The 57671-nt window shown below is 60.3% G+C and carries 50 protein-coding genes (1 of these 50 running past the window's edge); 17 read left to right on the forward strand and 33 right to left on the reverse strand.

The window, feature by feature from the left end; all coding sequences use genetic code 11:
- Positions 1 to 107 precede the first annotated feature (107 nt).
- From AC1RO5_RS23715 to speB, 4 genes are all read right to left on the reverse strand, one after another.
- Positions 108 to 1487 carry a sodium:solute symporter family protein gene (locus AC1RO5_RS23715; RefSeq protein ID WP_493177962.1) on the reverse strand — a complete coding sequence of 460 codons (1380 nt, stop codon included), beginning with the start codon at positions 1485 to 1487 and terminating at the stop codon, positions 108 to 110.
- Between the two features lie 233 nt (positions 1488 to 1720).
- Entirely contained in the window at positions 1721 to 3232 is a 1512-nt protein-coding gene (locus tag AC1RO5_RS23720) for a purine-cytosine permease family protein (protein ID WP_493177963.1), read from the reverse strand.
- A 54-nt stretch (positions 3233 to 3286) separates the two neighbouring features.
- Entirely contained in the window at positions 3287 to 3709 is a 423-nt protein-coding gene (locus AC1RO5_RS23725; RefSeq protein WP_493177965.1) for a YybH family protein, read from the reverse strand.
- 9 nt (positions 3710 to 3718) lie between these two features.
- Complete coding sequence (gene speB / locus AC1RO5_RS23730) at positions 3719 to 4669, reverse strand: agmatinase (protein WP_007942156.1); 951 nt, start codon at positions 4667 to 4669, stop codon at positions 3719 to 3721.
- 304 nt (positions 4670 to 4973) lie between these two features.
- On the opposite strand from speB, the gene AC1RO5_RS23735 reads away from it, so the two are divergent.
- Together AC1RO5_RS23735 and AC1RO5_RS23740 are read left to right on the forward strand one after the other, a co-directional pair.
- Positions 4974 to 5867, forward strand: a complete 894-nt coding sequence (locus tag AC1RO5_RS23735; RefSeq protein WP_007938472.1) for a LysR family transcriptional regulator — start codon at positions 4974 to 4976, stop codon at positions 5865 to 5867.
- 4 nt (positions 5868 to 5871) lie between these two features.
- The gene (locus tag AC1RO5_RS23740) at positions 5872 to 6465 is read left to right on the forward strand and encodes a tRNA-uridine aminocarboxypropyltransferase (RefSeq protein WP_493177966.1); all 594 of its coding nucleotides are present in this window, start codon (positions 5872 to 5874) and stop codon (positions 6463 to 6465) included.
- A 152-nt stretch (positions 6466 to 6617) separates the two neighbouring features.
- Here the strand turns inward: AC1RO5_RS23740 and AC1RO5_RS23745 are convergent, their stop codons facing one another.
- Genes AC1RO5_RS23745 through AC1RO5_RS23755 form a run of 3 tightly spaced genes read right to left on the reverse strand, consistent with a single transcriptional unit; the run spans position 6618 to position 11566 of the window.
- Positions 6618 to 7985, reverse strand: a complete 1368-nt coding sequence (locus tag AC1RO5_RS23745; RefSeq protein WP_493177967.1) for an HlyD family type I secretion periplasmic adaptor subunit — start codon at positions 7983 to 7985, stop codon at positions 6618 to 6620.
- A gap of 9 nt (positions 7986 to 7994) precedes the next feature.
- Positions 7995 to 10154 carry a type I secretion system permease/ATPase gene (locus tag AC1RO5_RS23750; RefSeq protein ID WP_493177969.1) on the reverse strand — a complete coding sequence of 720 codons (2160 nt, stop codon included), beginning with the start codon at positions 10152 to 10154 and terminating at the stop codon, positions 7995 to 7997.
- Between the two features lie 53 nt (positions 10155 to 10207).
- A complete protein-coding gene (locus tag AC1RO5_RS23755; protein WP_493177970.1) occupies positions 10208 to 11566 on the reverse strand; it encodes a TolC family outer membrane protein in 1359 nt (452 codons plus the stop codon).
- A 487-nt stretch (positions 11567 to 12053) separates the two neighbouring features.
- On the opposite strand from AC1RO5_RS23755, the gene AC1RO5_RS23760 reads away from it, so the two are divergent.
- Positions 12054 to 17711, forward strand: a complete 5658-nt coding sequence (locus AC1RO5_RS23760) for a retention module-containing protein (RefSeq protein WP_493177971.1) — start codon at positions 12054 to 12056, stop codon at positions 17709 to 17711.
- 176 nt (positions 17712 to 17887) lie between these two features.
- On the opposite strand, the gene AC1RO5_RS23765 is transcribed toward AC1RO5_RS23760, so the two are convergent.
- The 8 genes from AC1RO5_RS23765 to AC1RO5_RS23800 form a co-directional block, all read right to left on the reverse strand.
- Positions 17888 to 18256 carry a DUF6124 family protein gene (locus AC1RO5_RS23765; RefSeq protein WP_493177972.1) on the reverse strand — a complete coding sequence of 123 codons (369 nt, stop codon included), beginning with the start codon at positions 18254 to 18256 and terminating at the stop codon, positions 17888 to 17890.
- Between the two features lie 475 nt (positions 18257 to 18731).
- Positions 18732 to 21812, reverse strand: coding sequence for a hypothetical protein (locus AC1RO5_RS23770; protein WP_493177973.1), 3081 nt, complete (start codon positions 21810 to 21812; stop codon positions 18732 to 18734).
- Positions 21813 to 22215: 403 nt separating this feature from the next.
- On the reverse strand, positions 22216 to 22866 hold the full coding sequence (gene ptuB / locus AC1RO5_RS23775) for a retron Ec78 anti-phage system effector HNH endonuclease PtuB (protein WP_493177975.1): 651 nt from the start codon (positions 22864 to 22866) through the stop codon (positions 22216 to 22218).
- Positions 22867 to 22885: 19 nt separating this feature from the next.
- Positions 22886 to 24286, reverse strand: a complete 1401-nt coding sequence (locus tag AC1RO5_RS23780) for an AAA family ATPase (protein WP_493177976.1) — start codon at positions 24284 to 24286, stop codon at positions 22886 to 22888.
- Between the two features lie 125 nt (positions 24287 to 24411).
- The gene (gene lapD / locus AC1RO5_RS23785; protein ID WP_493177978.1) at positions 24412 to 26352 is read right to left on the reverse strand and encodes a cyclic di-GMP receptor LapD; all 1941 of its coding nucleotides are present in this window, start codon (positions 26350 to 26352) and stop codon (positions 24412 to 24414) included.
- 22 nt (positions 26353 to 26374) lie between these two features.
- A complete protein-coding gene (gene lapG / locus AC1RO5_RS23790; protein ID WP_493177979.1) occupies positions 26375 to 27082 on the reverse strand; it encodes a cysteine protease LapG in 708 nt (235 codons plus the stop codon).
- Between the two features lie 253 nt (positions 27083 to 27335).
- On the reverse strand, positions 27336 to 27731 hold the full coding sequence (locus tag AC1RO5_RS23795; protein WP_493177981.1) for a YbaN family protein: 396 nt from the start codon (positions 27729 to 27731) through the stop codon (positions 27336 to 27338).
- 10 nt (positions 27732 to 27741) lie between these two features.
- Positions 27742 to 28329, reverse strand: a complete 588-nt coding sequence (locus AC1RO5_RS23800; RefSeq protein ID WP_007938492.1) for a UPF0149 family protein — start codon at positions 28327 to 28329, stop codon at positions 27742 to 27744.
- A gap of 284 nt (positions 28330 to 28613) precedes the next feature.
- Here AC1RO5_RS23800 and recQ point away from each other — a divergent pair, with 284 nt between their 5' ends.
- The 4 genes from recQ (at position 28614) to AC1RO5_RS23820 (ending at position 33576) form a co-directional block, all read left to right on the forward strand.
- Entirely contained in the window at positions 28614 to 30740 is a 2127-nt protein-coding gene (gene recQ, locus AC1RO5_RS23805) for a DNA helicase RecQ (protein WP_493177982.1), read from the forward strand.
- 119 nt (positions 30741 to 30859) lie between these two features.
- Positions 30860 to 31294, forward strand: a complete 435-nt coding sequence (locus tag AC1RO5_RS23810) for a MarR family transcriptional regulator (RefSeq protein WP_007895007.1) — start codon at positions 30860 to 30862, stop codon at positions 31292 to 31294.
- Positions 31295 to 31422: 128 nt separating this feature from the next.
- The gene (locus AC1RO5_RS23815) at positions 31423 to 33228 is read left to right on the forward strand and encodes a motility hub landmark protein FimV (RefSeq protein ID WP_493177983.1); all 1806 of its coding nucleotides are present in this window, start codon (positions 31423 to 31425) and stop codon (positions 33226 to 33228) included.
- 60 nt (positions 33229 to 33288) lie between these two features.
- Entirely contained in the window at positions 33289 to 33576 is a 288-nt protein-coding gene (locus AC1RO5_RS23820; protein WP_413696198.1) for an Rdx family protein, read from the forward strand.
- On the opposite strand, the gene AC1RO5_RS23825 is transcribed toward AC1RO5_RS23820, so the two are convergent.
- On the reverse strand, positions 33570 to 34463 hold the full coding sequence (locus tag AC1RO5_RS23825) for a DMT family transporter (RefSeq protein WP_493177985.1): 894 nt from the start codon (positions 34461 to 34463) through the stop codon (positions 33570 to 33572). The two genes, AC1RO5_RS23820 and AC1RO5_RS23825, sit on opposite strands and share 7 nt — an antisense overlap.
- Positions 34464 to 34536: 73 nt before the next feature.
- Positions 34537 to 35295: a helix-turn-helix transcriptional regulator gene (locus AC1RO5_RS23830; protein ID WP_493177986.1), complete on the reverse strand. Its 759-nt coding sequence runs from the start codon at positions 35293 to 35295 to the stop codon at positions 34537 to 34539.
- A gap of 149 nt (positions 35296 to 35444) precedes the next feature.
- Here AC1RO5_RS23830 and AC1RO5_RS23835 point away from each other — a divergent pair, with 149 nt between their 5' ends.
- Positions 35445 to 36260: a UDP-2,3-diacylglucosamine diphosphatase gene (locus AC1RO5_RS23835; RefSeq protein ID WP_493177987.1), complete on the forward strand. Its 816-nt coding sequence runs from the start codon at positions 35445 to 35447 to the stop codon at positions 36258 to 36260.
- 149 nt (positions 36261 to 36409) lie between these two features.
- Here the strand turns inward: AC1RO5_RS23835 and AC1RO5_RS23840 are convergent, their stop codons facing one another.
- Together AC1RO5_RS23840 and AC1RO5_RS23845 are read right to left on the reverse strand one after the other, a co-directional pair.
- Positions 36410 to 36997 carry an HD domain-containing protein gene (locus tag AC1RO5_RS23840; protein ID WP_493177989.1) on the reverse strand — a complete coding sequence of 196 codons (588 nt, stop codon included), beginning with the start codon at positions 36995 to 36997 and terminating at the stop codon, positions 36410 to 36412.
- Positions 36998 to 37053: 56 nt separating this feature from the next.
- Positions 37054 to 37365, reverse strand: coding sequence for an Mpo1-like protein (locus AC1RO5_RS23845; RefSeq protein ID WP_493177990.1), 312 nt, complete (start codon positions 37363 to 37365; stop codon positions 37054 to 37056).
- Between the two features lie 158 nt (positions 37366 to 37523).
- Here AC1RO5_RS23845 and AC1RO5_RS23850 point away from each other — a divergent pair, with 158 nt between their 5' ends.
- Positions 37524 to 38585, forward strand: a complete 1062-nt coding sequence (locus AC1RO5_RS23850) for an AraC family transcriptional regulator (protein ID WP_493177991.1) — start codon at positions 37524 to 37526, stop codon at positions 38583 to 38585.
- Here the strand turns inward: AC1RO5_RS23850 and AC1RO5_RS23855 are convergent.
- Complete coding sequence (locus AC1RO5_RS23855) at positions 38542 to 39996, reverse strand: TrkH family potassium uptake protein (protein WP_007938514.1); 1455 nt, start codon at positions 39994 to 39996, stop codon at positions 38542 to 38544. The two genes, AC1RO5_RS23850 and AC1RO5_RS23855, sit on opposite strands and share 44 nt — an antisense overlap.
- Before the next feature lie 122 nt (positions 39997 to 40118).
- On the opposite strand from AC1RO5_RS23855, the gene AC1RO5_RS23860 reads away from it, so the two are divergent.
- Positions 40119 to 40685: an NAD(P)H nitroreductase gene (locus tag AC1RO5_RS23860; RefSeq protein ID WP_086946375.1), complete on the forward strand. Its 567-nt coding sequence runs from the start codon at positions 40119 to 40121 to the stop codon at positions 40683 to 40685.
- 83 nt (positions 40686 to 40768) lie between these two features.
- Here AC1RO5_RS23860 and AC1RO5_RS23865 read toward each other — a convergent pair whose 3' ends face one another.
- The 6 genes from AC1RO5_RS23865 to AC1RO5_RS23890 all read right to left on the reverse strand — a co-directional run bounded on the left by AC1RO5_RS23865 (position 40769) and on the right by AC1RO5_RS23890 (position 45012).
- On the reverse strand, positions 40769 to 42109 hold the full coding sequence (locus AC1RO5_RS23865) for a sensor histidine kinase (protein ID WP_493177992.1): 1341 nt from the start codon (positions 42107 to 42109) through the stop codon (positions 40769 to 40771).
- A gap of 66 nt (positions 42110 to 42175) precedes the next feature.
- Positions 42176 to 42625: an LTXXQ domain-containing protein gene (locus AC1RO5_RS23870; protein WP_019648068.1), complete on the reverse strand. Its 450-nt coding sequence runs from the start codon at positions 42623 to 42625 to the stop codon at positions 42176 to 42178.
- A 281-nt stretch (positions 42626 to 42906) separates the two neighbouring features.
- Positions 42907 to 43584, reverse strand: a complete 678-nt coding sequence (locus tag AC1RO5_RS23875; protein ID WP_008010984.1) for a response regulator transcription factor — start codon at positions 43582 to 43584, stop codon at positions 42907 to 42909.
- A gap of 7 nt (positions 43585 to 43591) precedes the next feature.
- Positions 43592 to 44005, reverse strand: coding sequence for a hypothetical protein (locus AC1RO5_RS23880; RefSeq protein ID WP_064619574.1), 414 nt, complete (start codon positions 44003 to 44005; stop codon positions 43592 to 43594).
- Positions 44006 to 44114: 109 nt separating this feature from the next.
- Positions 44115 to 44414: a YciI family protein gene (locus tag AC1RO5_RS23885; protein WP_019579534.1), complete on the reverse strand. Its 300-nt coding sequence runs from the start codon at positions 44412 to 44414 to the stop codon at positions 44115 to 44117.
- Between the two features lies 1 nt (position 44415).
- Entirely contained in the window at positions 44416 to 45012 is a 597-nt protein-coding gene (locus AC1RO5_RS23890; protein ID WP_019648070.1) for a septation protein A, read from the reverse strand.
- An 87-nt stretch (positions 45013 to 45099) separates the two neighbouring features.
- Here AC1RO5_RS23890 and AC1RO5_RS23895 point away from each other — a divergent pair, with 87 nt between their 5' ends.
- The 5 genes from AC1RO5_RS23895 (at position 45100) to rluB (ending at position 49888) form a co-directional block, all read left to right on the forward strand.
- A complete protein-coding gene (locus AC1RO5_RS23895; RefSeq protein WP_493177994.1) occupies positions 45100 to 45963 on the forward strand; it encodes a PHP domain-containing protein in 864 nt (287 codons plus the stop codon).
- A 13-nt stretch (positions 45964 to 45976) separates the two neighbouring features.
- Positions 45977 to 46606, forward strand: a complete 630-nt coding sequence (locus AC1RO5_RS23900; RefSeq protein ID WP_007938530.1) for an L-threonylcarbamoyladenylate synthase — start codon at positions 45977 to 45979, stop codon at positions 46604 to 46606.
- The gene (locus AC1RO5_RS23905) at positions 46607 to 47431 is read left to right on the forward strand and encodes a segregation and condensation protein A (RefSeq protein WP_007938531.1); all 825 of its coding nucleotides are present in this window, start codon (positions 46607 to 46609) and stop codon (positions 47429 to 47431) included.
- Positions 47432 to 47442: 11 nt separating this feature from the next.
- On the forward strand, positions 47443 to 48429 hold the full coding sequence (gene scpB, locus AC1RO5_RS23910; protein WP_493177995.1) for an SMC-Scp complex subunit ScpB: 987 nt from the start codon (positions 47443 to 47445) through the stop codon (positions 48427 to 48429).
- 193 nt (positions 48430 to 48622) lie between these two features.
- On the forward strand, positions 48623 to 49888 hold the full coding sequence (gene rluB / locus AC1RO5_RS23915; RefSeq protein WP_018929938.1) for a 23S rRNA pseudouridine(2605) synthase RluB: 1266 nt from the start codon (positions 48623 to 48625) through the stop codon (positions 49886 to 49888).
- Positions 49889 to 50123: 235 nt separating this feature from the next.
- Here rluB and AC1RO5_RS23920 read toward each other — a convergent pair whose 3' ends face one another.
- Together AC1RO5_RS23920 and AC1RO5_RS23925 are read right to left on the reverse strand one after the other, a co-directional pair.
- On the reverse strand, positions 50124 to 51089 hold the full coding sequence (locus AC1RO5_RS23920; RefSeq protein WP_493177997.1) for a M29 family metallopeptidase: 966 nt from the start codon (positions 51087 to 51089) through the stop codon (positions 50124 to 50126).
- Between the two features lie 67 nt (positions 51090 to 51156).
- Positions 51157 to 51294 (reverse strand): hypothetical protein, encoded by a 138-nt coding sequence (locus AC1RO5_RS23925; protein ID WP_007938535.1) that lies wholly within the window; start codon positions 51292 to 51294, stop codon positions 51157 to 51159.
- A 932-nt stretch (positions 51295 to 52226) separates the two neighbouring features.
- On the opposite strand from AC1RO5_RS23925, the gene AC1RO5_RS23930 reads away from it, so the two are divergent.
- Positions 52227 to 53639: an amino acid permease gene (locus tag AC1RO5_RS23930; RefSeq protein WP_493177998.1), complete on the forward strand. Its 1413-nt coding sequence runs from the start codon at positions 52227 to 52229 to the stop codon at positions 53637 to 53639.
- A 215-nt stretch (positions 53640 to 53854) separates the two neighbouring features.
- On the forward strand, positions 53855 to 54268 hold the full coding sequence (gene arfB, locus AC1RO5_RS23935; RefSeq protein WP_007938537.1) for an alternative ribosome rescue aminoacyl-tRNA hydrolase ArfB: 414 nt from the start codon (positions 53855 to 53857) through the stop codon (positions 54266 to 54268).
- On the opposite strand, the gene AC1RO5_RS23940 is transcribed toward arfB, so the two are convergent.
- The 5 genes from AC1RO5_RS23940 to AC1RO5_RS23960 all read right to left on the reverse strand — a co-directional run.
- Positions 54265 to 55479 (reverse strand): MFS transporter, encoded by a 1215-nt coding sequence (locus tag AC1RO5_RS23940; RefSeq protein WP_493178000.1) that lies wholly within the window; start codon positions 55477 to 55479, stop codon positions 54265 to 54267. The two genes, arfB and AC1RO5_RS23940, sit on opposite strands and share 4 nt — an antisense overlap.
- A 105-nt stretch (positions 55480 to 55584) precedes the next feature.
- Entirely contained in the window at positions 55585 to 55767 is a 183-nt protein-coding gene (locus AC1RO5_RS23945; RefSeq protein ID WP_007938541.1) for a hypothetical protein, read from the reverse strand.
- A gap of 75 nt (positions 55768 to 55842) precedes the next feature.
- Positions 55843 to 55974 carry a hypothetical protein gene (locus AC1RO5_RS23950; RefSeq protein ID WP_007938543.1) on the reverse strand — a complete coding sequence of 44 codons (132 nt, stop codon included), beginning with the start codon at positions 55972 to 55974 and terminating at the stop codon, positions 55843 to 55845.
- Between the two features lie 278 nt (positions 55975 to 56252).
- Positions 56253 to 57446, reverse strand: a complete 1194-nt coding sequence (locus AC1RO5_RS23955; protein WP_493178001.1) for an amino acid aminotransferase — start codon at positions 57444 to 57446, stop codon at positions 56253 to 56255.
- A protein-coding gene (locus tag AC1RO5_RS23960) for a 4a-hydroxytetrahydrobiopterin dehydratase (protein WP_007938547.1) crosses the window boundary here: on the reverse strand, positions 57446 to 57671 show its 3' portion. The gene runs 131 nt beyond the window's last position; only the last 226 of its 357 coding nucleotides appear in the window; its start codon lies beyond the right edge, outside the window; it ends in the stop codon at positions 57446 to 57448. The genes AC1RO5_RS23955 and AC1RO5_RS23960 overlap by 1 nt, the downstream gene beginning before the upstream one ends.

The following is a 57671-nucleotide window of genomic DNA, read 5'->3' on the forward strand; positions in this document are numbered from 1 at the left end:
CCCCCCCCCCCCCCCCCCCCCCCCCCCCCCCCCCCCCCCCCCCCCCCCCCCCCCCCCCCCCCCCCCCCCACACCCGTCGAAGAAAGCATCAAGTCGTTATGGAAATCTTAGGCAGCGCTCGCCACCACGGCCGGGCGAGGGGATAGCAGGCTGACCACCACGAAACTCACCAGGCCCACGCCGAGGCTGTAGTAGATCGGGGAGTTGGCTTCCAGGCCATCTTTAAACATGAACGCCAGCGCTGTGGCGAAGCCCATGCCCATGCTGGCGATAGCGCCGGCGGTGGTTGCGCGTTTCCAGAAGATCGCGCCGATCAGCGGGATCAGCATGCCGCCCACCAACAGGTTGTAAGCCAGGGTCAGCGCGCTGATCACGTCATGTACGACCAGAGCGATGCCGAGTACGACGATGCCGGTCAACAGGGTGAACAGGCGGTTCATGCCCAGGCTCGACTGTTTGCCTCCACGCAGTTTCGGCAGCAGGTCTTCGGTCAGTGTGGTGGCAGCGGCGAGCAGGCCGGCGCTGGCGGTGGACATCATGGCCGCCAGGGCCGCGGCGATCACCAGACCACGGATACCGTCCGGCAGGGACAGTTTGACGATAGCGGCGAAAGCGTTGTTGACGTTGTCCAGGTCCGGGATCAGCACGTGAGCGGCCATGCCGATCAGGGCGCAGGCCAGGCCGTAAAGGATGCAGTAGAAGCCTGCGAAGGTACCGGCGACCTGAGCCACTTTGGCGCTCTTGACGGTGAACACACGCTGCCAGATGTCTTGGCCGATCAGGATCCCGAAGAAGTAGATCATGAAGTAGGTGATGATGGTGTCCCAGCCAATCGTGGTGAAGCTGAAGGCAGTGGCCGGCAGTTTCAACACCAATTCATCCCAGCCGCCAACGCGGTACAGGCAGATCGGCAGCAGGATGAACATCAGGCCCACGGTCTTGATCACGAACTGGACGATGTCGGTCAAGGTCAGGGACCACATGCCGCCGATCGCAGAGTAGATCACAACCACGCCACCGCCGAGCAATACCGAGACCCAGAACGGCAGGCCGAACAGCACTTGCAGCACGGTGCCGATTGCCAGGATCGAAACTACGCCGATCATGAGCGCATACGCCAGCATGATCACCGCGCTCGCGGAGCGGGCCATCGGGTTGTAGCGTTTTTCCAGCACTTGGGTAACGGTATAGATTTTCAGTTTCAGCAGCGGTTTGGCGAGGAACAGGTTCAGCGCAACGATCCCGCAGCCGAGTGCCGCGCACAGCCAGAAACCGGAGATGCCATGGACGTAGCCAAGGCGCACGGTGCCGACAGTGGACGCGCCGCCCAGAACGGTGGCGGCCATGGTGCCCATGTACATGCTCGGGCCGAGGTTGCGACCGGCGACCAAAAAGTCTTCGTTGGTCTTGGCCTTGCGCATGCCGTAATAGCCGAGCATCAGCATCGCGGCGGCGTAGATGAGTACGACGAATAAATCCAAAGCCATGATGGCGTGTCTCCGATTGTCTTTTTTATGGTGAGGCTGAAAAGCAATGTGGCCATGAGACCGCTTTTTGTGGCGAGGGAGCTTGCTCCCGCTGGGCTGCGAAGCAGCCCCAAATCCTGCAACCGGGTTTCTTCAGGAGAAACGCCATTAGCCTGTTTTGCGACTGCTGCGCAGTCGAGCGGGAGCAAGCTCCCTCGCCACAGAAGTTCCGTTGACCAGCGTTTTGTGTTGAATCAGGCGGCTTGTCGCATCGCCGGTTTACCGAGGGAATCCGTGCCCTTGCTGCGTGCATCGTTGGGGCCGAACACCGTGGCCGATTCCGGGAACAGGCTCAGTAGCGCCAGGTACACCAGCGAGGCCAGACCGAGGGTCACCGGCAGGCTGATGTCGATGCCGCCCGCCAGATCGCCCAGTACGCCCACGAACTGCCCCGGCAGGTTCACGAAGCACAGACCCACCAGTGCACTCGGGATCCAGGCCCCCAGGCCACGCCAGTTCCAGCCGTGGGTGAACCAGTAGCGGCCACCTTTTTCGCCACGGGTGAACACTTGCAGGTCATCCGGGCAGTAGAAGCCGCGACGCACCAGCAAGCCGATGATCATGATCACCATCCACGGAGTGGTGCAGGTGATGATCAGCACGGCGAAGGTCGACACGCTCTGCACCAGGTTCGCCGCAAAGCGCCCGATGAAGATGAAGGCAATCGACATCACACCGATCAGCAGCGTCGCTTTAACCCGCGACAGGACCCGTGGAAACACACTGGACATGTCCAGCCCGGTGCCATACAGCGACGTGGTGCCGGTGGACATGCCGCCGATCACCGCAATCAGGCACACCGGCAGGAAGAACCAGCTCGGCGATACCGCCAGCAGGCCGCCGACGTAGTTGTTGGCCGCGATGTAGTCCGGTGCCTTGATCGCTACGATGGTGGCGGTGGCGAGGCCGAACAGGAACGGGATGAAGGTCGCGATCTGCGAGATCACCACGGCGGCCATGATCCGGCGCTTGGAGGTGTCGCGCGGGATGTAGCGCGACCAGTCGCCGAGGAACGCTCCGAAGGAAATCGGGTTGCTCATGGCTACCAGCGCAGCGCCGATGAAAGCCGCCCAGAAACCCGGTTGCCCCATGCTGACGCTGCCGGCGTAGTTCACATCGAAAGGACCGGCGAAGGCGAAGACGCCCAGCAGGAACAGCAGGCTGGCGCTCCACACGGCGATCTTGTTGACCCACAGCAGGAAGCGGAAGCCGTAGATGCACACCGTCAGCACCAGGATCGCGAACAGACCGTAGGCCAGGCCCAGGGTCAGGTCGGTTTCCGGCAGGCCAATCAGGCGTTTGGCGCCACCGATCAACGCATCACCCGAGCTCCATACCGAGAGCGAGAAGAAGGCGATGGCGGTCAGCAGCGACAGGAACGAACCGACGATCCGCCCGTGCACGCCGAAGTGCGCACCGGACGACACGGCGTTGTTGGTGCCATTGAGCGGCCCGAACAGGCCCATTGGCGCAAGGATCAGCGAGCCCAGCAACACGCCCAGCACAATCGCCCAGACACCCGCCTGAAAAGACAGGCCGAACAGTACCGGGAAACTGCCGAGCACGGCGGTGGCGAAGGTGTTGGAACCGCCGAAGATCATCCGGAACAAGTCCGTCGGGCCTGCGGTGCGTTCGTTGTCCGGGATCTGCTCGACCCCGTAGGTTTCAATTTGCGTAAGGCTTTGGTCTTTGTTGTTGTTATTCATGATCTGCTCCGATCATAAAGGCGCGCTCATCGTGCGTGAGCGTCACCTGTTTGGCTAAGGGGTTGGCAGCCCTTCCGGCATTGCGGACAAATGTTCATGACAGGCCAGCCATAGGCCTTGTTGTTCTTCGCCAGACGCCTGTTTCTTGAAAACAATCGTCTCGCGTTCCTGGCTGAAGTGTTGCTCCCCTTGCATGCGCAGCTCGGTGGCCACGTCATGGATGAAAATCGCCACGTCACCCTGCAGGCTGACGAAGGCGTTGCTTGAGGTGCACGACAGCACCTCGAAGCCGTCCTCGGCACGCCAGCTGTCCCACAATGCCTGGTAGGCATCGCGCGACAGCAGAGGCTGCTCGAGGGTGTAGAACACGAAGCTTGAGTCGACGCTGAATGCGCCGAAGTAGGCTTCGCGATCGTTTCGGGCAAAGGCCGACACCAGATCGGCGGCGGCATTGAGTACCTGATCACGTTCGTTCATGACCGATCCTCAGCGATGGACCACGCCTGGCAGTACGCAGAGCATTTCGTACAACAGGTTGGCGCCCAGCAGCGAGGTGTTGCCGGTGGTGTCGTACGCTGGCGAGACTTCTACCAAATCGCAGCCGACCAGGTCGAGGCCTTGGCAGCCGCGCACGATTTCAATCGCCTGAATGGTCGTCAGACCGCCGATTTCCGGGGTGCCGGTGCCAGGTGCCCAGGCCGGATCGATGCCGTCGATATCGAAACTCAGGTACACCGGACCGTCGCCGACTTTCTCACGCACTTCGGCCATCAGCGGCGCCAGGGATTTGTGCCAGCATTCTTCAGCCTGAACCACACGGAAGCCTTGATTGCGGCTCCAGTTGAAGTCATCAGCGGTGTAACCCTGAGCCCGCAGGCCAATTTGCACTACACGGTCGCAATCCAGAAGACCTTCTTCTACAGCGCGACGGAAGGTGGTGCCGTGGGCGATTTTCTCGCCGAACATGTGATCGTTCACATCGGCGTGAGCGTCGATGTGCACCAGGCCGACCTTGCCGTGCTTTTTATGGATGGCACGCAGGATCGGCAGGGTGATGGTGTGGTCGCCGCCCAGGGTCAGAGGGATCACATCGTGTTCGAGGATATTGTCGTAGGCCTCTTCGATGATCCGCACGGCGTCCAGCAGGTTGAAGGTGTTGATCGCCACGTCACCGATGTCGGCAACCGACAGCGAGTCGAACGGCGCAGCGCCGGTGGCCATGTTGTACGGGCGGATCATCACCGATTCAGCGCGGATTTCACGCGGCCCGAAACGGGTACCGGGGCGCAGGGACGTGCCGATGTCCAGCGGGATGCCGATAAAGGCAGCGTCCAGGCCGGCAGCGGATGGCAAATGGGGGAGTCGCAGCATGGTGGCGATGCCGCCGAAGCGCGGCATTTCATTGCCGCCCAGTGGTTGGTGAAGAATCTTGTCCACGGGTAAGGCCTCATCGTCGTTGTTTTATTTATGCAGGTAAGCCGCTCGGGGAGAGACGGGCACCGCTGTGGGCCGATTCTGCGAAATGTAGTGGCGGGGAAGAATCGCTACGGGCAAATACTTAGTTCAGATTTTTCTAAACTAATGGCCGTAGCGGCGATAGACTCTTTCCCGTGATCGTTCCCACGCTCTGCGTGGGAATGCATCCACGGACGCTCCGCGTCCAGCTGTTCCGAGTATGTGACGCAGAGCGTCACGGGCTGCATTCCCACGCAGAGCGTGGGAACGATCTACGGAGTGCCCCATGGCCAACGCTTTACCCGACCTGAAACTATTGCGCATCTTCGTCAGCGTGGTCCGCCATCAGGGGTTCGCCAATGCCCAGCACGAGCTCAATCTCTCGACGTCGGCCATCAGCACCTATATGAGCCAGCTCGAAGCGGCCCTCGGCCTGGTGCTGTGCCATCGCGGTCGCGGTGGTTTCAGCCTGACCAGCAAGGGCGAGCTGTTCCATCAGGAAACCCTGCGTCTATTGGCCGAACTCGAAGGTTTCGAACAATACGCCGCCGCCCTCAAAGGCGAGTTGCGCGGTACTTTGAACCTGGGGGTGATCGATTCCACCGTCAGCGACAAGGCCTTGCCGTTCGCCGAAGCCATCGGCGCCTACAGTCAGGAACACCCGGCGGTGCACTTGCATCTGTCGGTCATGAGCCCTTACGAACTGCAACTCGGCGTGCAGGACAACCGCCTCGACCTGGCCATCGGTGCCTTTTCCACGCGCATGAGCGGTCTGGTCTACATGCCGCTCTACCGCGAGCAACACTGGCTGTATTGCAGCAGCCGTCATCCGCTGTTCAACGAGCGGCGCATCCCCGAGCAGGTCATCACCCAGCAACGCATGGTCGGTCGCGGCTATTGGAGCCAGGCGGAACTGGCGCGGCACGGTTTCAAGCACAGCGCGGCGACCGTGGAAAGTATGGAGGCCCAGCTGATTCTGGTGCTGTCCGGCGCCTACATCGGTTACCTGCCGGAACACTACGCCCAGGCCTGGGCCGACAAGGGGGATTTGCGCGTGCTGCTGCCGGCGACGTTCGGTTATCAGGCACCGTTTTCGATGATTGTGCGCCGTGGCCGCAGCCGCGAACCGTTGATCCAGACTTTCCGTGATTTGCTCAAAGCACAGCTCAATCAGGCTTAAAAATATGTCCAGAATCCAGTGTCCGCGCTGTCTGCGTCCGCAAACTCATTGTCTGTGCCCACTGATCCCGAGCCTCGACAGCCGCACGCGAGTGTTGCTGCTGCAACATCCGAGCGAAGTGAACCATGCGCTGAACACGGCGCGGTTGGCGGCGTTGGGGTTGCAGAATGCCGAGTTGATGGTGGGCGAGGTGTTTGAGGATTTGCCGGCGATGTTGAATCAACCGGGTTATCAGGCGCGGCTGCTGTTTCCCGGTGAAGATGCGCAGCCGATGCAGGCCTACACCGCGAGTGATAAGCCGCTGCTGCTGGTAGTCCCGGACGGCACCTGGCGCAAGGCGCGCAAGATACTGCACCTCAATCCATTGCTGGCGGCGTTGCCCAGAGTGACCCTGGCCGAGGGCGGGGTGTCCCGTTATCGGCTGCGCAAGGCGCCGGGGCCGGGGGCGTTGTCGACGGTGGAGGCGATTGTGCAGGCGCTGCAGACCCTTGAAGCACCGAGCAGTTTCGAGCCGTTATTAAAGCCGTTCGAAGCGTTGATCGAGGGGCAGATTGCGGCGATGGGGGAGGAGACCTATCAGAAGAATCACGGCCGGTGATGACTTGTGGCGAGGGAGCTTGCTCCCGCTGGGCTGCGCAGCAGACCCAAAACCATTCAGCCTGTGTGTCAGGGAAATCATGCTGGCAGGTTTTGGGAGCGCTTCGCACTCCAGCGGGAGCAAGCTCCCTCGCCACAGGGGCAGCGTGAGACTTAGCGTTCGCGCATCGCCTCGGTCCGCGCCTTCAACACCGGTTTAAGCAGGTAATCCAGCACGCTTTTCTCCCCGGTAATAATGTCCACCGTCGCCACCATCCCCGGAATGATCAGCAGCGGTTTCACATCCCCGCCCAGGTGATTCTTGTCGGTCCTGACCTGAATCAAATAGAAACTGTTGCCCTTGTCATCGGTAATGGTGTCTGCCCCGATCAACTCAAGCCTGGCACTCAAGCCGCCATAAATCGTGTAGTCATAAGCGCTGAACTTGACCATGGCTTTCTGGCCCGGGTGCAGGAACGCCACGTCTTGCGGGCGGACCTTGGCTTCGATTAGCAGGTTGTCTTCCAGCGGCACGATTTCCACCATGTCGCTGCCCGGCTGGACCACGCCGCCGATGGTGTTGACCTTCAGCACTTTGATGATGCCGTGAACCGGCGATACCACGGTGGTGCGCGTTACCCGGTCGTCGATGGCAATGCTCGTGGCGGTGATTTTTGACAGATCGGTGCGTTTCGTATTCAGCTCCTTCGCCGCGTCCGAGCGGAAGGATTGTTCGGACTCGTCGATCTTGCTTTTGATCTCGTTGATCGCCGATTCCGCCCGGGGAATTGCCAGGGTCGTGGCGTTCAACGAGCCGCGGATTTCCACCGCGCTGCGTTTGAGCCGCAGGATTTCCACCGGCGATACCGCTCCGGTGCCCACCAGCGGCGCCGACATGTTCATTTCTTGTTGCAGCAGCGCCAGGCTGGAACTGAACTGCCCCTGTTTGGAGCGGAACTCTGCCAGTTCCTGGGTTTTTTGCCGAAGTTGTTCGGTCAAGGTGCGCTGTTCGCTGGCCAGTCGGCGCTGGCGTTGTTCGTACAGCGAGCGTTCGTCCTCGGCCACTTGCGGAGCTTTGGCAATCACTTCCGGCGACAGGGTGAAGGGGCGGCCTTCCGCCTCGGCGGACAGCCGTTCGACCTGCGCTGTCAACGCATAGCGATCCGCTTCGCTTTCCCCCTTGTTCGACAGGAATCGCGTGTCATCCAGACGCAGCAAGGTGTCGCCCTTGTTCACCATTTGCCCTTCGCGCACGAAGATCTCGGTGACGATGCCGCCTTCCAGGTTCTGGATCACCTGAATCTTGCTCGACGGAATCGCCTTGCCTTCGCCCATGGTGACTTCCTGCAACACGGCGAATTTGGCCCAGACCAGCGCGGTGATCAGCAGCGCCGCCGCCAGCCACACGGTGATCCGCGACCAGCGCGGCGAGTCCTGCAACGAGGCACCGGCGGTTTCCGGCATGAACTCGCTCTCGGCACTTTTGCTGAAACTGCCGAAGTAGCCCTTGTCTTTTGATGTTGCTGACGATGAACCAGTCATGGGCAACTCCTAGACCGTCGCAGAGCCGACGCGGCCCTTGCGCAATGCATCGATCACCGCTTCTTTCGGGCCGTCGGCGACGATCCGCCCGTTGTCCAGCACCACCAGCCGATCCACCAGGCTGAGCATCGAGCTGCGGTGGGTGACCAGCAGCACGGTTTTGCCCTGGACCCAGCCATGGAGTTTCTGCCGTAGAAGGTCTTCGCTGCTGTTGTCCATGGCGCTGGTGGGTTCGTCGAGCAGCATGATTGGCGGATCGAGCAACAAGGCCCGCGCCAGCAATACCGCTTGCCGTTGCCCACCCGACAGCAACTGACCGCGCTCGCCTACTGGCCGATCGAAGCCTTGTGGATGCTGACGCGCCAGTTCAGTCACGCCGGTGAGCTCAGCGACTTCAAGCATCCGGGCATCGCTGACATAACGGGCGCCGAGGGTCAGGTTGTCGCGCAGGCTGCCGGCCAGCAAGGGCAGGTCGTGGGCGACGTAGCCGATCTGTTGACGCAGGTCGGCGACGTCCAGCTGCCGCAGATCCAGGCCATCGAGCAGCAACTGGCCTTCTTCCGGCGCGTAGAACCCCATCACCAGCCGCGCCAGCGTGCTTTTGCCCGAGCCGCTGCGGCCGATGATGCCGATCCGTTCGCCGGGCTTCATGCTGAAGCTGACGTTGGCCAGGGCCGGCGCATTCTGGCCGTTGTAGTGGAACGTCACGCCGCTGACGTCCAGGGCGCCTTGCAGTTGCGTGCGCTCCAGCGGCCGCTGCTTGGCGTCGCGCTCTTGCGGCAGCGACATCAGCGAATCGGTGCTTTTCATGGTCAGTTGCGCTTGCTGGTAACGGGTGATCAGCCCGGCGATCTGCCCCAGCGGCGCGAGCACGCGGCTGCCGAGCATGTAGCTTGCCACCAGCGCACCGACGCTGAGGTTGCCGGCGATGATGCTGTAGACCCCGGCGACGATGGTCGCCATGCCGGAGAACTGCTGAATGAACAGCGTGCCGTTGGTGGCCAGCGCCGAGAGGTTGCGCGCATGGCTGTCGAGGCGGGTGAGGGCGCCGTGGGTGCTTTCCCATTTGTGCTGGCGCTCGCTTTCAGCGCTGCAGGCCTTGAGGGTTTCCAGGCCACCGAGAGTTTCGATCAGCAGGGCCTGGCGCTCGGCGCCGAGGCTCAGACTCTTCTGCACGGTGTCGCGCAGGCGCGCCTGAATCACCATGGCGAAGAGGATCGTGATGGGAAATGCCAGCAGCGGAATCACCACCAGCCAGCCACCGAGCAGGCCGATCACCACCAGCATCAGCACGGCGAAGGGCATGTCGATCAGGCTGGTCAGCGTGACGGCGGTGAGAAACTCCCGCAGCCCCTGAAAATCATGAATGCTCTGGGCGAAACCACCGATGGTCGCGGGTCGCGCTTTCATCGCCATGCCGGTGATGCGTTCGAACAGGGTCGCCGAAAGAATCACGTCGGTTTTCTTCCCGGCGGTGTCCAGCAAATGCGCACGAACCACCCGCAGCACCAGTTCAAAACCGGTGCCGATCAGCAAGCCGATCGACAGCACCCACAAGGTTGAAGTGGCCTGGTTCGGCACCACCCGGTCGTAGGTCTGCATCACGAACAACGGCACCATCATGCCCAGCAGGTTGATCAGAAAACTCGCCAGAATCGCATCGCTGTACAGCCATTTCGACAGCTTCAGCGTGTCGCGAAACCACGCTTCGACCCGCGGCACCAGCGGCGCGCGCAAGTCTTCAAGTTCATGCCGCGGCCGGGCGAACAAAGCCTGGCCGCTGTAGCTGGCGGCCAGCTCGTCCGTGCTGACCCATTGTTCACCGCCGTCGGCTTCGCTCGGCAGAATCAACGCCTGACCTTCATCGCCCCAACGGCGCAAGACCGCGCAGCGGCCATGATTGAGGATCAGCATCACCGGCAGGTTGAGCGCGGAAATATCCGCCAGCTCACGGCGCAGCACGCGCGCCTGCAAACTGGCCCGGGCCGCCGCGCGCGGCAGCAGGTCCAGGCTCAAGCGCTGGTGTGCCATTGGCAGCCCGGCACTCAGGCTGGCGCGACTGACCGTCGCGCCGTGGAGTTTGCAGAGGATCAACAGACCGTCGAGTAACGGATCATCGAAGCTCAGCCGCGGATCGATTCCGGGGGTGCCGGGTTCCATGCTGGTCACATTGATCGCTCCCATTGGCATAGATAACTACACATCGCCCTGTAGGGGTTACTTCATTTGAGTTCAGGCAAGCGTGCTTCGTTTTTCACTTCGGTGGCGGCGATCGCATCGGCGGGCAGCACCACCCGTTGCTTGCTCAGCAACTGGCCCATGTTCGCCAGCACGCGGTACATCGAGAACTCCTCGGTGTAGCGCACTTCGGTGTAGCGGCGGTTGGCGTTGTAGAGCTCGTTTTCGCTGTCGAGCAAATCGAGCAGGGTCCGTTGACCGAGACCGAACTGATCCTGATACGCCGCTCGTACGCGGGTGGTGGTTTCGGCGTATTCACGGGCGGTAGGGGTTTGTTTCTTGGCGTTTTGCATGGCGTTCCAGGCCAGGTGGATGTTCTCGTTGAGCTGGCGCAATGCGTTGTTGCGGATGTCCATCGCCTGGTTGATCTGATGCGCATCGGAGGCCAACCGGGCCTTGTCGCTGCCGCCACGGAACAGGTTGTAGTTCATCACCACGCCCACTCGCCATTCGTTGTCGTGGCCTTGATCGCCCTGCACATTGTTATTGGCGCCCACCGCTGCTTCGGCGTCGAAGCGTGGGTAGAACGGCGACTTGGCGACTTCGTACTGGCTCTCGGCCGATTGCACGTCAGCCTGGGCGGATTTCAGGTACGGGTTGTTTTCCACCATGCTCTGCTGGGCTTCGGGCAGGGTGGCGGGCAGTTCGCCGCGGGTCGACGGCGGTGCTTCGAGTTCATCGGGCATGCGCCCCACGACGCTGTAGAAATTCGCTTCGGCATCGGCCAGATCGACTTCGGCGGTGTCGAGGTTGTTTTGCGCCAGCGCCCGGCGAGCGGTGGACTGGTCGGCGTCGGCGTTGCTGCCGATCCCTCGCTGGGTACGCAGGCCGATCTGATCGTTGACCCGCATGTGTGCTTGCAGATTGTTCTTGGCCAGGGTCACCAGTTCGCGGCGCTTGAGCACTTCGAGGTACACCTCGATGGTGCGCAGGGCCAGGTCCTGAGCGGTGCCTTGAGCGTAATAGGCCCGCGAGTTGGACACGCCTTTGGTGCGCGCGACCTCGTTGGCGGTGTTGAAACCGTCAAACAGCATCTGCCGCAGGCGCAGTTCCGACTGGGTGTAGGTCAGGATTTCGGTGTGGTGATTGCCCCGTGACCGCGTGTTGGTGTTATCGCTGTAGCCGCGCCCGTAGGCGGCGTTCAAATCCACCGATGGATAAAAGCCCCCTTTGGCAACTTTGATCTGCTCGTCGGCCGAGAGCCGGGCATCGACCCGAGACGCCAGTTCCGGGTGGGTCGCAATGGTGCTCTGGATCGCCTCGGTCAATGACATCGCCTGAGCCTGAGAAGCGCAGGCCATGGCCAGCAGAATCGCACTGCAAAGGGGGGTTAAAACGCGCATGGATGCATCTCCCTGATTCCAGATGGTGCTTAGCGGTCGCCATTTTTTTGACGATATTTTTAGGTGAATCCGTTTCATGCTTGTAACAACAGAGCTAAGAACATCCTGAAGCGTAGCTAAGAAAAATTTTTCATAAGGGCTATGCCAAAAAAAACTTATGTACTCCGTAAAATCCGGCACATTGTTCAACTCGAAAGCCTTTGTTTTACGTGCTCTCGACAGTGCGGACAGGCTTGAAGACAGTTCCACTCACTTTGAGACATACAGCGGAGTAATGCTGAAGGGGAGGGACGCGTAACGGGTTTTGAGCGACATTTTTTTGTCACTCGGATGATTCACCACCGTTACGTAGCGCTCGCAGGCCTGCTGCACCGCAAGGCTTGCGAACGAACTGCCGAGGTGTGAGCGTCACCCGGCAACCCGGTTGAGCCATGGGCGAGCTTCGCAGACCAGTGCCGGCGCGGTGATCGGCAGCGGAGGAATGCACATGGCAACGCTCATCGGTATCGTCAGTAAGGTCATCGGTCAGGTGTACGCAGTGGCGGGTGATGGCACTCGACGGACACTGATCGAGGGCGATCGGCTGTTTGCCGGCGAGCAGCTGGTCACCGGGGCCGAAGGCGCGGTAGCGGTCCATTTGCATAACGGCCAGGAGCTGACGCTGGGGCGTGACAGCAGCCTGCAAATGACTGCCCAGCTACTGGCGCACCAGGTGCCGCATGTGGAAACCACCGATGCGGTGACGCCGAGCCAGGCGCAACTGACCGATGTCGAGCAAGTGCAAAAAGCCATTGCCGCCGGCGCCGACCCGACCCAGACCGCCGAGGCCACCGCCGCCGGGCCGGGCGCAACGGGCGCGCCCGGTGGTGCACTGGGTGGCGGCCACAGTTTTGTGCTGCTGGAGGAAGTGGGCGGGCGGGTCGATCCCACGATTGGTTTCCCCACCGCGGGCTTCAACGGTATTCCCGAATTCCCCCAGGAGCGCCGAGATGCTGCGCCGGACAACGGCGATAAAGGCGTCGTTACGCCGTTTGCCGCGGACGCGCCGAATAACCCGGTCACCCTCACCGGCCTGTCGGTGGCGGGCGGCGAACTGACCCTCAATGAAGCCAACCTGGCGGACGGTTCGGCCAGCAACCCGGGAGCACTGACTCAGCACAGCACGTTCACGGTGTCTGCGCCCGACGGGCTGACCAGCCTGAGCATCGGCGGGATCAGTGTGATCAGTGGCGGGGTGCCCATCGGTTTTCCTCAGTCGATCACCACTCAACTGGGCAACACCCTGACGATCACCGGCTACAACCCGGCCACCGGCGTGGTCAGTTACAGCTACACCCTGGTCGGCAACGAAACCCATTCCGCCGGCGATGGCGCCAACAATCTCACCGAACATTTCACCGTGGTCGCGAGCGACAGCAACGGCGATACCGCCACCGGTTCGCTGGACGTCAATATCACCGACGATGTGCCCAAGGCCATCGACGACACCAATACCCATACCGCCTCGGAAACCCTGCTGACCCTGACGGGCAACGTGCTGCCCAACGACATCCAGGGCGCCGACCGCATTCCGACCGGCCCCGACAGCGGACCGATCATTGGCGGCACATTCACCGGGAGGTTCGGCACCTTGGTGCTCAACGCCAACGGCACGTACACCTATACCCTGAACACCAGCGATGCCGATTTCAAAGCCTTGCACGGTGGCGGCAACGGCACCGAGCATTTCGTCTACACCCTCACCGATTCTGATGGCGATACCAGCACCGCGACGCTGGTGCTGAACATCCATAACAACGACGATTCGGTGACCCTCGATGGCCTGAACGTCAACGGTGGCGAACTTACCGTCTACGAAAAAAACCTCAGCGACGGCAGCAGCCCCAACACACCGGCGCTGACCCAGAACGGCACCTTCACCGTCACCGCGCTCGACGGTTTGCAAACCCTGACGGTGGGCGGCATCGTGGTGGTCACCGGTGGCGTGGCCGCAGGCTTTCCGCAGTCGATCGTCACCCCGCTTGGCAGCACGCTGACCGTCACCGGTTACGACAGCGCGACCGGCGTGGTCAGCTACAGCTACACCCTGGTGGATCACGAAACCCACCCGAACGCCGACGGCACCAACAGCATCACCGAGAACCTCAACGTCGTCGCCACTGACGTCGACGGCAGCACGGCGTTGGGCCAGATCAACGTCAACATCGTCGATGACTTGCCCACCGCCAACCCGGATCACGCCTCAGTGGCCGAGGGCGCGACGGTCTCGGGCAACGTGCTGGACAACGACATCGGCGGCGCCGACGGGCCGGCAATCGGCGGCGCGGTGGTCGGCGTGCGCGCCGGCAGCGATACCTCGACTTCGGCCATCGGTGGCTTGAACAGTCAAATCAACGGCACCTATGGCTATCTGACGCTGGATGCCAACGGCAACGCGGTCTATCACAGCAATCCAAATGCCGTGAACGGCCCTGACGCCACTGACGTGTTCACTTACACCGTGCGCGATGCCGACGGCGATGAAAGCACCACCACCATTACCATCGACGTGTCCAACTGCACCCTCGTTGCGGCCACCGATACCGACGTGACAGTTCATGAGAAAGCGCTGGATCTGACCAAGGATGGCCAGGACCTGGCGGCAGGCACCGTCATCGGCAGCGAGCCTGGCAGCACCGGTGAAACCGCTTCCGGCACGCTGGTAGGTTCGGTCACCGGTACCAGCGGCGCGATCACTTACACCTTGGTCGGCAGCGCCACCGGCACCTATGGACAAATCCTGATCAACCCCGACGGCAGCTACACCTACACCCTGACTTCCGCACCGGTGACCACGCCTCACGCCAACGACGGCGCGAACACTCTGAGTGAAAGCTTCACTTATCAGGCCACCGACTCTCTGGGCAACAGCGTCACCAATACCATCGTGATCAACATCGTCGATGACATGCCGACTGCCCATTGCGATTCGGTTTCGGTGGTGGAGGGCGGCACGGTCAGCGGCAATGTGCTGGACAACGATGTGCTCGGTGCTGACGGCGCGGCCTTGGGTGGCGCAGTGGTCGGCGTGCGCGCCGGCAACGACATCTCGACCTCGGCTATCGGTGGCCTGAACACACAAATCACCGGTACTTACGGCTACCTCACCCTGGATGCCAACGGCAACGCCGTGTACCACAGCAACCCGAACTCGGTCGGCGAACCGGGCGCCACGGACGTGTTCACCTATACCGTGCGCGATGCCGATGGCGATGAAAGCACCGCTACGATCACCGTTGACGTGCACAACAGTTGCCTCGTAGCGGCCACTGATACCGACGTGACGGTTTACGAAAAAGCCCTGGACTTGACCAAGGACGGACAGGACCTGGCAGCGGGCAGCGTCACCGGCAGCGAACCTGGCAACACCGGTGAAACCGGCTCCGGTACGTTGGCAGGCTCGGTCACTGGCGCCACTGGCGCGATCACTTACACCCTGTTAGGCAGCGCCACCGGGACCTACGGGCAAATCCTGCTCAACCCGGACGGCAGCTATACCTACACTCTGACCTCGGCGCCGAAAACATCGCCGAACGCCAACGATGGCGCGAACACCTTGAATGAAAGCTTCACCTACAAAGCCACCGATGCCATCGGCAACAGCACCACCGGCACCCTTGTGGTCAACATTGTCGATGACGTGCCTCACGCCGTCGCCTCGGAGCGGTCGGTGCCGGCGGTGCAGATCGACTCCAACCTGATGCTGGTGATCGACGTATCCGGCAGCATGGACGACCCCTCCGGCGTATCGGGCCTGTCGCGGCTGGAGCTGGCCAAGCAGGCGATCAGCGCACTGCTCGACAAGTACGACAGCCTGGGCGACGTGAAGGTGCAGATCGTCACCTTCAGCAGCAGCGCCACGGACCAGACTTCGGTGTGGGTCGATGTGGCGACGGCCAAGTCGATCATCGCGACGCTGACGGCGGACGGCGGGACCAACTACGACGCGGCCGTGGCGACCATGGAAACCGCCTTTGGCACCTCGGGCAAACTCACCGGGGCGCAGAACGTCGGCTACTTCTTCTCTGATGGCAAACCCAACGAAGGAGACATCGGCAGCGCCGACGAGATCGCGCTCAAAGCCTTCCTCGACGCCAATGGCATCAAGAACTACGCCATCGGCCTCGGCAGCGGTGTCAATAACGCCAGCCTCGATCCAGTGGCCTATGACGGCAGCACACACACCGACACCAACGCCGTGGTGGTGACTGACCTCAATCAACTCAACTCGGTCCTCTCGGGCACCGTGCAAGGCGCGCCGGTCACCGGGTCGCTGCTGGGCGAGGGCGGTACGTTCGGCGCCGATGGTGGGTTCATCAAAAAACTCACGGTCGACGGCACCACCTATACCTACGACCCGAAAGCCAACAGCAATCAGGGTTCGCTGAACTTCAGCGGCGGCGCCAACCACGGCACCTTCAACACCGCCGACAACACCCTGAGCATCGCCACCAACAACAGCGGCACGTTGCTGGTGAACCTCGACACTGGCGAATACACCTACACCTCGCAGAAAACCACGGCCGTGCAGATCACCGAAAACATCGGCTTCACCGCCAGCGACAACGACGGTGACCTCACCAGCTCGACACTGACGGTCAACGTGATCCCCAACGCGCCACCGGTGGCGGTGGACGATCACATCATCACCAACGTGCTGTCTGGCAGCATCGTGGTGCCGGGCGAGCTGCTGCTGGCCAACGACACCGACCCCAACGGCGATCCGCTCACGGCATCGCCGACCACCTTCAACACGGGTTGGACGGCCAAGGGGGCGGACTTCACCGGCACCAACTCGAGCTTCAGCTTCACCGGTAATAACGTCCAGGCCGTGACCATCGCCCGCAGCGCATTCGTCGCCAACACCGCGGCCATGACCGCCATGCTGGTGGTCAGCGGGGCACTGGGGGCGGTCAGCACCAACAATACCAATGATGAGGACCGGATCACCGTCAACCTCAAACAGGGTGAAACCCTCAACCTGGACCACAACCTGGCAGCCGGCCACGTCACCATGGAGTACTCGGTCAACGGCGGTGCTTACACGGCCCTCGCCGACGGCCAGACCATCACCGCCGCAGCGGACGGCACGTACCAGATCCACATCACCAACATCGACGACGGGGGACCGGGCAACAGCGGGAAGGGGGCGGAAAACTACCAACTGACCATGACCGTCAACTACGCCGGAGCCCAAGACTCCGCGCCAGACTTCCACGGCACCTACACCGCCAGCGACAACCACGGCGGCAGCGACAGCGCGGCAGTCGACATCACCTATCAGGCCGGCCACACCCTGACCGGCACCTCGGGCGATGACGTGTTGATCGCGGGAACCGGCAACAACGTCATCAACGCTGGCGACGGCAACGACGTGCTCACCGCAGGCTCAGGCAATAACGAGATGCATGGCGGCGCCGGCAACGATCTGCTGTTCAGCGGGCCGGGCAACGATTGGCTCGACGGCGCCACCGGCAACGACACCGCGAGCTACGCCCATGCCACCGCCGGGGTCACCGTCAACCTCAACCTGCTCGCTGCGCAAAACACCGTTGGCGCAGGCACCGACACTCTGACCGGCATCGAAAACCTCACGGGCTCGAACTTCAACGACAGCCTCACGGGCGACAACAACGGCAACATCATCAACGGCGGCTTGGGTAACGATGCGCTGAACGGTGGGGGGGGCGACGACTTCCTGATCGGCGGCCTGGGCGACAACACCCTCACCGGCGGCAGCGGTGCCGACACCTTCCAGTGGCTCAAAGGCAACAGCGGCCACGATGTCATCACCGACTTCACCCCGGGCACCGACAAACTCGACCTGTCGCAACTGCTGCAAGGCGAGAACGGCACCGCAGCATCGCTGGATGACTACCTGCACTTCAAAGTCACCGGCAGCGGCGCGACCCTGGTCACCAGCATCGACATCAGCGCCATGGCCGGCGCCACGCCGAGCCAGACCATTGACCTGGCGGGGGTGAATTTGGCCAGCCATTACGGCGTCACCCCCGGAGCGAATGGTGTGATTGCCGGTGGTCACGATACCGCGACCATTATCAACGGCATGTTGAACGACCATTCGTTGAAGGTGGATACCGTGTGATCCGAAACGACAAAACCCGCCATCCCGGTGAAAGGGGATGGCGGGTTTGATCGTTCCCACGCTCTGCGTGGGAATGCCTCAACGGACGCTCCGCGTTCGGCTCTGGAGGGGACGCGGAGCGTCCCGGGCTGCATTCCCACGCAGAGCGTGGGAACGATCAAGCGTCTGAGATCAGGTTACAGGGCCGGGTCAGCCTTCAGCTCCAGACTGTCCAGAGCCCGACTCACCGCCAGCTCCCCGAACATGATGAGTTGCGCGACGCCCAATATCGTATTGCGCTGCGTCCCCTCCAGAAAACCGGCACAGTCACTGGCGATCACCTTGGCCGAGGCAAAGGACTCGCAGGCATTGGCCAGTAGCTCTTCGATGTCGATATCCGGGGCAACGGTGTAAATCGTGCTCGGTTTGCGCGGGGTCTTGGGGTCGGACGGTTTGAGGTAGTAATCGAGGGCGCGCTCGGCGGCTTCGTTGAGTTTTTTGGAGTCCGGGGTTTCGTAGGGGGAAACGTCGTCGCTTTCGGGTGGGTTGGGTGTGATTTTGAACATGGTGAAGCTCCTTGATTAATGGAGCTGTCACTGCTCGCTGCGAAACGAGGAAGGTGGCAGCTGTACGCAGGTTCGCAGACCGGGAATCAAGGAACCCGGCAGACCCGAAGATCTCCCGCGCACAGCCGCCATAACGCAATCCAGTTGACGAAAAGAAGCGTCAACTGAAAGGGAACGGTGGCGCAATGCGCCTTGATTGACCCGGGCTGCGAAACCCGATCGCTGATTCGTCAGCGACCGGGAAACAATAGAACCCGACCCTTAGGCGCACAAGCCGGCGGATTCTGGCGCAGTCGTAGGCAGCGGCGCAAGGATGTGTAGCCTGAGTGAGTGTCTGGAGATGTCTTATAAACATCGGCGTTTATTTTTCCCAGATACGCCCCTTTTCGTCCGACAAACTGTTGGTTGGTGGTTGAACGTTGCCCAAATCGGCCGGGAAAGGCCGTCTTGTTGGAGTAATATTTCAGCCTGTAAATTATCTGTAAGTCATCTTGAAATAATCAATAGAAATTAAATCCATAACCGATGTTTGGACTTCTATGCCCCAGATATCGATACTGGGATGCGAGTAACTAACAAGTTGTGCATCGAAATTAAGTGGGAGCGTGTGTTGATGGATTGTGTTGTTACTTATGTCTAGAAATCTGATCCATAGATTATGGGTTTGTGCGAACCTGACAAAAAAACTGACGCTGGAATAGCCCCAATTGAATCGAATACGCATATGTTGTGACGTGCCAAGGCCTTTCCAATGCATCTCCAGAGTCTGCCCACTACTTTTACCCGGTATCTGAGGATAGGGGCCAGTGAATAATTCATTCAGTGGAGATATCCCGATAAAGCCGGTGCCCCCTAAATAGTAAATGGTCATGCTGTTTAGTGGGATGTTTAGACCTGGCGATACGTGTCTCGTTGAGTATTGATCGAAATTTTCAGACGTGAATGGCACTACTCTGGTGAAGCTCCGTGAGTTGGAATTCAACCCGGTCGCTACTGCTTTGGCGTATACCGTGTTTGGGCCAGCGACGATGGGCAGGGTGGTAGTCCAGAAGCCATTTGCGTTGCTCTGCACGATATTTTGGGCACTGTTGTTGTGATAGATCTGCACGCTATACAAAGGCGTCACCGATCCTTCCAGTGTGACAGAGGCACTGGCGGTACTCTGTCCCTCGCCCAGCTCTCCTCGCGAATGCTTGACCGACGTCAGGGTCACTGCCTGATGGGCTTTGTGTGTAAAGATGCGCGCGGAGGATTCCAGCTGACTTCCATAAACGGCTCTGGCAGTGAGGGAAAAAACCTTCTGCTCCAGAGCCGATAACTTCGTAGTCCCACTCCCTTTGCTATCAAGTGGAATAGGCGCCCCAATGGCCTTGGCTCCATCGTAGAGTTGGATACTCTGGTTCGGATCGGCAGTGACGGTCACCGTGACCTCGGTGTCGTAAGTCGTTCCGTTATGGGCGACCGGACCTTTGGAATCCGTCAGTGCGGTGATGCTTGGTTTGGTGGCCACCACCGTCAGGTTGCGCACGTTGGAGTAAGTCGCGGTGGGGTGATACAGCGATTTGGCGTACAAGCGGTGGCCACCCTGCGCGACGGTGATCGTGTGATCCCAGATTCCCGTGGTCGCGTGGGCGGTCGCCGTGCCCTTGGACACCGCGCTCGAACCGCTGCCGTCAAAGATCTCGACCTGCTGACCGTTGCTCGCCTTGCCCTTGAGTTTCAACGTGGTGCTGATGGTGCTGGTGTTCTCCGGCACTTCGACGTTGTTGGCGTCCAGCACATTGACCAGCGTCGGCACAATCACAGCCACCACCGTCAGGTTGCGCACGTTGGAGTAAACGGGGGTGGGGTGATACCGCGACTGGGCATACAAGCGGCGACTGCCCTCCGGCAGGGTGATCGTGCGCTCCCAGATCCCCGTCGTCGCGTTGGCGGTCGCCGTGCCCTTGGACACCGCGCTCGGGCCACTGCCGTCGAAGATCTCGACGGGCTGCCCCTTGCTGGCTGTGCCCTTGAGCTTCAGGGTGATACTGGCGGTCAGCCCACCCTCCGGAACTTCCTTGTTGCCGGCATCCGTTACGTTGCTCAAGGTCGGAACAACCAGCTCCACCGACTTAATGGTGTAGGTACGGTCCGGAAACACCACCGCCGTTGCCTCGACATTGCTCTTATCCAGAGACGCCTTGAACTTGATTGTCAATGTAGAACCGTGCCTGAGCAGCTTCAGGTAGCTGTTGACCAGAGCCTTGGGCCAGAAGCCCTGGCTGACCCACGTGGCGTTGACCTTTGAGGTTCCGCCACTCCAGACCTGCAGGTTGTGCGCCGTGCCGTCCGCTTTTTTCCCCTCCAGCCTCATCCACACTTGCTGACCCGCTTCGATCAGCGTCCAGAGCAATCCGTGGAGGGTCGCGTCTTTGGTGCCCAGTGCCATCAGGTCAAGCACATTGTTGGCATCGGCCTCGACAATCTTCGGCGGGATCAACGCCGTCGTCGGCAACGGCTGAATGTCCAGCAACAAGGGTAATGAGGTGAAGGTTATGCCGTTGCGTTCGATGACGTAAGTGACGGTCACGGTTTTGCCCAAGCTATAGGCCAGCACCGAGCGCGGTACGACAAACTCCCGCCCGGCGCTGACCTGGCGTTGCGGGCTGGTGAAGGAGCCCGCAGCCGGCGTGCCGGTCGCGCCTTGCCAGCTCACGGTCACTTTGTCGGTGGGCAGCAGCGAGCCGAGCGGCACTACCGCCACAACGTCCTGCAGGGTCGGATTGAGGTTGTTGCCTGTCTGGCCCTTGACGGTCGGGGCCAGCAGATCGAGACGGTTGGCGTGGATGTCCAGATAGGTTGTCGCCGACTGGTTACCGTTGCCCAACTGGTCGGTCACTGTGCACTTGACCGGCATCTTGGCGTTGTCGCCGATCTGCTGGAAATCAGCGGCGGTCAGGGTCAGTGTGATCGGCTTGGCAGGATCAGTGACTTTAATCGTGGTACTCCAGGTACCCACGTCCAGGCGAATTTCGTCATATGACCGCGTGAAGCTGACCTTGAAGGTGGCCAGCACCCCTGCCGCCGCCTCTGCAGGACCGACGCCGCCTGTGACGATGTTGAGTGGAAAGACGGTGGTGATAGCGGCCGGCGCGGGATTACCGGGTGCCGGGTCGTGATACAGCACATCCAGCACCGGGGTCGAGTCCTCAAAATTCCCGCTGGGCCGGGTGACCCGGTAAAACAGCTGATTGACGCCGTTCACCAGCCTCCCCAGCGGCAGGTACAGGAGAATGCGCAGTTGCTCTTCTCCCGGCAGGATGACCTTACTCACGGAAGTGGCTTTGCCGTTGACCCACACCTCCACGGTGTCGAATGCATCCAGCGTAAAAGTTTTTAGCATCGTGAGGGGATCAATCACCAGTGCCAGGCCATTAGGCGCCTGATAGATGGACTGGGGTATGCCAAGATGGGCGTATCCGGGCGGAAGCACCGTTTGTTTCGAGCCGGGGATGAACATGGGCACCAACAAAAGTCCGGCGCTGGCCTGTGCTGAATTGACGTTGATGCTCATCTTGTTCTCCTGGCGCGTTGTGCCCGAGCCATTTCGGGAGCGAGCCCCATCACACCGCGAAAGAAGAAAACCGGCTACTGTCAGATCTGACAGGTGACGGTGGGTTTACGACGAGCGGTCATGTGCGATGGCTTTTCAGGGTTTTCGCAAGGCGCAAAAAAAACGGCCTTTGAAGGGCCGTTTTCGGTTGCAACTGAGTCAGAGGCCAGTCAGTGCGTTCACCTTTCCCGCAGGGCTGCGAAGCGGCCCCAAATAGCCGCAATCACGGTTTGTCTGGCAAACCGCATACACAGGCATTACGAGAATGCGTAGCCCTAAGGAGTATCTGGAGGTGTCAGATTAAACATCTCCGTTTATCGATCACGCCGGATGCATCGACAAATTAATGCGTTCCCTTTTTTCCTCAGAGGCTCCAAGACAACGTGTGTCTGATTGCTGTGGCAAAGGGCAAGTGGGCGGTTCCCAGGATTTCTTCTTCAAGGAATAACTGCAGTTCCTCACTCTCCGGATCGTCCTGAAACATCTCATGAAGTGCTTCTGCGGTTTCCAGGTAACCACGAACGGCCTCGCGCCTTATTTTGCGAAGGGCACCGTTTTCTGCGTCGAGATTGAAGATGCGAAGGGTTTCTATCGCTCGGTGATGGTGCTGATGATCCAAGTCTGCCCGTGGCGTGATGGTGCCGTCGCTGACAAAGACGAAATAGTGGTCAGGGTTGTCCTCGTCGGGTTTGAGCAGAACAACAGGGTCATAGAGGCTGCACCTGTCCTTGAACTTACCGCAGGTGTCTTCTCGGTTGCATGATCCGAACAGATTATTCCAATCGAACGTACCTTGAGGAAATCTGTCTCGCTGTTGAAAGTGTTCGAGGTGTTTACGCCCGGATTGAATAATGTCTGCTTCGCAGTACGCACAACGGGTACCTTGCATGACCTGCAGACTTTCCCAGATGTGCTCGCGCTCCTGTGGTGTGGGTGACTCCAGCGACCACCTGTGCAGACCGTGTCTATAGCGGGCAAGGCAGCGTGGGCCTTCGCTTCGAACAAGTTTGTGCATATACGCGATTTCCTTGCGCTTACAATTTTGTCGGCTGTTTGCTTTTGAACATCTGCAATCTGATCAGTCGATGACAGTCGAGCATGCAGGGATGTTGAGCGCCGAAATGAGCATCAAGATATTCACGTAACTTCAAACCCTGCGCTGAGTCATGCAGGTCTTGCTGGATTAGCCCCATGTATTCGCTCAATTTATGAGCGGGTTCATTGTCGGGCGTCGGATCGATCCCCATGACATGGGCCAGCACCTGGGGGCTGGCGACCCCCTGAGTCTGTTGATCCACAGTGCTCACCGTGACTCGTCGCTCAGTCTCGTCGGTTACGGTTTGCAGAACGCGGATGCAGTGCGCTGGCACTGAAGTGATTACCTGCGGACTGTGTGTAGTCATAACGAACTGGATACGCGGGAAAGCCCCGAGCAGGTCAGGTATAACGGTTTGCTGCCAGGCGGGATGCAGGTGCATGTCGACTTCGTCAATCAACACCACTCCAATGCTTTCACGAGGGGCGAGGATGCCTAGATGAGGATTGAGTTTCACGCAGCGATACGCAATATCGGCGGCTAGGGCGACAATGTTGCGAATCCCGTCGCTGAGCTGGCTGACCTTCAATATTCCGTGAACTGGGTGTTCGAGCACCAGATCGGCGAACTCACTGCTATAAGCCAGGTCCCTCCAGCCAGTTTGGGTGGCCAGGACAGCATTCACTGCGGTTTGTACCGCTAGCACTGGGTGCGCAAACTCGTCTTTTACATCGATACTTAGCTTTCCGCGCTCAATATTACGAATCTGTTCTTCACGATAACTGCGGAAAATTCGTGTGTACCATTTGGCAAAATGTTTATAACTGGAGGCCGGGTCCAGGCAGTCACGATAACCATAGGTCCTGGAAAACTCTGCGTTTTCGGCCTTTTCAAAAGCCGCGGTCAGTTTTTTCTGACTCCAGAGTCGGCCGGTGCCGTAGTAAGCAAGGATGGGTAAGGTTGGAGGTAATTGGTCTTTTACAGCACTGTTGAAAATCAGGGCTTCCAGTACATGAGCGGAGGCTTCCAGCCGGGAGGCCCCAGCGTCGCCACGAGTTTGCGTCCCTTTGCGGATGCTTTCCCGTCGGCGTGACCAGCGTAATTCCCCATTCTGGAATACAGCCTGGGCGGTCAGGCACGCGGGAAGTGAAGGTTCCATCTGATGCGCTGTAACAGGGCGCAGAAAAACATCGTCAGGATGTATTCCCGTAAGATCGTTGGTAGCGCTGCCAAGATCAAAACCACGAACATAGGGCCACAACGCAACCTTGATCGCATCCAACAGGCTGGTCTTGCCTTGACCATTTCGAGCAACCAGCAAGGTCAGCTGGGCATCCAGTTCGAGTGTTAATGTGGGGAAACAGCGATAGTTTTCCAGCCCCAGCCTGATCAGTTTCACAGACTTTCCTCCATGTGGACCGATGCCAGGCTGCGGCAGAGGTGATGTTTCCGGGGAACATATATGGCGCGGATTCTACTGTGAATGAAAACAGGTGAACACCATGGACATAGAGCGCTGCAAAACTACATAGGCTCCGGCGGCCCAATCAACCGCCCCATCACCCCAAACAACCCCAACTCCCGAATCACCTCCAATTCCGCCTGCGTCTCCACCATCTCCGCAATCAACGGCAAATCAATGCTGTTGGTCGCGCGAAAAATCGCCTCGATGAACAACCGCTTATCACTCTGCTCATCGATACCCCGAATGTAGGCACCATCGATTTTCAAGTAAGCCAACCCCAGTTGAGTCAGGTTGCCGATCTGGCTGAAGCTGCCGCCGAAATGTTGTAGACCGATGCGGTAACCGGTGTTGAGCAGGCTGTGGCTCAGGCGTTGCAGTTCTTCGGGGGGCGGCAGTTGGCGTTCGTCGATTTCCAGGGTCAGCAGAGGCGCCAGTTCCGGCAGTGATTCGAGTATGTCGCAGATCAGTTTCAGCTGGGTCTGATCGCGCAGGGTGCTGCCGGACAGGCTCAGCGCGAGCGGCCAGCGGTTGGCGGCGAGGTATTCGAGGGTGGTCTCGAGCATGGCCAGGTCGAACCGCGCCGACCAGCCGAGGCGTTCGATCCACGGCAGGAAATGCCCGGCGGCAATCGCCTCGCCTTGCGGATCAAGCAGGCGTGCGAGGACTTTGTGGTGCAGCACCTGGCTGGTGTCGGCGCACTGCACCACCGGTTGGAAATACAACTGCATCTTACCTTCGGTCAGCGCGTCGTCGATCCAGTTGCGCCAATCATGCTGCGAGTGATTCGGCGCAGTATCGACCTGGGCCTGGTATATCCATGGCCGCTCGGGATGTTGCCGGGCCTGGGTCAGCGCCTGATCCAGGCGCAGCAGCACATCATTTGCCGGTTCGCCCGGGTGGTAGGCGACGATACCCAGGTGCGCCACCGGCATGCAGTCGCTGGCGCCGGTCAGGCGCAGGTTTTCCAGAGTGGCGCTGATTTCGGAGGCCAGGCGCGCGGCATCCTTACTGTCCAGGCCCGGTGTCAGCAAACTGAATTCGCCGCCGCGATTGCGTGCCGCGAGCCAGGTGCGACGTTCCGCTGGTTGCGTCAGGCGCTTGAGCAATTCGCCGACGGCGCTGATCAGGGCATCGGTGCGCTGGCCACCCAGGCGTTGATTGAGACCGATCAGGTCGTTGATCCGCAGCATCAGCAAATGACCGTCGCGGCTTTGCTCTGACTCCAGTAATTGGTCGGCCAGTTGTTCATCCAGCAAGCGCCGGTTGGCCAGGCCCGTGAGGCTGTCCTGATAGGATTCGGAGCGCAGTTTTTCGCTGCGCGCGGCTTCTTCGGCGAACAACGTTTTGAGTTTTTCGACCATCTGGTTCATGGCCAGCACCACGCGTTTGAGCTCCGGTGTGCGCGGCAGTTTCGGCAAGCTGCGGAACTCGCGTTTGCTGATGGCTTCCGCCTGTTTGACCATGTTGTCGAGCGGCCGCAACTGCCGGCGCAACAGCCAGCCACCGAACACGGCGCTGAGCAGTCCGCAAAGCAGCAGCCAGATCAGGCTGCCAAGGGTGCTGTCCCAGAGTTTGGCCAGGGCGAACTGCGGGTTGCTCAGCACTTCGACCCGGGCTGCCTGGTCCCAGCCACGCGTGACCAGCGCGTCGCCACCCTGTGGGTGCAGGTTCACCAGGCTGACGAACCACTCCGGAACACCCTCGATTTGCGTCGGTACGCTGCGTTCCACCAACACCCGTTCCTCCACAATACTGACGACCCGGATGCTGCTGAAATAGCCGCTGTCGAAAATCGAGCTGACCATCAATTCGATCATTGCCGGGTCGTCGATCTGCGCGGTCAACGACAGGCCCAGCGCCGTGGCGGCGTCCTGGGCGTGGGAGCGCAATTGGCTGAGCATCTGTTCGCGAGAGCTTTCCAGACTGACAAAAAAGCTGCCGCTGAAGGCCACCAGCAAGAACAGGCAAATGGCGAGAAACAACTGTTTGCGCAGTGACATAAAACGCTCCTTGCTGTGGCGACTAGCCTTCGCCCACGGCGAACCCTTCGATTTGCATCTTTTTCAGTACGTCTTGCCAGCGCGACAGTTTTTTCGAGTCACTGCTACGTTTACCGCCATTGGCCCCCGGCAAGTACAAGCCTTCGGCGTTGAAGGCGTAAACCGGCAGTAAGTCGTTGCGTTGGGAAGCGGGGCGGATCTCGTCGATCAGGTTGTCCAGCACCAGCGGATCGGCCGTGGGGCTGCTGTAGAAGGTCAATACCATGTGCGCCTGGTTCTGGGTCAGGGCCTTGACGTAGGTGATGCGCAGTTTTTCGCTGGGAATCCCGAGGTGACGCAGGCTGAAATATTTCGCCAGGGCGTAGTCTTCACAGTCGCCTGCGGCTTTGATCAAGGATTCCACGGGCGTGGCCCAGTAATCGGTCTGATGCCAGATGCGTGTGTCATCCTGAAAACTCAGTTGCTGATTGAAGAAGCGATTGACCGCGTTCAGTTGTTCGCGCTCAGGCTGGTTGCGTTCGCTTTGCAGCATTTGGCTCCAGGCCTCGATCCGTCCCTGTGCCTCGCCAAGGGGGCCGTAGCGTTTTTCGGCCGTTTGCAGAACCTGCGCAAAATCCCGGTCAGCCCAGACACTGCCCAACCCGGCCAGCAGAAAACTCACCAGCAACAGCCATCCGCCGAACCGAAGTCGGAGCGTTGACCATCCTGGACTACGCGGACCGCGGGACATGTCTGGCTGCTCGGGTGCAGATGTCTGGAGTCTAGGCGGTGTTTACGTCGAGGGAGGGCAGGTCGTCGGACGAAAGGATGTCGGCGGGTTGTTTTCTGTGGCGAGGGAGCTTGCTCCCGTTCGGCTGCGCAGCAGTCGCAACACCAGTCAATGCGGTGTGTCAGCAGAAATTGGGTGGCTGGTTTTGGGGTCGCTTCGCAACCCAACGGGAGCAAGCTCCCTCGCCACAAAAGCCTCGAGCCACAGAGGGGGATCAGGGTTTATGCAAGGTTTTCTGTTTGAGGATGTAGATCGTCACCAGCACCGCACTGGTCAGCATGAACCCGCGTGCCCACGGCAGGGGCACCAGGTAGCAGGAGAACAGGATGCTCGCCCACATCAATCCGATGGCGTAGACCTTGCCCTTGAGCGGGATGCCGTTGCCGTCCAGATAGTCGCGAACCCACGGCCCAAGCTGTGGATGTTCAACCAGCCAGTGATAGAAACGCGGCGAACTGCGGGCGAAACAGGCTGCCGCCAGCAACAGGAACGGTGTGGTGGGCAGCACCGGCAGGAAAATCCCGATCACCCCTAGCACTACGCTCAGCCAGCCGATGGCCAGCAGCACGTAGCGCAACATCAGGGGGTGGTTGCCTATGGGGTTGTCCATAGGCAAAACCTTAGTGGTGACGTGGCTTGAGGATCGCCGGTTTTTCGTCTGGCGCGTTGCACAGCAAGTACAGCGCGGTCAGGGCTTCCGGGATTTGCACGATCATGTCGTCCATCAGGTTGGCGTCGGCCGCGATGTCGGAGAACTCAGGCTGTTCGTCGAACAGACCCGAACCGACCATGATCGGCAGCAGCATTTCACTGACTTCGTCTTCGGCGGTTTCGAACCAGGCCGCTTCGCGCAGGAACACGCCTTCCATGAAGCCGATGCACCAACCGCGCAGGTCGGAATCGTCCGGGTCATCGCCCAGGTCGAGGTCGCACGGCAGCTCGAACTCTTCGTCGGACGCCAGTTGGCGGGCGATGTGAGCCTTGAGCAGCACCAGGGTGGATTCGATTGCTTCACGCTCAGTGTCGTCGGCGTAATGCGGCTCTTCGGCGAAGAGCGCGTCGATCCATTCGCGGTCGGGAACGCTTTCGGAACAGATCGACAGCGCAGTGAGGTAGCCGTGGGCGGCCACGTAGTCCAGCGCCTCGTCATGCAGCTCGTCGGCGTCGAGGAAGACTTGCAGGCGGGTTAGTTGCTCAGCGAAGGACATTAAAGGGCTACCTTGGGGAATATACGATGCGGGAATTCTAGGCCTTCTTGAGCGCTCAGGCCAGCCGCGCGGCATATTTGCTCCCGCGGTTGGCTTGTGTGCGTCTTATCAGCGGCGCCCTTTGCAGGGGAGGGCTCGGGTATACTCGCGCGTTTTGTGATGCCCTGCTGGCGTCACGGCTGAAATATGCAGCGTCACGCAATGCGCACTTATGATTTGTTTGTGCAGCTTTCGTGGTTCTGAACCAGCCTTGCAGGGATGTTTCGGTGATTTTTGGAGTTTTTATGCTCGAACAGGCTCAACGCGTCCTCAAGGACATCTTCGGCTACGACAGTTTCCGTGGCCGTCAGGGTGCAATCATTGAGCGCGTGGCCAGTGGCGGCGACGCCCTGGTGCTGATGCCTACCGGGGGCGGCAAGTCCTTGTGCTTCCAGGTGCCGGCGCTGCTGCGCGAAGGCTTGGCGGTGGTGGTATCGCCGCTGATCGCGCTGATGGACGATCAGGTTGCCACCCTCGAAGAGCTGGGTGTCGCCGCGGCGTCGTTGAACTCCACCCTCAGCGCCGAGCAGCAGCGCGATCTCGCCGCGCGGATCAAGCGCGGTGAGGTGAAAATGCTCTACCTGGCGCCCGAGCGTCTGGTTCAGCCACGGATGCTGGCCTTCCTGCAAAGCCTCGAAATCGCCCTGTTCGCCATCGACGAAGCGCACTGCGTGTCTCAATGGGGCCACGACTTCCGCCGTGAATACCTGCAACTGGGCCAGTTGGCGGAATTGTTCCCCAGCGTCCCGCGCATCGCCCTGACCGCCACCGCCGACAAGCGCACCCGGGAAGAAATCGTCGATCGCCTGCATTTGCAGGATGCCGAGCGTTTCCTGTCGAGTTTCGACCGCCCGAACATTTTCTATCGCATCGTGCCCAAGGAGCAGCCGCGCAAGCAGTTGCTGGCGTTCCTCGCCGAGCGGCGCAGCGATGCCGGCATCGTTTACTGCCTGTCGCGCAAAAAGGTCGACGAAGTGGCGGTGTTCCTCAGTGAACAAGGCTTCCCGGCGCTGCCGTACCACGCCGGTCTGGCCAACGAAACCCGGGCACATCACCAAAAGCGCTTCCTCAACGAGGAAGGCCTGATCATGGTCGCTACCGTGGCGTTCGGCATGGGCATCGACAAGCCCAACGTGCGTTTTGTGGCTCACCTCGACTTGCCGAAGTCCCTTGAGGCGTATTACCAGGAAACCGGTCGCGGCGGTCGTGACGGTCTGCCGGCGGATGCCTGGATGGCGTACGGCCTGCAAGACGTGGTGATGCTCAAGCAGATGCTGCAAAACTCCGAAGGCGACGAACGCCACAAGCGTCTGGAGCAGCACAAGCTCGACGCCATGCTCTCGCTCTGCGAAGAAACCCGCTGCCGCCGCCAGACCCTGCTGGCGTACTTCGACGAAGACATGCCCGAGCCCTGCGGCCACTGCGACAATTGTGTCGACGGTGTGCAGACCTGGGACGCCACCGAGCCGGCGCGTCAGGCGTTGTCGGCGACCTACCGCACCGGTCAGCGTTACGGCGTCGGCCATCTGGTGGACGTGTTGCTGGGCAAGGACAACGAAAAGGTCCGCAGTTTTGGCCATCAGCATTTGTCGGTATACGGCGTAGGCAAAGCGCTGGGAGAAAGTGAATGGCGCTCCTTGTTCCGACAACTTGTTGCTCGCGGCCTGGCGGACATCGACCTCGAAGGCTACGGCGGGCTGCGCCTGAGCGATACCTGCCGGCCGCTGCTCAAAGGCGAAGTGACCCTGGAACTGCGCCGCGACCTCAAGCCGCAAACCACCGCCAAAAGCAGCAAGAGCCAGGCGAGCCAACTGGTCCGCTTCGAGGAGCGCGAACAGTGGGAAGCCCTGCGTGCCTTGCGTCGCAAACTGGCCGAAGAACATGGCGTGCCGCCGTACGTCATCTTCCCCGATTCGACGCTGCTGGAAATGCTCCGCAGCCAGCCGACCTCGCTGGCGGAAATGGCTACGGTCAGCGGTGTCGGCGCGCGCAAACTGGAACGTTACGGCGAGGCCTTCCTCGAAGTGCTCGGCGGTCAGGTCGAGGCACCGAAAGTGGTGGCCGATGTGCGCCACGAGCTGATCACGCTGGCCCGGGCCGGCATGACACCGCTGCAGATCGCCGGTCAGCTGCAATGCTCGGAAAAGAACGTCTACACGATGCTCGCCGAGGCCATTGGCAAGCAGCAGCTGTCGCTGGAACAGGCGCTGGACCTGCCCGAAGAGTTGATGGGCGAAGTTCAGGACGCTTTCCTCGATGGCGAAGGCGAGTTGCCGCCGGTGGCGGAGATCGCCGCGTTGTTCGCAGGACGGGTGCCGGAAGGCGTTTTGTATTGCGTACGTGCCGCGCTGCAGTCGGAATTCGAAATTTGAATGACCTGTCGCGCAGGTGTAACGATTTAGTACAGAGCAAACCTTGCCTATAGCCAAAGGTCATGCTTAGCTGACTAATAATTAGTTTTTCTCTATTTCAGTCTAACCATGAGTGTTTTATGCCGTTAACCGATCAACACCGCTTTGGCATGCAACTGGCCCAGATGTCTCGGGGCTGGCGTGCCGAACTGGACCGCCGACTGGCTGGCCTGGGTCTGTCCCAGGCGCGCTGGCTGGTGCTGCTGCACCTGGCACGTTTCGATGATGCTCCCACCCAGCGTGAACTGGCGCAAAGCGTCGGCGTTGAAGGGCCTACCCTGGCTCGACTGCTCGACAGCCTGGAAAGTCAGGGCCTGGTGCAACGCCAATCAGTGCTGGAAGACCGTCGGGCGAAAAAAATCGTCCTCTGTGCCCCGGCCCGGCCCTTGATCGAACAAATTGAAACCATTGCCACGCAACTGCGCCACGAATTGTTCGAAGGCGTTGATGAGGCGGATTTGAAGGTCTGCATGCGTGTCCACGGGCACATCCTGGCCAACCTGGAAAAATCTTGAGGCACAACCACGCGTCGGACTTTTGAGATACCCCGTTGGGCAGACTATAAAGAACTACTAGGCAATATCGTGTTCGTACCGGAAGTGCGAACACGTACAGGTTGGTTCTGGTTATTTAAGGGATGCTCATGCTCGAGAGTTGGCAAGTCGTATTGCGGTGTTGCGCCAGGCTGTTGCTGGTCGGTGGTGCTGTCACGTACTCGGCATTGGCTCCTGCGCTCGGGTTGGGCGACATCACCCAGCATTCGGCGCTCAATCAGCCGTTCAGCGCCGATATTGCCCTGGTGGACGTCGGTGGTCTGGAGGAGGGCGAGCTGTCAGTCAGCCTGGCGACGGCGGAAGAATTCAGCCGCGCCGGTGTCGAGCGGGTGTTTTTCCTCAATAACCTGAAATTCACGCCGATCTTGCGGGGCAACCGCAACCTGATCCGGGTGACGTCCAGCAAACCGGTCAAGGAGCCCTTTCTGAATTTTCTGGTGCAGCTCAATCAGCCCAACGGGCGTTTGCTGCGCGAGTACACCGTGCTGATCGATCCGCCGGGTTCGCCGGGGATTGTTCCCGTCAACGACGACCCCGCGCCGAGCCCTCAGGATTCAGCGTTCCCGTCCGTCGAACCGGCTGTTGCACCGCCACCTGCGGTGAATAGTTCGGCACCCAAGCCTGATGTCGATAAACCAGCCACTGCGCCGGCGAGTGATCCTGTTGCCGAACAACTGGCCACCAGCGTGCTGCAAAACCAGCAGCTGCAAAAGACCATCGATGAACTCAATGCGAAGCTGCAGGCACAGGACGAGCAGATTGCCGTTCATAAAAAACAGGTGACTGAGCTGCAAACCCAACTGGCGGAAGTCAAACAGGCGTCGGCGGCGCCTGCCGCACCCGAGGTGCCGGCGACGGTTCCGGTGGTTGTCGAGACGTCCGAAACATCCCATTGGCCGCTGATCATCGGGTTGTTGTCGCTGGTGGCCCTGGTGTCGCTCGCCGTGTTCATTCGCCGTCAACGACAGCAGATTCAGGCCTTGCCCGAGCCACTACCCGTGCAGCCGCCGCGTCATGAACCGGTGCTCAACCGCACGGCAGAACCGGACAGGCCTGCCACCCAGGCGCAATCGGTAGCCGGATCGGCTGATGAGACTACCGCAGGCGACGTGTTGGAAGGGGTTAGTATCTACCTCGCCTATGGCCGTTTGTCCGAAGCTGCCGGTTTGTTGCGAGAGGCGTTGGTCAAGGAGCCCCAGCGCACCGATCTGGCCGTGCAACTGCTGGAGGTTCTTGGTAAACAGGGTGACGTGCAAGCGTATGACGCGCAGGAAAGTAGCCTGCGTGATGCCGGGTTTGACGCACAGCAACTTCAGGACATCCGCAACCGCCATCCGAAGCTGATCGGCGCTGTGCCGGTGGCCACCGCCGTGACAGTGACTCCGTCCACGCCTGCAATCCCTGAAGCGGCACCGAGCGATGAGTTCCAGTTGAACCTTGACGACCTGTCGATGGATGCGAACTGGGACCTGATCAGCCCCTTCGACAACTCACCGCCCAGCGCCAAGCCATCGAATGAGCCATCACCGGCAGACGAGCCGGGGTTCACTTCGAATCTGCATGTGTTGCCCGATGTCTTTGAAATATCCGACGAGCCGACGCTGGACGAACCCGAGCTTGAATGGGTCGCCGAACCTGACTCGCAAGCTCTGGACGAGACCTTTCTCAACGAATTCAGCGATCCCGGCCAGCCGCTGGAACTTGAGCCGCTGAATGCTGAATTGATCGATCTTGAACCGGCCGAGCCGAGTAGCGCGGGCAAACTCGAACAGGCCCAGACCTGCATCGACGACGGTGATCTGGACAGCGCCATCGAGCTGCTCAACGAGTTGCTCAAGGAGGGCGACGAACCGCTGAAGGAGACGGCCCGGACGCTATTGGCCGGAATTCGCTGAAGATCTTCGGTTATGCGGTTTATCATGGCGACGCCCACAGGCTCAGGAATTTTGCCAATCATGACCGCACGTAAACCGGAAATCGTCATCACCTACTGCACGCAATGCCAATGGCTGTTGCGCGCCGCCTGGCTGGCCCAGGAACTGCTCAGCACCTTCGGCGACGACCTGGGCAAAGTGTCCCTGGTGCCTGGCACCGGTGGGGTGTTCCACATTTTCTGCGACGATGTGCAGCTCTGGGAGCGCAAGGCCGACGGCGGTTTCCCCGAGGCCAAGGTGCTCAAGCAGCGGGTCCGCGATCAGATCGATCCGGACCGTGACCTGGGCCACAGCGACCGCACTCAGTGAGACGGCGCTTGCGCGGCAACGGTCTTTTGGCCTGAACTGCCGGACAACCGGCTGGAGACCACGATGGCCACGATGATCAACGCGCCGCCGATCAGCATGCGCAGCGTCGGGTTTTCATCGAACAACAACCAGGCCAGGGTGATGCCGTAAACCGGCTCCAGGGCAAACACCACTGACGCGGTCCGGGCCTTGATCACCGCCAGGCTGGCGACGAACAGGCTGTGAGCGACGCCGGTGCAGAACACCCCGAGCAGGCCAATCCACAGCCAGTCGATGGCGCGTACCTCGCTAAACTGCGGCATCGCCACCGGCAGCAGGCAGATCGCAACTACTACGTTCTGACACAGCGCCGCCTGCACCGGCGGGATTCGCCCGGAGCTGGCGCGGTTGGTCAGGGACAGCAGGGAGAACAGCAGGCCGGAGGCCACTGCCCACAACAGGCCGGTGGTGGCGCCGCTGGCCAGATCGAAGTCCGGTGTGACCAGTACCAAACCGATGCTGACCAGTACCACCAGCAGAATTTCATTGGCGCGGATGCGCTCGCGGAAAATCAGCCCTTCGAGGATCACGGTAAACGCCGGGAAACTGGCAAAGCCCAGGGTCGCGATCGCCACCCCGGCCACCTTCACCGCGATGAAGAAACTCACCCAGTGCCCGGTCAGCAGCAAGCCGCTGAGCAACAGGCGGCGCCAGTCCACGGCGTCGAGTGTCTGCCAACGGGTATTACTGGCGAACCGTGCGAAAAACGCCAGGGCGAGGACGGCAAACGCGGCACGACCGAACACGATGATCGCCGGTGAGGCGGCGGCAAGTTTGCCGAACACGCCGGTCAGGCCGAACATCAGTGCACCGATATGCAGAGCGCCAAGGGCGGTACGGGGAGTCATTGCAATCCTTAAAGACAAACGAACACATGCACAATGAACGATGTGCTTGCGGGTGTCTGTCGCCAGACTCGCGTCATTTGTCGCCAGCCTCGCGACGCAATTTACCGGGTGAGGCGCCGAACTCACGCAGCACTGCTGCGGCGAATGCGCTCTGGGAGCTGTAGCCGACCCGACAGGCGATCTCGCCAATGGGCAACGCCGAATCGCGCAACAAGCGCACGGCGATGTGCAGTCGGCGACTGCGGATGTAGTCCATCGGTGTTTGCCCGCATTCCGCCACGAATCGCGCGTGCAAGCGAGCGCTGGACAGGCCGGCAATGCGCGCCAGATCGGCGACTTGCAGTGGATAGGCCGCGTATTGATCGATGTGAGCGTTGAGCGCTGCATACGGCAGACGACGACCGCCGACCGTGTCGGGCCTGGCATTGTTGAGGCTGGCCAGCAGCAACACCGCGCCTTGCTGGGCGATCAGCGGATCACTGATCGGGCTGCCCGCCAGCCAGCTCACCAATTGGCTTTGCCCGGCGTCCAGCGACAGGCGCCCGGCATTGTCGAGCAAGCGGCGGCTGGCCTCGGCGTGGTCCCCCAGTGACTGAGACACCCACTGATCGCTCGGTACATCCAGCACCAGGCAACGACTGCCATGGGCACTGTCGCAGGCATGATGCGCCCCGGACGGCACCACCACGAAACTCTGCTGAACCACCTGACTGCCAAGCCCCTCGACCTCGAAATCCAGTGCACCCGACAGCCCGAATACCAGTTGCGCGTAGTCGTGGCTGTGGACGATCAGGTCGTGGGTGTATTGGCGTAGTGTGAGGATCGGTCTCATCGCAGGTCTCGTGGCGATATTGATGAGTGAAGCCGCCAGTCTACACCGAGGCCCTGCGTTCGCGCGTTGTCACAGGACTGACTTGCGATTGTCATGGGCAATTAACCCGACCGGCGCAAGCTTGCCAAAACTTGTCCAGAGGGTTGCCCATGACCAGCGCCGAGCTCGCCAAACCCAGCCGTAAGCAACGTGTGCGGACCTTATGGATTTCCGACGTGCATTTAGGCACACGGGACTGCCAGGCCGAACACCTGTCGCAGTTTCTCAAGGGCTACCACGCCGACAAGATTTACCTGGTCGGTGACATCATTGACGGCTGGAAACTGCGCAGCGGCATGTATTGGCCCCAGGCGCACACCAATGTGATTCGTCGCCTGCTGACCATGAGCAAGCGCGGCACAGAAGTGATCTACGTCACCGGCAACCATGACGAATTCCTGCGCCGTTATTCGAAACTGATGCTGGGCAATATCCAGCTGGTGGACGAAGCCGTGCACGTGACCGCCGATGGTCGTCATCTGCTGGTGATTCATGGCGATCAGTTCGACGTGATTACTCGCTATCACCGCTGGCTGGCGTTCCTCGGCGACTCGGCCTACGAATTTACCCTGACCCTCAACCGCTGGCTCAACCATTGGCGGGCCCGTTATGGCTACGGCTATTGGTCGTTGTCGGCGTACCTCAAGCACAAGGTCAAGACCGCCGTCAGTTTCATCAGCGATTTTGAAGAAGCCATCGCCCACGAATGCGTCAAACGCGAGTTGCATGGCGTGGTGTGCGGGCACATTCACCATGCCGAGATTCGCAAGGTCGGCGAGGTGGATTACCTCAATTGCGGGGATTGGGTGGAGTCGTGCACGGCGCTGATCGAGCATTGGGATGGTTCGATCGAGTTGTATCGGCTGGCCGATGCGCAGGCGCGGGAGGCGGAGTTGAAGGCAATTAAAATCGCAGAACCAGCTTAAACCTGTGGCGAGGGGGCTTGCCCCCGTTGGGTCGCGAAGCGGCCCAAAAACCATTATCCCGGTTGTATCAGGTGGATCGCATGTGCAGGTTTTACGACTGCTGCGCAGCCGAACGGGGGCAAGCCCCCTCGCCACGGTGTGGTGTCAGGCTATAGCGCTTGTTCCTCCATCGCCGCCTTGTAGATCGAGTTCTTCGGCTGCGCAAACAACCGTTCCATCATCGGTTCGAAGAAGCTCAGCGGCAGTGTGTCGTATGCCGGATCGAACGCCGCCGCGTCGTACCGGGCGCAAAATTCGATGGTCGCCTGATACTGCGGATGAGCGCTGAATTGCTCGCGCAAGTGCCGGTCCATGCCCAGGTGATGGAAGAAGTAATAGCCCTGGAAAATCCCGTGTTTCTCCACCATCCACAGGTTCTCGGCACTGACGAACGGCTTGAGGATCGCCGCGGCGATGTCCGGGTGGTTGTAGGACCCCAGTGTGTCGCCGATGTCATGGAGCAAGGCGCAGACCACGTACTCTTCGTCGCGGCCATCGCGCCAGGCGCGGCTGGCGGTTTGCAGGGAGTGGGTCAGGCGATCCACCGGGAAACCACCGAAATCACCCTCCAGTAACTTCAAATGCGCCACGATCCTTGTAGGCAATTGCCGGGCATAGGCGCTGAAGTCTGCGGCGATGATCGCCCAGTCTTCCTGCGTGCCGTCCTGCATGTGAGTAAAACGGGCGCGGGCATTCATCGGCTATCCTCTTGTTCTTACTGAAAGGGATGTTTGGAGTGTAAGGCCAATGGAGCCTAGAACGGCAAGCGCCCCACAATCATGTCGCGGTACATGACGAAATCGCCGAGCAGGCTGTAAAGAGGATGCTGAAAGGTTGCAGGGCGATTTTTCTCGAAGAAGAAATGCCCGACCCAGGCGAAGCTGTAACCGGCCAGCGGCAGGGCCAGCAACAGCCACCATGCGCCTTTGACGATGGTCAGCGCCAGAATGAAAATAACCAGCGTGGTGCCGACAAAGTGCAGTCGTCGGCAAGTGCTGTTGCGGTGTTCGCTGAGGTAATACGGGTAAAACGCAGCGAAGCTGTTGAAACGTTTGATGTTTTCCACGACTGCGATCTCTGTGGTGTGCGCGCAGGCGACAAGTTGCGCTGCGGGTAGCTTATTTAAGTCTAGAGTGATCATAGGCATCAGCCAGTGACAATAGGCGCCACTTTAGTATCCTTCGGAATTGGGTCGTGGCATGCGGCCATCACGTAGTAAACGCCATGAGCGAAAGAACGACTTCTGCAAGCTGGGCGATGGGGATTGTCAAAGCACTGGAAATGGACGGCCTGGATTGTCGGGTTTTGTTCAAGCAGCTAGGGCTCGACTATGCGGCACTGGATGATCCGGATGCGCGCTTCCCGCAAGATTCCATGACGCGGCTCTGGCAGCGCGCGGTCGAGTTGTCCGGCAACCCGGCGATCGGCCTGAACATGGGCAAGGTGGTGCGACCGGCGTCCCTGCACGTCGCCGGTTATGCCTTGATGTCCAGCCGGACCCTGGCCGAAGGCTTTCAGCGTCTGGTGCGGTATCAGCGAATCATTGCCGAAAGTGCCGATCTGAGTTTTCGCATATTGGACGAGGGTTATGCGCTGATTCTGACGGTGCATGGCGACCACTTGCCGCCGACCCGACAAAGCGCCGAAGCATCGATGGCCTGTGCCCTGGCGTTTTGCGGCTGGTTGACCGGGCGCACGCTGTGTCCGCGCAAAGTGCTGCTGCAGGGTGATCAGCCCGTCGATCTCGAACCGTATAAGCAAGCCTTCCACGCACCGATGATGTTCAACGCACCCTATGACGCCCTGATCTTCGAGCGCGCCGACCTGGAGGCGCCGTTGCCCACTGCCAACGAGGCCATGGCGCTGCTGCACGACCGCTTTGCCGGTGAATACCTGGCGCGGTTTTCCGAGAGCCGCGTGACCCACAATGCGCGGCAGGTGTTGTGCCGCTTGCTGCCCCAGGGCGAACCCAAGCGCGATGCAGTGGCGCAGGCGCTGCACCTGTCACAACGCACCTTGCAGCGACGCTTGCAGGAAGAGGGCACGAGTTTTCAGACGTTGCTGGATGACACGCGGCGTGAACTGGCCGAGCAATACCTGGCGCGACCGAGCATGACGCTGCTGGAAATTGCCTACCTGCTGGGGTTTGCCGATCCGAGCAACTTCTTCCGCGCTTTCCGACGCTGGTTCGACACCACCCCCGGCGAATACCGGGCGCGGCTGACGGAAGCGCTCAAGCCGGTCAGTGACGCCAGAACGCAGGGATACACAGAACAAACACCGTAATGATTTCCAGCCGGCCCAGCAGCATGCCGAACGAGAGAATCCACTTCGCGGCATCCGGCAGGCTGGCGAAGTTACCCGCCGGGCCAATGGTTTCGCCCAACCCCGGGCCGACGCCAGACACTGTGCTGGCCGCGCCGGTAAGGGCTGTCATCCAGTCCACGCCGAGCAGCGACAACAGCAGCGCGATCACGCAAATGGTGATGGCGAAAAAGAACGAAAAGGTCAGGATCGAACGCACGATTTCTTCGTCGAGACGGTGTCCGTTGTACTTCTGCTTGATCACCGCGCGCGGGTGAATCAACTGGTTAAGGTTGGCCTTGAGCAGAATGTAGGCCACCTGGAAGCGGAAAATCTTGATCCCGCCAGCGGTCGAACCCGAGCAGCCGCCAACAAACCCCAGATAAAAGAACAGCATCAGCGAGAAGTTGCCCCAGAGGCTGTAGTCCCCGAGTGCAAAACCTGTCGTCGTCACCACCGAAGTGACGTTCAGCGCCACATGCCGCAAGGCGTCCAGCCAATGCAATTGGGTGGTCCACCAGTACCAGGTGCCGAGCACCAGCCAGGTCACCAGCAGCATGCCGAGCAAGCCTTGCACCTGTTCATCCTTGATCAGCGCCCGACGGTTACCGCGCAATGTGGCGACATACAGGGTGAACGGCAGGGCGCCGAGAATCATGATGACGATCGCGACCCAATGCACCGCAGGCTCTGGCCACTTGGCCAAAGACTGGTCGGAGGTGGAAAACCCGCCGGTGGAAATCGCCGACATTGCATGGTTGATCGCGTCGAACGGGCTCATCCCGGCCCACCAGAACGCCAGGCTGCCGAAAATGGTGATGCCGACGTAGGTCGCAACGATCAAACGCGCCACCATGTGCGAACGGGGCATGACCTTTTCGGAACGGTCTGACGACTCGGTCTGAAACAGCCGCATGCCACCGATGCGCAGCAATGGCAGAATCGCTACCGCCATGCCGATAAAGCCGATTCCGCCGATCCAGTGCAGCAATGAGCGCCACATCAGGATGCCGGGGGACATGGTGTCCAGGCCCGTGAGCACCGTCGAACCGGTGGCGGTGATGCCGGACATGCTTTCGAAGAACGAATCGGTGTAGCTGATGTGTTGGGTCAGCAGGAACGGCAGGGCGGCGAAGATGCACACCACCAGCCAGCTGCTGACGGTCAGCAGGTACATGTCTCGCGGGCGCAGATGGATGTGTTCGGGGCGCCCTGGAATGACCAGGGCCAGGCCGGCGACAAAGGTAATCATGCTGGCCCAGAGGAACGACGGCAGGTCGCTGGTGCGCTCGAAGATCACCAGGGTGGCCATCGGCACAACCATGGAAATTGCCAGCGTGATCAGGAAGATGCCGATGATGAAACCAATGATCCGTAAGGTCGGCAACGCCATGAAGTCCGCTCGGGCTGAAGTAGGGAAGGGCGCCATTCTACCTGCGAGGCAGGGCATGTAAACCGGCAGCCCTGCGCCGGATACCGCTAGAATAGGCAGACATTTTTTTCAGGAGGTGGCCGATGCAGGCTCTCGACGCTTTGCTCAACCGTGTTTCCGTTCCACGACTACTCGATCCGGCGCCTACTGCCGAGCAACGCGAAGTACTGTTTGCCGCCGCGATGCGCGCGCCAGACCACGGCCATTTGCAGCCTTGGCGCTTCCTGACAGTCGAAGGCGCGGCGCGCGAGCAAATGGGCGAGTTGCTGGCCGAAGCGGCGAAGCTGCAAGACAGCGAGGTGTCAGAAGCCGCTCTGGACAAGGCCCGTAATGGCCCGCTGCGTGCTCCGCTGGTGGTTGTGGTGATCGCGCGTTTGCAGGATCACGTCAAATACCCCAAATCCGAGCAATTGTTGGCGGCAGGCTGCGCGGCTCACGGGATTTTGCTGGCCGCTTACGCGCAAGGCATTGGCGCCGTATGGCGCACCGGTGAGCTGGCCTATTCGCCGCATGTAGCCAAGGGGTTGGGTTTGGCCGAAGGGGAAGAGGTGATTGCGTTCCTTTATCTCGGTACGCCGCAGAAAGAACCGCGTGTGGCGGAGAAGGTTGATCTGGCCGAGTTTGTCAGCGCCTGGTCCGGTAAGGCCTGAAGATCAAAAGATCGCAGCCTCGTTGCACTTGTAGGAGCTGTCGAGTGAAACGAGGCTGCGATCTTTTTGCATCACCCCCAAATTTACGGCTGCACCACCGCCCCCGGCACCAACGGCAATTCCAGGCTGGCAACAAACCCGCCCCCAGGATGATTGGCCAGTACCAGACTGCCGCCATGGCGTTCCGCCGCACGGCGTGCAATGGCCAGCCCCAGGCCATGCCCGGCCGTTGTCTGCCCCGGTGCCCGATAGAACGGTTCACCCAGTTGATTCAAATGCTCGTCTTCTACGCCAGGGCCATGATCGCGCACGCTGACCACAATCCTGTCGCCCTGACGCGACGCCTGCATTTCGATCGGTTGCCCGACCGGGTTAAAGCGCTGGGCATTGCGCAGCAGGTTGTCCACGGCGCGCTCGATCATGGTCGGCCAGCCTCTGAGGTTCAGTTGCGGCTCGGCCTCAAGGCGCACGTTCTGCTCTGGCGAACCTAGCTGAGCGTCCTTTTGCAGAGTATTGAGCAGTGCGTTGAGATCCACCTCTTCGGCGCTGGCGTTGTCGGCATCGACCCGTGCCAACACCAGGATTTCGCTGATCAACGCTTCCAGACGATCACATTCACGGGTCAGGCGCGGCCAGAGTTTTTCCCGTTCCTGGGGATTGGCCCGCTCGGCCAGTGCCAACGCAATGCGCAGTCGGGCCAAGGGCGAGCGCAATTCATGGGACACATCGCGCAGCAATTGCCGCTGACTGCCGATCAGGCTTTGCAGACGCGCGCCCATGCGGTTGAAGTCGTTGGCCAATACGCCGAATTCATCGCGGCGGTTGGCCAGTTTCGCCAGGCTATTTTGTTGATAGGTCGTCTGTCCCAACTCATGCACTGCGCCACGTAAACGGCTCAGTGGTCGGGTGATGGAAAAGGTCACCAGCAGGCTGAACAGGGTCAGTACCACCAGGGCGATACCCAGCGCACTCAACGGCCAAAGCAGGCTTTCACGGTGCCAGGCGTCCAGTTCCGGGTGCGGAATGCGATAGATCAGCAGGTAGGTGTCGCCCGTCTTGGCGCTGGTGTATTCATCGGTCAGGCGTCGCCACGGCAGGCGCCGATCATCGTTTTGCTGCCGTGCTTCGAAGGCGGCTGCACGCCGAGGGAAGGTGCCGCGTACCACCGGGTCTCCTGCCTCGTTGAGCACCTGAACGTCGATGTGATACTGGCGCTTGCGCTGCTCCAGAATGTCCTGGGCGGCTTCCTCGCCCTGGCTCTCGTAGGTTTGCGTCCACTGTTCGGCCAGGGTGTTGAGGCCTGGGTGGCGACTGAGAATCCACGCGTCCTGGTTGAGCATGTGCCCCAGCAAAATGGAAAGCCCTGCAACCAGAGCGATGGCCAGCCAGAAGCTGGCCAGGATACGCCAGAACAATGAGCGCACAGAAAATCCTCGAACAAGCACAATCAGACCCAACGGTGATTAGCCGTTGGGTCCGGGGTTAACGCATTATTGCGCTTTTTGCGCTTGCTGCGCTTTCCAGGCCTGGAACTCGGCCCATTCGGCGCGACGCTCAGCTTGTTTCTTCTGGATCTCGTCGAATTGCTTCTGTTGATCCGGTTTCAGCAGGGCGCGAACGTCGGCTTCGGCTTTCTTGTGCTTGGCCTCCATCTCGTCTTTCAGGGCTTTCTGGTCAGCTGGAGAGAGTTTTTCCAGGTACTTGTCGACCAGTTGCTGACGCTCGTGCATCTGCTCGCCCATGATTTTACGGATCTGCTCGCGCTGTTCGCGGCTCAGGTCCAGTTGGCTGTAAGGGCCTTTACCGTGCATGCCGTGCATCTGACCGCCGTGGCGTGAGCCGTCCATGTGATCACCCATCGGGCCTGTGCCTTCAGGCATGGCCATGGCAACGGTCGGCAGGGCGGCAGCAAACATCAGAGCGATAAGAGTCTTGCGCATGGTGTATCTCCTTGTCTCGTTCCCGGTACGTTCCGGATGTGTGCAGATTACGCAGATCAAGGTCAACGGCGGTCAGCGGAGCGTAAAGCTTGGGTAAAGACGGTTTTCTGCCTTCCTGACAAAATTCCAGATGCAGGCACCAGACTGTGGCGAGGGAGCTTGCTCCCGCTGGACTGCGCAGCAGTCCCCTTCTTTTTAGGTAAAGAGTGGGGCCGCTTCGCAGCCCCGCGGGAGCAAGCTCCCTCGCCACAGGTTGCTGTTATTCGGTTCTTTCTCGGTTCTTACAGGCTGTAGTAGTAACCGCGACTGCGCAGGGCCACGATGCGCGGACGGCCGTCGGGGTGTGGGCCGATTTTTTTGCGCAGGTTGCTGACGTGCATGTCCAGGCTGCGGTCGTACAGGGTCAGTTTGCGACCGAGGGCGATTTGCGCCAGTTCCTGTTTATCCAGCGGTTCGCCGGGCTGCTTGAGCAGGGCTTCGAGCAGGCGGCTTTCGGAAACAGTGAGGGTGAATTCCTGTTCATCGATGCTGACCACCCCGCGCACCGGGCTGAAGCACAGGTCGCCCAGTTCGAGCTGGCTGGAGACAGCCGTCGGATGACTGCGGCGCAACACCGCGCGCAGGCGGGCGGTCAGTTCCCGTGGGTCGCACGGCTTGGCCAGGTAATCGTCGGCGCCCAGTTCCAGGCCGAGAATGCGGTCCAGCGGTTCGCCACGGGCCGACAGCATCAGCACCGGCAAATCCGGATGGTCGCTGCGCAGTTGCTTGAGCAGTTCCAGGCCGCTGCCGTCCGGCAGCATCACGTCCAGCACCACGGCCGCCGGAGACGTTTCGGCCAACGCGCGACGAGCGCTCTGGCCATCGTGGCAGGCGCGAACCTGAAAGCCTTCCTGGCTCAGCCAACTGCTCAGGAGCTCACACAGCTCCTGGTCATCATCAATTAGTAACAGCTCGCTCATGACTCACTCAATTTAGCCATTGCCTACGTTTTCTGGTGGCACCACTGGCGAAGATACCGCAGAGCAGAGCCAATAGCGCTACTGCGGCCCCAATAACGAACCACTGCTGCTGATCGGTCAGCAGGCGCGGTAGCGGGCTGCTGGCCAGGGTTTCCTTGAGTTGCAGCTTCAGGCGCTGATTCTCCTGGCGCAACCGGCTCAGCTGGGCGCTTTCGCGTTCGCCATCGGTGGTTTGCAATTGTTTGCTCAGTGTTTCTCGTTGCTGCTCGCTTTCTTTCAAGCGCTGTTGCAACTCGGTGATCTGGCTACCGGCGCTCAAGGACAGCGGCGTCGAATTACCGCCATTGGCGCTTTCTTCACCATGGGCGGGCGCCATGATCGACAACGTCACCAACATCAGACACAACGGACCTTTGCGCATCGCAACTCCTGATTCCAATACGAGTATTGGGCAGGTTGTCGGCCGGTAAACGAGAATAATGAGCGTTGAGCGCGCGATGAGCCGATAAGGTTCATCGCGCAAAAGGAATTTACGGCAGGACTTGCTTGAACGGCTTGACCAGAACATTGGCGTAGACGCCTGCGGCAACGTACGGATCGGCGTCGGCCCAGGCCTTGGCGGCGCTCAGGGATTCGAATTCGGCGACGATCAGGCTGCCAGTGAAACCGGCCGCGCCCGGATCATTGCTGTCGACCGCCGGGTGTGGGCCGGCCAATACGATACGACCTTCGCCTTTGAGCACTTGCAGACGCTCAAGGTGCGCAGGCCGTGCGGCCAGTCGGGCTTCCAGGGAGTTGGCGACGTCTGTGGCAATGATTGCGTAAAGCATGTCAGTCCTCGGTTTTTGGCGTTGTGGTGTCGGCGTCGTGCAAATGGCGGGACAAGTAGATGCCCTGGCCGACCAGGAACAGCAAAGTCATGCCCAGGCTGCCGAAGACCTTGAAGTCTACCCAGTAGCTCTGGAAGGTGAACGCGACGAACAGGTTGGCGGCACCGCAAAACAGGAAAAAAACGATCCAGGCGATGTTCAGCCGGGTCCAGACCGGCTCCGGCAGGGTCAGCGCGTGGCCCATGATGCGTTTGATCAGCAGTTGGTCACCGACAAAGTGGCTGCCGATGAACGCGAGGGCGAACAGCCAGTTGACCACCGGGGCTTTCCATTTGAGGAAGGTCTCGCTGTGGAACGCCAGCGTCAGGCTGCCGAAGACCAGGCAGGCAATGAGGGTCAGCCACTGGCTTTTCTCCAGCTTGCGCTGCTTGATGTACAGCGTGCCGTAGACCACCAGGGAGCTGATGATCAGCATCGCGGTGGCGCTGTAAATACCACCGACAGACAGTTGATGACCGCCAATGTCGACGACCCGCGGGTCGATTTTGAAGACGATGAAAAACAGCAGAAGCGGGATGAAGTCGATGAATTGTTTCACAGTGGCAGCCAGAAGCAGGATGTGGCGGCATAATAACAAACATATTGACGCGCGATAGCGTCCGCTGATTTGAGGTTACATAGTCCTGTGAATGTTGATTTGCACTGCCATAGCACGGCCTCCGATGGCGCCCTGGCGCCTGCGGCACTGGTTGCGCGTGCGTTCGAGAAAGGCGTGCGAGTCCTGGCCTTGACTGATCACGACACCCTTGAAGGCCTCGACGAGGCCCGTAGCGCCGCGACGGCGCTGGGGATGCAACTGGTCAACGGCGTCGAATTGTCCTGCACCTGGGGCGGGGCGACCATTCACGTGCTGGGCTACGGTTTCGACGTCAATGCCGCGCCGTTGGTCGAGGCCATCGCCAAACTGCACGATGGCCGTTGGCTTCGGTCCGAAGAAATAAGCCGCAAGTTGGCGTTGAAAGGCATGCCGGGGGCGCTTGACGGCGCCCGGGCGATTCAGCAGGAGCTGGGCGACAGCGGCAACGCGCCGGCCCGTCCACACTTCGCCGACTGGATGGTGCGCGAAGGTTTCGTCAAGGATCGCGCCGAAGCGTTCCGCAAATGGCTGGGTGCCGGCAAGCTGGGGGACGTCAAACTACACTGGCCGACTCTCGAAGACACCGTCGAGACCCTGCGCGCCGCGGGTGCCTGGGTCAGCCTGGCGCATCCCTGGCACTATGATTTCACTCGCAGCAAGCGTCGCCGCCTGATTTCTGACTATATTCAAGCCGGGGGCCACGCGATTGAAGTGGTCAATGGCCATCAGCCCTCCGAGCAAGTGGGCAGCCTGGCGATTCTTGCCCGTGAGTTTGGTCTGCTGGTCAGCGCCGGCAGTGATTTTCATGGCCCTGGAGGCTGGTCCGAGATCGGTGAATACCGCCCGCTCCCGGAGGATCTGCCACCACTGTGGTGTCGATTCAAACATGACCCAATTATTGCCGCCGTCTGAACAGGTAGAGAATGTGAGTCAATTTTTCCAGATTCATCCGGAAAACCCGCAAGCGCGCCTGATCAAACAGGCTGTCGAGATCATCCGCAACGGCGGGGTGGTGATTTATCCCACAGACTCTTCCTATGCCATTGGTTGCCAGATCGGTGACAAGACCGCCGTGGAGCGTGTGCGCCGGTTGCGTCAGCTGGATGAGAAGCACAACTTCGCGTTGATTTGCAGCGACCTGTCGCAGTTGGGGCTATTTGCCAAGATCGACACCGGCACCTTCCGTTTGCTCAAGGCCCATTTGCCAGGGCCTTACACCTTCATTCTCAACGCTACCCGTGAAGTCCCGCGGCTGTTGCTGCACCCGAAAAAACGCACCATCGGCCTGCGCGTACCAAGCCACCCGATTGCGTTGGCGCTGCTGGAAGAACTCGGCGAACCGCTGATGAGCGTGACCCTTATCATGCCCGGCGACACCGACCCGTTGACCGATCCCTACGAAATGCGCCAGTTGCTGGAGCATCAGGTGGACCTGATCATCGACGGCGGTTTCGGCGGGATCAAGGCGTCCACCGTGATCAACCTCGCCGACGGCGAGCCGGAAGTCATCCGTGTCGGTTGCGGCGACCCTACGCCATTCATGGCCGAGGCGTAGATGTCTGCAGTAGAACCAGAACCCGTCGACAGCCAGGCCGGCGCCCAGCAAGAACTGCCTTTCGCCATGGTCTATGGCCAGGCGGTCATGGAAATGCCGCTGGACCTGTACATCCCGCCGGATGCGCTCGAGGTCTTTCTGGAAGCCTTCGAAGGCCCGCTCGACCTGCTCCTGTACCTGATCCGCAAACAGAACATCAATATCCTCGACATCCCGGTGGCGGAAATCACCCGCCAGTACATGGGCTATGTCGAGTTGATGCAGTCGGTGCGCCTGGAACTGGCCGCCGAGTACCTGGTGATGGCCGCGATGCTTGCCGAGATCAAGTCGCGGATGTTGCTGCCGCGAGCCGAAACCATTGAAGACGAGGAAGACGACCCTCGCGCCGAACTGATCCGCCGCTTGCAGGAATACGAACGCTTCAAGGCCGCCGCCGAAGGCATCGATGGCCTGAGCCGCGTCGGCCGCGATGTCGTGGTGCCCAAGCTCGACGCGCCGGAAGCCCGGGCGCGCAAGCTGCTGCCGGACGTGAGTCTGGAAGAGTTGCTGATGTCCATGGCCGAGGTCTTGCGCCGGGGCGACATGTTCGAAAGCCACCAGGTCAGCCGCGAGGCACTGTCCACTCGCGAACGCATGAGCGATGTACTGGAGCGACTCAAGGGCGGCGGTTTCGTGCCCTTTGTCGAGCTGTTCACCGCTGAAGAGGGGCGTCTGGGGGTAGTGGTGACCTTTATGGCGATCCTCGAACTGGTAAAGGAATCCTTGGTCGAGCTGGTGCAGAATGAGCCGTTCGCGGCGATACATGTGCGAGCCCGAGCCGAATAACGAGTTGAATCATGAACCTGACTGAACCCCGCGAGCTGGCGCCACTGCTTGAAGCCTTTCTGTTGGCCTCGGGAAAACCACAATCGCTTGAGCGCCTGTTCGAACTCTTCGAAGAAGGCGAGCGGCCTGAACCAGCGGTTTTCAAGAAAGCGCTGACGATTCTGGGCAAATCCTGCGACGGCCGAGCCTTCGAACTGAAGGAAGTCGCCTCCGGGTATCGCCTGCAGATCCGCGAAAAGTTCGCGCCGTGGGTCGGGCGCTTGTGGGAAGAACGGCCGCAGCGTTACTCGCGCGCCATGCTCGAAACCATGGCCCTGATCGCCTATCGCCAACCGATCACCCGGGGCGAGATCGAAGACGTGCGCGGCGTGGCGGTCAACAGCCACATCGTCAAAACCCTGCTGGAGCGTGAGTGGATCCGCATCGTCGGTTACCGTGACGTGCCCGGCAAACCGGCGATGTTCGCCACCACCAAGGCGTTTCTCGATCACTTCAACCTGAAGAACCTCGACGACCTGCCGCCGCTGGCCGAGCTGCGCGAGCTGGAACCCGAGCCGATGCTCGAGTTCGACGACGCACCGGTGCCGGCCGGGTTACAAGAATTGGCGGATGCCAGCGCCGAGCCGGAAGAGCCCAAGGAAGAAACCAGCTTCCACACGCTGTTGCTGGAGCTGGACACCATGGAAGAGGGACTCAAGACCGATTTCGACGATTTGTTGCGCGATGGCGAGTTGACCGAGACCGAAGAGGTTTTGCAGCCGCCGGAGCCGGAGATCGACGCTGAGCTTCAGGTTGAGCCCGACGCCGCTGTCGAAGATGAGCAGGAACCAGAGCCTGAGGATGACATCCTTGGCGTCGCCGAGGCTCGCGAGAAACTGCTGGCCGCGGTTGCCGCGCTTGAACAACCCAAGCCCGAACCTGAACTGAGCGACGAAGAAGCCGAAGCCCGGGCCCTGGCCGAAGCGATCGAGGCCGAACGCCGCCAATTCGAGGATTGAAGTCCGCCAAAAAATCGCAGCCACCACCGGCCGGCGGAAAAACCAATAACCGACGGTCGATCAGCTAGTCTCTGATGCGCGAACGCTTCCATGAGCGTATGATTCGCGACCCTTTGACGATCCCTTCGTCAAACGACCAGATTTCACATCTTCAGGCCAAGGCCTGAACTTGATCACACCGGGAGGTGCCCAGATGAGTATCAACGACCAGAAAGACGACCAGGAAATCGGCCCAGCAGGCGAAAAACTGCAGAAAGTCCTCGCCCGTATCGGCGTCGGCTCGCGCCGTGACGTAGAAGCCTGGATCAGCCACGGCCGCATCAAGGTCAATGGCAAAGACGCCACCCTCGGCCTGCGCGTCGACCTGCATGACGCCATCACCATCGATGGCAAGGTGATCAAGCGCGAAGAAGCTGCCGAGTCGGTACGCCGCGTGATCATGTACAACAAGCCCGACGGTGAAATCTGCACCCGTGACGACCCGGAAGGCCGTCCGACCGTGTTCGACAAGATGCCGCGCCCGAAAGAAGGTCGCTGGATCAACATCGGTCGCCTGGACATCAACACCACAGGTCTGCTGATGTTCACCACCGACGGTGAGCTGGCCAACCGCCTGATGCACCCGTCCTACGAAATGGACCGTGAATACGCGGTCCGTGTACGTGGTGAAGTCGACGACGAGATGATCGAGCGTCTGAAGGCAGGCGTGGTGCTCGAAGACGGCCCGGCCAAATTCACCGACATCAAGCAGGCACCAGGTGGCGAAGGTTTCAACCACTGGTACCACTGCGTGGTGATGGAAGGTCGTAACCGCGAAGTTCGTCGTCTGTGGGAATCCCAGGGCCTGGTGGTCAGCCGTCTGAAGCGCGTGCGTTTCGGTCCGGTGTTCCTCAACTCCGACCTGCCGATGGGTCGCTGGCGCGAAATGAGCCAGCAAGAAGTCGACATTCTGAGTGCTGAAGTCGGCCTGACGCCGGTGGCGATGCCGCAAATGAATGCCAAGAGCAAAGACAAGCTCGAGCGTATGCAGCGCAAATCGTCCCGTCCGGTGGGCAAGACCGAACGCGTACGGACCCTGCGTCCTGCCGCTGGTGCTCCAGCTGCCGGCCCGCGTCCATCCCGCGAGCCGCAGATCGAAGGCGAGCGCCCGGCCCGCAAGCCAGCACCACGGCAGGACGGCGAGCGCGGTCCACGCACGCCACGTCCGGCCAACGGTCGTACTGAGCGTGGCGAAGGCCGTGGCGCTCCGTCCGGTGGTCGTAGCGATCGCGGTGCGCCTGCCGGCCGTGGTACGCCGGTGGCAGACCGCCCGGCCGACACCAAGCGCCCGGCCAAGCCGGCGCCGAAGAAACGCCCAGGCATCGTTCTGGTCGACAAGGACGCACCATCGGGCAAGCGCCGCGGTGCGCCAGCCGGTTCGGGCCAGCGTCCGGGCTTCGGTCGTCGCAAGCCTGAGTAATCGGTAAGCGCAGCATAAAAAACGCCATCCCCTCGGGATGGCGTTTTTTTGTGCCTGGCAGAACCGGTTCTCAATATGTAGGTAGAGTTGTGGCGAGGGAGCTTGCTCCCGCTGGGTCGCGAAGCGGCCCCAAAACCATTCACCTCGTTATGTCAGGCAAGCCGCGTCGGCAGGTTTTGCGGCTGCTGCGCACCCGAACGGGAGCAAGCTCCCTCGCCACAGGGGCCGGTGTTGCTCAGAAGACAAACCGCCCATCAAACACCGGCTCATCATCCAGTGTCAACACGCCACCAGAGAAGATCAGGTCCAGATGATGGCTGCCCTTGGCGCCTCCGCCCAACCCCAAGTGCAAGCCGCAATGGCGCTCTTCGAACCCGGCATTGCGCGCATACAACTCTTTCACGCCTTCGTTGGTGCCGATCCCCAACTCCTCGATGCGCCGGTTGGACGGATTGGCGTCCAGGTACTTGTTGAAGTCATGTTCCAGTCCCGGCACATCAGTGGCGATTTTGCTGATGGTCGAGTTCTCGATCCACAACTCCAGCGGTGATTCGAGTACGCCGTACTTGCGGGCAAACGGAATCGTGCTGAGGAACGTCCCCATGAACTTCACTCGGCCATTAATCGCCTCGCTATGGGTGGCAATTTCGCCGGGTGCCAGGTCGAAGTTGCCGACACCATTGATATCGGTCCACTTCTTGATACTGCTCAACGGTGTTTCGAACCACGAGCCGAGATCATCTTTGAAACTTAAAGTGGTGGCCTGGGACATGCGCTGGATCAAGTGGCTGTTCAACCCGGCAATCCGCTGCGGGGTGACACTGAACGTGTCGTAGAAGTAATCGCCGTAATCCTTGAACAGCAGCGACTTCTTCCAGTTTTCCGCCATCACGCCTTGCAGCGCGCGGACAAAGTCCGGGCCGTCGGGACGCGGGTTGGGCAGGGTGGAAGAGTCGTAGAAGAAAATGTACAGATCGCTGTCGACAATCGCCTTGGCCAGCAATTCGGTGGGTTCGAGGTCCAGGCGCATCGCGCTGAAGCTGAACCGTGGGCTGTTGCCGGCCTGTTCGGCAATGGCGCCGGTCAGCGCCTCGTAGTCAGCGGTATGGCCGAGCAAGACCTTCGCCGGGTTGATGCCGGCAACGGCAGGGTGATGTTCGAGGTAGTAAAGGAAATGCGAAATGGCACGCTGCTTATCCATGGAGTCCTCCCTGACAAACCTGGTAAGTGGCGGGCACGACCGGCCGGATCATGCCCGCCGGGATGTCTTACAGAGGCCACATCGCCGTGCCGAACGGAACAACCGCGTCGGCTTGCATCATTTCAACGGCGGCTTCATGGGTCGGTGCTTCAAACCAATCGTCCAGTTGCAGTTCAGTGTCCAAGTCTTTGTCCAGTGCTTGCATGGTGAATCTCCTGAATGACTTTTTCGGTAAGAACAGCGGCGCGTTTTTCATTCATTGAAGAGCGCGTCAACTTGCCGGTCGATGCGGCTCGGCAAGTCGCTGAAAACCTAGTTCACAGGTTTTTGAAATGCAAAAAAATAATTAAACAATTTTCATTTGAACTAATTATTCCATTTTGTAGAAAGTAAATTTCTTAATAAAAAACAGAAAACTAAGTTAGAAAACTCCTTAGGAAGCTTCCTATCGTCAATTTACAGTCAGCGGGTCTCTGGATCTGATTTGGAAAACTTGCGTTACGCACTGTAAATAAATCCTTACGAAAAGCGCCCCCAAACCCCGTGGAATGCCGCTGAGGAAAGGGCTGTAAGGAAAACCTGCCGTCCGCCGCCGCGATGGTGCTGTTCAAGGGCTCTGGCGCGCTTGTCTCAGCCTCGATTGAAAGGTGAGATGCGCCCCATGCCTGTCGTGCAGGTGCATAACAAGAAGGAGGCGCAATGAACGCCGTGACTCATCTCCATCTCTCTCCGTGGGGCGATTTTTCCGCTGCCCCCGTCGAAGACCTGCAAAGGTCTGACTCAATTTTTGCAGCCGCCCGAGACCTTCGAGGCGGACACAGGCAATCCCGGCAACCGACGCGCTGATCCAGCGATGTCTGGCAGCAGGGGGTTACAGGTGTACAATGCGCCGCGTTTTAACTGTGACCCTCTGCGCAACAGCGCAAACCTCAAGGCTATCCGCCTTGTTCACTCCGCCGCGTCACGAGCGTGTCGGGTTCGATTTCGTCACAGATAAAAACAAACAGGTGACGCATGACTGTCGTAAAAACGCTGAACTCCTGGTGCCTGCGCTGGGGTTTGATCGGCGCTGCTTGAAATCGCAACCGAGCAGCAACGTCTACTGAACATCATCAAACCTTGCGTGAGACCCTTTTCATGAGTGGACAAAACTCGCATTCAGGCGAGCTGAAACGCGGCCTGAAAAATCGCCATATTCAACTGATCGCCCTCGGTGGCGCGATCGGTACCGGGTTGTTCCTCGGCTCGGCCGGCGTGCTCAAATCCGCCGGCCCGTCGATGATTCTCGGCTACGCCATCTGCGGCTTCATCGCCTTCATGATCATGCGCCAATTGGGCGAAATGATCGTCGAAGAGCCGGTGGCCGGTTCCTTCAGCCACTTCGCACACAAATACTGGGGCGGTTTTGCCGGTTTCCTGTCGGGCTGGAACTGCTGGATTCTGTACATCCTGGTGGGCATGTCGGAGCTGACCGCGGTCGGCAAATACATCCACTACTGGGCGCCGGATATCCCGACCTGGGTCTCGGCTGCCGCGTTCTTCGTGCTGATCAACGCGATCAACCTGGCCAACGTCAAAGTCTTCGGCGAGGCCGAGTTCTGGTTCGCGATCATCAAGGTCGTGGCGATCGTTGGCATGATTGCCCTGGGTAGCTATCTGCTGGTCAGCGGCCACGGCGGCCCGCAAGCCTCGGTAACCAACCTGTGGTCCCACGGCGGTTTCTTCCCGAACGGTGTCAGCGGCCTGGTGATGGCCATGGCGATCATCATGTTCTCCTTCGGTGGCCTGGAGATGCTCGGTTTCACCGCTGCTGAAGCCGACAAGCCGAAAACCGTGATCCCGAAAGCCATCAACCAGGTGATCTACCGGATCCTGATTTTCTACATCGGTGCGCTGGTGGTCCTGTTGTCGCTGACCCCTTGGGACAGCCTGCTGACGACACTGAATGCGTCTGGCGATGCCTATAGCGGCAGCCCGTTCGTGCAGGTGTTCTCGATGCTCGGCAGCAATACCGCCGCGCACATCCTCAACTTCGTGGTCCTGACCGCGGCGCTGTCGGTGTACAACAGCGGGACTTACTGCAACAGCCGCATGCTGCTGGGCATGGCCGAGCAGGGCGATGCGCCGAAAGCCTTGTCGAAGATCGACAAGCGTGGCGTGCCGGTGCGTTCGATCCTGGCGTCGGCCGCCGTGACCCTGGTCGCGGTGCTGCTGAACTACCTGGTTCCGCAACATGCACTGGAACTATTGATGTCGTTGGTGGTGGCCACCCTGGTGATCAACTGGGCGATGATCAGCTTCTCGCACTTCAAGTTCCGCCAGCACATGAACAAGACCCGGCAGACGCCGCTGTTCAAGGCCCTGTGGTACCCGTACGGCAACTACATCTGCCTGGCGTTCGTGGTGTTCATCCTCGGTGTGATGCTGCTGATCCCGGGTATCCAGGTCTCGGTATATGCGATTCCGGTGTGGGTCGCGTTCATGTGGGTCTGCTACGGCATCAAGAACAAGCGCAGCGCCCAGCAGGCGTTGCAGGTTGCGGTGAAATAACGCAACGCGCAGAAACAACAAACCCGGCCAATGTGCCGGGTTTTTTGTGGGCGATGCAATACCTGTGGGAGCGTGGCTTGCCCGCGATTCAGGCGCCGCGGTTCATCAGGCATACCGCGTTATCGTTCATCGCGGGCAAGCCACGCTCCCACAAGGGCCGCATTCCTTCTGTCTATTCGCGGTATCCTGCTTGTTCTGAACCCGGACGCTTTTCCATGCTGGTGATTTCCAACAACGTGCATCTGCCGGATGCCGAGATCGAATTGACGGCCATTCGCGCCCAGGGCGCCGGTGGGCAGAACGTCAACAAGGTCTCCAGTGCCGTGCACTTGCGCTTCGACATTCCGGCCTCGTCCCTGCCCGAGTTCTACAAGGAGAGGCTGCTGGCGTTGCGCGACAGTCGCATCACCAGCGAAGGGGTGCTGATCATCAAGGCCCAGCAATACCGCACGCAGGAGCAGAACCGCGCCGATGCGCTGGAGCGTCTGACCGAGTTGATCCTCAGCGCCACCAAAGTGGAAAAGAAACGCCGCCCGACCAAGCCGACTCTGGGCTCGAAAAAGCGTCGGCTCGAATCCAAGACCAAGCGCGGCAGCATCAAGGCCGGGCGCGGAAAGGTCGACTTTTAACGCGCTTCTCTTTCTTCCCGGTGCTTTTCATTAAGGTGCTTTGGCGCCTGCCGGTACAAGTAAACGCTCAGCATCAATCCGCTCAAAGCGGCGAAGGCGGCGAACAGGAAGATCGAGGCAAACCCGAATCCTGCAGCAATCGCACCCGCCAGCGGGCCGGTAATTCCCAGTGACAAATCGATAAACAGCGAATAGGCCCCAACTGCTGCGCCACGGCTGGAGGCCGGCACCAGATTGACCGCTTCCACGCCCAATGCCGGGAACACCAGCGAAAAGCCGAAACCACTCAGCGCCGCGCCGGCCAGTGCCCAATGAGCATCCGGCGCCAGCCACAGCAGCAACAGCCCGAGGGTTTCCACCGAGAGGCAGGCAATCGCCACGCGAAAGCCGCCGAGGCGGTTGATCAGGTTGCCGAACAGCAACCGTGCGCCAATGAAACTGGCGCCGAACAAACTCAGGGACAGCACCGCGTTAGACCAATGCTGAGTGGCGTAATACAGAGTGATGAAGGTCGCGATGGTGCCAAAGCCGATGGAGCCCAGTGCCAGGCCGCAGCCATGAGGGAACACCCGTCCCAGCACATGCATGAACGGCAAACGTTCACCGGCGACAATCGGCGCCGCGGTTTTCGGCCAGGCCAGCGCCACGCCCAGCACGGCCAGCAGCACGATGCTCACGCCCATGCTCCACAAACCCAATTGACTCACCAGCAGCACCCCCAGCGGTGCGCCGACCGCCAACGCGCCGTAACTGGCGATGCCGTTCCAGGAGATGACCTTGGCGGTGTTCGCCGCGCCGACCCGACCGATGCCCCAGCCGATCGACCCGGAGCCGACCAGGCTTTCTGCGCTGCCGAGTATCAGGCGCCCGATCAACAGGCTGATCAAACTCAGCATCGGCAGGCTTTGCGTCCAGGCCGAAATTAGCATGAACACACCGCTCAAACCACAGCCGGCGAGGCCATACATCACCGCCAGTTTGCTGCCCTTGTTATCGATGATGCGCCCGGCGTAAGGCCGGCTGAGCAGGGTGGCCAGGTATTGCACGCTGATCACCAGCCCGGCGATCACCGCGCCGAAGCCGAGGTCGCTGTGGACGTAGCCGGGCAATACGGCCAGGGGAATACCGATATTGAGGTAACCGATGAAAGTGAACAGGACGATGGAAACGACTTGCAGCGTGACCGCCAGGGGGCGCTGGGTTTTTGACATGGGTAAAAGGTCCACGGGGCAGCGGGAATAGATAGGCTGCTTATGATAGCGGCGTGGACGGTCGCGGGGCGTGAAAAAGTAAAACTATTTGCCGAACGGGATGAGTCAGGATTTTGCGGGGGCGACCAGTTGCGTCGTGACCAGGGCGGCCAGGGCATTTTCTTCGCTGCCGAAGCGGGCCAGCAAGGCGGCTTGTTTCTCGGGGGAAAGGCGATTCCAGATCTCGATCATCTTCTCGGCGGTGCCGATCAGGACGCTGGCCTGGGCTTCAGTGAAATCATCGCTCATGGTGCGGGCTCGCGGTTCAGGCAGTGTGGAAAGCGCATGTTAGCGCTTTCCACACGGTCTGGCATTGCAGGTGTATCAGTCTTCTCTGTCGGCCTGACGGCGTTCAGGTGCTTCTTTCGGCTCGGGCTGTTGGGCGCCGGCTTGTTGCGTGGTTGTCTGCTCAGTTTCGTGCAGGCTTGGGAAGGGGAGATTAGGGATCTCGTGCATGTTTCGCGCTCCTCGCTAAGTCTGTTGATAGATCTGGTAGATCCGCGCTTTTAAAAAAGCCTGGGCAGGATACAGCAGGAAAAATGACAAATAGACTTTATATCCATTTGTTACGACGGATGGGGTTGTCTAGACAGGTGTGTGTAGGAGCGGGTTGATTGATCGTTCCCACGCTCTGCGTGGGAACGCAGCCCGGGACGCTCCGCGTCCCAACAGCGGACGCAGAGCGTCCAATGAGGCATTCCCACGCGGAGCGTGGGAACAATCAGTGGGAGGGGTTACTTGCAGACGTCAGCGATGGCCTCGGCCAGCAGATCCAGGCGCGTCGCATCAATCCCCGCCACGTTCGCCCGGCCCGAGCTGACCATGTACACGCTGTGATGCTCGCGCAGTTGCTTGACCTGCTCCGGCGACAAACCGGTGTAGGAAAACATCCCGCGTTGCACGCCAATGTGCGCAAACCGCTCGCGCAAGCCGTGGGGTTCAAGCGCTTCGACCAGACCGCTGCGCAGCTGGGCGATGCGCAAACGCATGGCTTCCACTTCGTCGGCCCAGCGGCTTTTCAGCTCTGGATCGCCAAGGATGGTCGCGACCACGGCAGCGCCGTGATCCGGCGGTGTCGACCACAGGTTGCGGGCGATGTTGGCCAGTTGGCTGCGGATGTCCACCAGCTTGTCGGCGGTTTGTGCGCAGACAATCAGCGCACCGGTGCGGTCGCGGTACAGGCCGAAGTTCTTCGAGCAGGAACTGGTGATCAGCACTTCCGGCAACTCGGCGGCGAACAGCCGGGTCGACCAGGCATCTTGCTCCAGGCCATCGCCGAAGCCCTGATAGGCGAAGTCGATCAGCGGCAGCAAGTCGCGACTGCGCACCACGTCCAGCACTCGGCGCCAATCGTCATGGGACAGGTCGAAACCGGTCGGGTTGTGGCAGCAGGCGTGTAGCAGCACCACATCGCCCTTCGGTGCTTGATTGAGCACCGCGAGCATCGCTTCGACATCGAGGCGGTTATCGCTGCCCACGTACGGGTAGTGACTGACCTTGACCCCGGCCGTCGCGAAAATGGTTTCGTGGATCGGCCAGGTCGGACTGCTCAGCCACACGCCACGGCCCGGCAGGCATTGGGCGATGAAGTCGGCGCTCAAGCGCAGCGCGCCGGTGCCGCCCGGTGTTTGAGTGGCGCCGGCCCGTTGCTCGGCGATCAGCGCCGAATCGGCACCCAGCACAAGCTCATTGATGACTTTGCCGAACGCTGCATCGCCGTGGCCGCCGATGTAAGTCTTGGTGGCCTGGCGATCCACCAGGCGCTGCTCGGCAAGCTTCACCGCTTCAAGGATGGGCGTCAGGCCCTGGGCGTCTTTATATACCCCCACACCCAAGTCGAATTTGCGCGGGTTGGGGTCCTGCGCATAGGCCTCCATCAGGCCGAGAATCGGGTCGCCGGGTACTCGGCCGATGGCGTCGAAATGCATTATTTGCGGCCCTCGGCGTCTTTAGCCACTTCGTCAGTGCGCGCGGCCATGATGAAGTCGTTGCGGTGCAGGCCCTTGATGGAGTGGCTCCACCAGGTCACGGTGACTTTGCCCCACTCGGTCAACAGGCCCGGGTGGTGACCTTCGGCCTCGGAGATTTCGCCAACGGCATTGGTGAACGCCAGCGCGTGCTTGAAGTTTTTGAACAGGAAAACTTTTTCCAGC

It is taken from the genome of Pseudomonas sp. GW822-FHT02G04 (genome assembly GCF_058802085.1).

Coding starts and splice junctions, on each gene's coding strand:
- AC1RO5_RS23835 (WP_493177987.1), top strand. CDS start 35,445: ATGACCAGCGCCGAGCTCGCCAAACCCAGCCGTAAGCAACGTGTGCGG.
- AC1RO5_RS23840 (WP_493177989.1), bottom strand. CDS start 36,997: ATGAATGCCCGCGCCCGTTTTACTCACATGCAGGACGGCACGCAGGAA.
- AC1RO5_RS23795 (WP_493177981.1), bottom strand. CDS start 27,731: ATGGACAACCCCATAGGCAACCACCCCCTGATGTTGCGCTACGTGCTG.
- AC1RO5_RS23860 (WP_086946375.1), top strand. CDS start 40,119: ATGCAGGCTCTCGACGCTTTGCTCAACCGTGTTTCCGTTCCACGACTA.
- AC1RO5_RS23810 (WP_007895007.1), top strand. CDS start 30,860: ATGCCGTTAACCGATCAACACCGCTTTGGCATGCAACTGGCCCAGATG.
- AC1RO5_RS23755 (WP_493177970.1), bottom strand. CDS start 11,566: ATGCGCGTTTTAACCCCCCTTTGCAGTGCGATTCTGCTGGCCATGGCC.
- AC1RO5_RS23740 (WP_493177966.1), top strand. CDS start 5,872: ATGTCCAGAATCCAGTGTCCGCGCTGTCTGCGTCCGCAAACTCATTGT.
- AC1RO5_RS23885 (WP_019579534.1), bottom strand. CDS start 44,414: ATGCTTTACGCAATCATTGCCACAGACGTCGCCAACTCCCTGGAAGCC.
- AC1RO5_RS23925 (WP_007938535.1), bottom strand. CDS start 51,294: ATGCAAGCACTGGACAAAGACTTGGACACTGAACTGCAACTGGACGAT.
- AC1RO5_RS23745 (WP_493177967.1), bottom strand. CDS start 7,985: ATGACTGGTTCATCGTCAGCAACATCAAAAGACAAGGGCTACTTCGGC.
- arfB (WP_007938537.1), top strand. CDS start 53,855: ATGCTGGTGATTTCCAACAACGTGCATCTGCCGGATGCCGAGATCGAA.
- AC1RO5_RS23855 (WP_007938514.1), bottom strand. CDS start 39,996: ATGGCGTTGCCGACCTTACGGATCATTGGTTTCATCATCGGCATCTTC.
- AC1RO5_RS23930 (WP_493177998.1), top strand. CDS start 52,227: ATGAGTGGACAAAACTCGCATTCAGGCGAGCTGAAACGCGGCCTGAAA.
- AC1RO5_RS23875 (WP_008010984.1), bottom strand. CDS start 43,584: ATGAGCGAGCTGTTACTAATTGATGATGACCAGGAGCTGTGTGAGCTC.
- rluB (WP_018929938.1), top strand. CDS start 48,623: ATGAGTATCAACGACCAGAAAGACGACCAGGAAATCGGCCCAGCAGGC.
- AC1RO5_RS23770 (WP_493177973.1), bottom strand. CDS start 21,812: ATGAGCATCAACGTCAATTCAGCACAGGCCAGCGCCGGACTTTTGTTG.
- AC1RO5_RS23760 (WP_493177971.1), top strand. CDS start 12,054: ATGGCAACGCTCATCGGTATCGTCAGTAAGGTCATCGGTCAGGTGTAC.
- AC1RO5_RS23715 (WP_493177962.1), bottom strand. CDS start 1,487: ATGGCTTTGGATTTATTCGTCGTACTCATCTACGCCGCCGCGATGCTG.
- AC1RO5_RS23735 (WP_007938472.1), top strand. CDS start 4,974: ATGGCCAACGCTTTACCCGACCTGAAACTATTGCGCATCTTCGTCAGC.
- ptuB (WP_493177975.1), bottom strand. CDS start 22,866: ATGCACAAACTTGTTCGAAGCGAAGGCCCACGCTGCCTTGCCCGCTAT.
- lapG (WP_493177979.1), bottom strand. CDS start 27,082: ATGTCCCGCGGTCCGCGTAGTCCAGGATGGTCAACGCTCCGACTTCGG.
- AC1RO5_RS23920 (WP_493177997.1), bottom strand. CDS start 51,089: ATGGATAAGCAGCGTGCCATTTCGCATTTCCTTTACTACCTCGAACAT.
- AC1RO5_RS23870 (WP_019648068.1), bottom strand. CDS start 42,625: ATGCGCAAGACTCTTATCGCTCTGATGTTTGCTGCCGCCCTGCCGACC.
- AC1RO5_RS23800 (WP_007938492.1), bottom strand. CDS start 28,329: ATGTCCTTCGCTGAGCAACTAACCCGCCTGCAAGTCTTCCTCGACGCC.
- AC1RO5_RS23765 (WP_493177972.1), bottom strand. CDS start 18,256: ATGTTCAAAATCACACCCAACCCACCCGAAAGCGACGACGTTTCCCCC.
- AC1RO5_RS23950 (WP_007938543.1), bottom strand. CDS start 55,974: ATGCACGAGATCCCTAATCTCCCCTTCCCAAGCCTGCACGAAACTGAG.
- AC1RO5_RS23825 (WP_493177985.1), bottom strand. CDS start 34,463: ATGACTCCCCGTACCGCCCTTGGCGCTCTGCATATCGGTGCACTGATG.
- AC1RO5_RS23815 (WP_493177983.1), top strand. CDS start 31,423: ATGCTCGAGAGTTGGCAAGTCGTATTGCGGTGTTGCGCCAGGCTGTTG.
- AC1RO5_RS23945 (WP_007938541.1), bottom strand. CDS start 55,767: ATGAGCGATGATTTCACTGAAGCCCAGGCCAGCGTCCTGATCGGCACC.
- AC1RO5_RS23830 (WP_493177986.1), bottom strand. CDS start 35,295: ATGAGACCGATCCTCACACTACGCCAATACACCCACGACCTGATCGTC.
- AC1RO5_RS23955 (WP_493178001.1), bottom strand. CDS start 57,446: ATGCATTTCGACGCCATCGGCCGAGTACCCGGCGACCCGATTCTCGGC.
- scpB (WP_493177995.1), top strand. CDS start 47,443: ATGAACCTGACTGAACCCCGCGAGCTGGCGCCACTGCTTGAAGCCTTT.
- AC1RO5_RS23820 (WP_413696198.1), top strand. CDS start 33,289: ATGACCGCACGTAAACCGGAAATCGTCATCACCTACTGCACGCAATGC.
- AC1RO5_RS23720 (WP_493177963.1), bottom strand. CDS start 3,232: ATGAATAACAACAACAAAGACCAAAGCCTTACGCAAATTGAAACCTAC.
- lapD (WP_493177978.1), bottom strand. CDS start 26,352: ATGTCACTGCGCAAACAGTTGTTTCTCGCCATTTGCCTGTTCTTGCTG.
- AC1RO5_RS23940 (WP_493178000.1), bottom strand. CDS start 55,479: ATGTCAAAAACCCAGCGCCCCCTGGCGGTCACGCTGCAAGTCGTTTCC.
- AC1RO5_RS23880 (WP_064619574.1), bottom strand. CDS start 44,005: ATGCGCAAAGGTCCGTTGTGTCTGATGTTGGTGACGTTGTCGATCATG.
- AC1RO5_RS23725 (WP_493177965.1), bottom strand. CDS start 3,709: ATGAACGAACGTGATCAGGTACTCAATGCCGCCGCCGATCTGGTGTCG.
- recQ (WP_493177982.1), top strand. CDS start 28,614: ATGCTCGAACAGGCTCAACGCGTCCTCAAGGACATCTTCGGCTACGAC.
- AC1RO5_RS23850 (WP_493177991.1), top strand. CDS start 37,524: ATGAGCGAAAGAACGACTTCTGCAAGCTGGGCGATGGGGATTGTCAAA.
- AC1RO5_RS23905 (WP_007938531.1), top strand. CDS start 46,607: ATGTCTGCAGTAGAACCAGAACCCGTCGACAGCCAGGCCGGCGCCCAG.